This window comes from Phytohabitans houttuyneae (assembly GCF_011764425.1).
Classification (GTDB): domain Bacteria; phylum Actinomycetota; class Actinomycetes; order Mycobacteriales; family Micromonosporaceae; genus Phytohabitans; species Phytohabitans houttuyneae.
Window position 1 is genome coordinate 2,400,972 of the sequence record NZ_BLPF01000001.1, and the last position, 57,671, is coordinate 2,458,642.

43 protein-coding genes (2 of these 43 cut by a window edge) are annotated in these 57,671 nt (G+C 71.8%); 18 read left to right on the plus strand and 25 right to left on the minus strand.

The features are described 5' to 3' along the window. From Phou_RS10550 to Phou_RS10595, 10 genes are all read left to right on the plus strand, one after another. Window positions 1-1,191: the 3' portion of a radical SAM protein gene (locus Phou_RS10550; protein WP_173055777.1), read on the plus strand. Its footprint begins 795 nt before the window's first position; only the last 1,191 of its 1,986 coding nucleotides appear in the window; its start codon lies beyond the left edge, outside the window; the stop codon is at window positions 1,189-1,191. Continuing rightward, the gene (locus Phou_RS10555) at window positions 1,181-1,489 is read left to right on the plus strand and encodes a hypothetical protein (RefSeq protein WP_173055779.1); all 309 of its coding nucleotides are present in this window, start codon (window positions 1,181-1,183) and stop codon (window positions 1,487-1,489) included. The genes Phou_RS10550 and Phou_RS10555 overlap by 11 nt, the downstream gene beginning before the upstream one ends. After that, a complete protein-coding gene (locus Phou_RS10560) occupies window positions 1,450-2,409 on the plus strand; it encodes a glycosyltransferase (RefSeq protein WP_173055781.1) in 960 nt (319 codons plus the stop codon). Before Phou_RS10555 ends, Phou_RS10560 begins: the two co-directional genes overlap by 40 nt. Continuing rightward, the gene (locus tag Phou_RS10565) at window positions 2,406-3,443 is read left to right on the plus strand and encodes a radical SAM/SPASM domain-containing protein (RefSeq protein WP_173055783.1); all 1,038 of its coding nucleotides are present in this window, start codon (window positions 2,406-2,408) and stop codon (window positions 3,441-3,443) included. The genes Phou_RS10560 and Phou_RS10565 overlap by 4 nt, the downstream gene beginning before the upstream one ends. Window positions 3,444-3,506: 63 nt before the next feature. Continuing rightward, window positions 3,507-5,075, plus strand: coding sequence for a pyridoxal phosphate-dependent decarboxylase family protein (locus tag Phou_RS10570; protein WP_173055785.1), 1,569 nt, complete (start codon window positions 3,507-3,509; stop codon window positions 5,073-5,075). Next, window positions 5,072-5,875 carry a hypothetical protein gene (locus Phou_RS10575; protein WP_173055787.1) on the plus strand — a complete coding sequence of 268 codons (804 nt, stop codon included), beginning with the start codon at window positions 5,072-5,074 and terminating at the stop codon, window positions 5,873-5,875. The genes Phou_RS10570 and Phou_RS10575 overlap by 4 nt, the downstream gene beginning before the upstream one ends. After that, window positions 5,862-6,635 (plus strand): sulfotransferase family protein, encoded by a 774-nt coding sequence (locus Phou_RS10580; RefSeq protein ID WP_173055789.1) that lies wholly within the window; start codon window positions 5,862-5,864, stop codon window positions 6,633-6,635. Before Phou_RS10575 ends, Phou_RS10580 begins: the two co-directional genes overlap by 14 nt. Beyond that, the gene (locus tag Phou_RS10585; protein WP_173055791.1) at window positions 6,632-8,389 is read left to right on the plus strand and encodes a hypothetical protein; all 1,758 of its coding nucleotides are present in this window, start codon (window positions 6,632-6,634) and stop codon (window positions 8,387-8,389) included. Before Phou_RS10580 ends, Phou_RS10585 begins: the two co-directional genes overlap by 4 nt. Continuing rightward, on the plus strand, window positions 8,386-9,441 hold the full coding sequence (locus tag Phou_RS10590) for a non-ribosomal peptide synthetase (protein ID WP_173055793.1): 1,056 nt from the start codon (window positions 8,386-8,388) through the stop codon (window positions 9,439-9,441). The genes Phou_RS10585 and Phou_RS10590 overlap by 4 nt, the downstream gene beginning before the upstream one ends. Continuing rightward, window positions 9,438-10,064: an NAD-dependent epimerase/dehydratase family protein gene (locus Phou_RS10595; protein ID WP_173055795.1), complete on the plus strand. Its 627-nt coding sequence runs from the start codon at window positions 9,438-9,440 to the stop codon at window positions 10,062-10,064. The genes Phou_RS10590 and Phou_RS10595 overlap by 4 nt, the downstream gene beginning before the upstream one ends. A 272-nt stretch (window positions 10,065-10,336) precedes the next feature. Here Phou_RS10595 and Phou_RS10600 read toward each other — a convergent pair whose 3' ends face one another. Beyond that, on the minus strand, window positions 10,337-11,857 hold the full coding sequence (locus Phou_RS10600; RefSeq protein WP_173055797.1) for a condensation domain-containing protein: 1,521 nt from the start codon (window positions 11,855-11,857) through the stop codon (window positions 10,337-10,339). Window positions 11,858-11,949: 92 nt separating this feature from the next. On the opposite strand from Phou_RS10600, the gene Phou_RS10605 reads away from it, so the two are divergent. After that, complete coding sequence (locus Phou_RS10605) at window positions 11,950-12,738, plus strand: thioesterase II family protein (RefSeq protein WP_173055799.1); 789 nt, start codon at window positions 11,950-11,952, stop codon at window positions 12,736-12,738. Window positions 12,739-12,747: 9 nt separating this feature from the next. Here Phou_RS10605 and Phou_RS10610 read toward each other — a convergent pair whose 3' ends face one another. Then, window positions 12,748-13,887 carry a class I adenylate-forming enzyme family protein gene (locus Phou_RS10610; RefSeq protein WP_173055801.1) on the minus strand — a complete coding sequence of 380 codons (1,140 nt, stop codon included), beginning with the start codon at window positions 13,885-13,887 and terminating at the stop codon, window positions 12,748-12,750. Here Phou_RS10610 and Phou_RS10615 point away from each other — a divergent pair. Beyond that, the gene (locus tag Phou_RS10615) at window positions 13,803-14,114 is read left to right on the plus strand and encodes a hypothetical protein (RefSeq protein ID WP_173052340.1); all 312 of its coding nucleotides are present in this window, start codon (window positions 13,803-13,805) and stop codon (window positions 14,112-14,114) included. The two genes, Phou_RS10610 and Phou_RS10615, sit on opposite strands and share 85 nt — an antisense overlap. Before the next feature lie 21 nt (window positions 14,115-14,135). Here Phou_RS10615 and Phou_RS10620 read toward each other — a convergent pair whose 3' ends face one another. Continuing rightward, a complete protein-coding gene (locus Phou_RS10620; RefSeq protein ID WP_173055803.1) occupies window positions 14,136-16,013 on the minus strand; it encodes a carbamoyltransferase C-terminal domain-containing protein in 1,878 nt (625 codons plus the stop codon). A 345-nt stretch (window positions 16,014-16,358) separates the two neighbouring features. Then, window positions 16,359-18,188 (minus strand): carbamoyltransferase C-terminal domain-containing protein, encoded by a 1,830-nt coding sequence (locus tag Phou_RS10625; protein ID WP_173055805.1) that lies wholly within the window; start codon window positions 18,186-18,188, stop codon window positions 16,359-16,361. A gap of 355 nt (window positions 18,189-18,543) precedes the next feature. Between Phou_RS10625 and Phou_RS10630 the strand changes: the two genes are divergently transcribed. The 3 genes from Phou_RS10630 to Phou_RS10640 all read left to right on the plus strand — a co-directional run bounded on the left by Phou_RS10630 (window position 18,544) and on the right by Phou_RS10640 (window position 21,576). After that, complete coding sequence (locus Phou_RS10630; RefSeq protein ID WP_173055807.1) at window positions 18,544-19,713, plus strand: cytochrome P450; 1,170 nt, start codon at window positions 18,544-18,546, stop codon at window positions 19,711-19,713. A gap of 128 nt (window positions 19,714-19,841) precedes the next feature. Next, complete coding sequence (locus tag Phou_RS10635; RefSeq protein WP_246273477.1) at window positions 19,842-21,326, plus strand: class I adenylate-forming enzyme family protein; 1,485 nt, start codon at window positions 19,842-19,844, stop codon at window positions 21,324-21,326. After that, a complete protein-coding gene (locus tag Phou_RS10640; protein WP_173055811.1) occupies window positions 21,316-21,576 on the plus strand; it encodes an acyl carrier protein in 261 nt (86 codons plus the stop codon). Before Phou_RS10635 ends, Phou_RS10640 begins: the two co-directional genes overlap by 11 nt. 24 nt (window positions 21,577-21,600) lie before the next feature. Here the strand turns inward: Phou_RS10640 and Phou_RS10645 are convergent, their stop codons facing one another. The 17 genes from Phou_RS10645 to Phou_RS10725 form a co-directional block, all read right to left on the minus strand. Further along, window positions 21,601-24,612: a non-ribosomal peptide synthetase gene (locus Phou_RS10645; protein WP_218578937.1), complete on the minus strand. Its 3,012-nt coding sequence runs from the start codon at window positions 24,610-24,612 to the stop codon at window positions 21,601-21,603. After that, a complete protein-coding gene (locus tag Phou_RS10650) occupies window positions 24,599-25,375 on the minus strand; it encodes a thioesterase II family protein (protein WP_173055813.1) in 777 nt (258 codons plus the stop codon). Before Phou_RS10650 ends, Phou_RS10645 begins: the two co-directional genes overlap by 14 nt. 5 nt (window positions 25,376-25,380) lie before the next feature. Beyond that, a complete protein-coding gene (locus tag Phou_RS10655; RefSeq protein ID WP_173055816.1) occupies window positions 25,381-28,503 on the minus strand; it encodes an SDR family NAD(P)-dependent oxidoreductase in 3,123 nt (1,040 codons plus the stop codon). Then, window positions 28,452-31,067: a type I polyketide synthase gene (locus Phou_RS10660; protein ID WP_173055818.1), complete on the minus strand. Its 2,616-nt coding sequence runs from the start codon at window positions 31,065-31,067 to the stop codon at window positions 28,452-28,454. The genes Phou_RS10655 and Phou_RS10660 overlap by 52 nt, the downstream gene beginning before the upstream one ends. Next, the gene (locus Phou_RS54400; protein WP_173055820.1) at window positions 31,064-32,257 is read right to left on the minus strand and encodes a non-ribosomal peptide synthetase; all 1,194 of its coding nucleotides are present in this window, start codon (window positions 32,255-32,257) and stop codon (window positions 31,064-31,066) included. Before Phou_RS54400 ends, Phou_RS10660 begins: the two co-directional genes overlap by 4 nt. Continuing rightward, a complete protein-coding gene (locus Phou_RS10670) occupies window positions 32,203-34,185 on the minus strand; it encodes a condensation domain-containing protein (protein ID WP_173055822.1) in 1,983 nt (660 codons plus the stop codon). Before Phou_RS10670 ends, Phou_RS54400 begins: the two co-directional genes overlap by 55 nt. Then, the gene (locus Phou_RS10675) at window positions 34,182-34,925 is read right to left on the minus strand and encodes a thioesterase II family protein (protein WP_173055823.1); all 744 of its coding nucleotides are present in this window, start codon (window positions 34,923-34,925) and stop codon (window positions 34,182-34,184) included. Before Phou_RS10675 ends, Phou_RS10670 begins: the two co-directional genes overlap by 4 nt. Then, a complete protein-coding gene (locus tag Phou_RS10680; RefSeq protein ID WP_173055825.1) occupies window positions 34,922-38,029 on the minus strand; it encodes a non-ribosomal peptide synthetase in 3,108 nt (1,035 codons plus the stop codon). The genes Phou_RS10675 and Phou_RS10680 overlap by 4 nt, the downstream gene beginning before the upstream one ends. A gap of 27 nt (window positions 38,030-38,056) precedes the next feature. Then, on the minus strand, window positions 38,057-39,751 hold the full coding sequence (locus Phou_RS10685; RefSeq protein ID WP_173055827.1) for an ABC transporter ATP-binding protein: 1,695 nt from the start codon (window positions 39,749-39,751) through the stop codon (window positions 38,057-38,059). Window positions 39,752-39,901: 150 nt separating this feature from the next. Then, entirely contained in the window at window positions 39,902-41,743 is a 1,842-nt protein-coding gene (locus tag Phou_RS10690) for an ABC transporter ATP-binding protein (RefSeq protein WP_173055829.1), read from the minus strand. Beyond that, window positions 41,740-43,152 (minus strand): condensation domain-containing protein, encoded by a 1,413-nt coding sequence (locus Phou_RS10695; protein WP_173055831.1) that lies wholly within the window; start codon window positions 43,150-43,152, stop codon window positions 41,740-41,742. The genes Phou_RS10690 and Phou_RS10695 overlap by 4 nt, the downstream gene beginning before the upstream one ends. A 15-nt stretch (window positions 43,153-43,167) precedes the next feature. Continuing rightward, on the minus strand, window positions 43,168-43,788 hold the full coding sequence (locus tag Phou_RS10700; RefSeq protein ID WP_173055833.1) for a class I SAM-dependent methyltransferase: 621 nt from the start codon (window positions 43,786-43,788) through the stop codon (window positions 43,168-43,170). A 494-nt stretch (window positions 43,789-44,282) separates the two neighbouring features. After that, window positions 44,283-45,650, minus strand: coding sequence for a glycoside hydrolase family 30 protein (locus tag Phou_RS10705; RefSeq protein ID WP_173055835.1), 1,368 nt, complete (start codon window positions 45,648-45,650; stop codon window positions 44,283-44,285). 99 nt (window positions 45,651-45,749) lie between these two features. Next, a complete protein-coding gene (locus Phou_RS10710) occupies window positions 45,750-46,691 on the minus strand; it encodes a GIY-YIG nuclease family protein (RefSeq protein WP_173055837.1) in 942 nt (313 codons plus the stop codon). A 15-nt stretch (window positions 46,692-46,706) separates the two neighbouring features. Continuing rightward, on the minus strand, window positions 46,707-47,432 hold the full coding sequence (locus tag Phou_RS10715; protein ID WP_173055839.1) for a hypothetical protein: 726 nt from the start codon (window positions 47,430-47,432) through the stop codon (window positions 46,707-46,709). Window positions 47,433-47,818: 386 nt separating this feature from the next. After that, window positions 47,819-48,355: a hypothetical protein gene (locus Phou_RS10720; protein ID WP_173055842.1), complete on the minus strand. Its 537-nt coding sequence runs from the start codon at window positions 48,353-48,355 to the stop codon at window positions 47,819-47,821. Between the two features lie 143 nt (window positions 48,356-48,498). Continuing rightward, a complete protein-coding gene (locus Phou_RS10725; RefSeq protein WP_173055844.1) occupies window positions 48,499-49,338 on the minus strand; it encodes a GNAT family N-acetyltransferase in 840 nt (279 codons plus the stop codon). Between the two features lie 182 nt (window positions 49,339-49,520). Between Phou_RS10725 and Phou_RS10730 the strand changes: the two genes are divergently transcribed. Continuing rightward, window positions 49,521-51,011 carry a glycoside hydrolase family 53 protein gene (locus Phou_RS10730; RefSeq protein WP_173055846.1) on the plus strand — a complete coding sequence of 497 codons (1,491 nt, stop codon included), beginning with the start codon at window positions 49,521-49,523 and terminating at the stop codon, window positions 51,009-51,011. Then, the gene (locus Phou_RS10735) at window positions 51,011-52,513 is read left to right on the plus strand and encodes a glycoside hydrolase family 53 protein (RefSeq protein WP_173055848.1); all 1,503 of its coding nucleotides are present in this window, start codon (window positions 51,011-51,013) and stop codon (window positions 52,511-52,513) included. Before Phou_RS10730 ends, Phou_RS10735 begins: the two co-directional genes overlap by 1 nt. Here the strand turns inward: Phou_RS10735 and Phou_RS10740 are convergent. After that, window positions 52,465-52,767 (minus strand): P-loop NTPase family protein, encoded by a 303-nt coding sequence (locus tag Phou_RS10740; RefSeq protein ID WP_173055850.1) that lies wholly within the window; start codon window positions 52,765-52,767, stop codon window positions 52,465-52,467. The genes Phou_RS10735 and Phou_RS10740 overlap by 49 nt on opposite strands. A gap of 94 nt (window positions 52,768-52,861) precedes the next feature. Between Phou_RS10740 and Phou_RS10745 the strand changes: the two genes are divergently transcribed. Then, window positions 52,862-53,434 carry a PadR family transcriptional regulator gene (locus tag Phou_RS10745; RefSeq protein WP_371872101.1) on the plus strand — a complete coding sequence of 191 codons (573 nt, stop codon included), beginning with the start codon at window positions 52,862-52,864 and terminating at the stop codon, window positions 53,432-53,434. 654 nt (window positions 53,435-54,088) lie between these two features. On the opposite strand, the gene ispG is transcribed toward Phou_RS10745, so the two are convergent. The 3 genes in view from ispG to dxr are tightly spaced (at most 10 nt apart) and all read right to left on the minus strand, a layout consistent with a single transcriptional unit that may run on beyond the window. After that, entirely contained in the window at window positions 54,089-55,261 is a 1,173-nt protein-coding gene (ispG, locus tag Phou_RS10750) for a flavodoxin-dependent (E)-4-hydroxy-3-methylbut-2-enyl-diphosphate synthase (protein WP_173055852.1), read from the minus strand. Between the two features lie 10 nt (window positions 55,262-55,271). Beyond that, window positions 55,272-56,552: a M50 family metallopeptidase gene (locus tag Phou_RS10755; RefSeq protein WP_173055854.1), complete on the minus strand. Its 1,281-nt coding sequence runs from the start codon at window positions 56,550-56,552 to the stop codon at window positions 55,272-55,274. After that, window positions 56,549-57,671, minus strand: partial view of a 1-deoxy-D-xylulose-5-phosphate reductoisomerase gene (gene dxr, locus Phou_RS10760; RefSeq protein ID WP_371872177.1) — the 3' portion only. The gene runs 83 nt beyond the window's last position; only the last 1,123 of its 1,206 coding nucleotides appear in the window; its start codon lies off the right edge, out of view — the gene reads right to left on this strand; it ends in the stop codon at window positions 56,549-56,551. Before dxr ends, Phou_RS10755 begins: the two co-directional genes overlap by 4 nt.

The following is a 57,671-nucleotide window of genomic DNA, read 5'->3' on the forward strand; positions in this document are numbered from 1 at the left end:
CTGCCCGCCTTCGAAGAGGGATACCTGGGCCTTGTCGAGCACATCCTCGACCACGACGCCGCCGGGATCCTCGGCCGGCTCATGGCGTTGAGCACCGAGGACTACTTCATGCGGTTCTTCTACCGGGTCAAGGACCAGACGGTTCAGGTGTACCGGTGCGGGGCCGGCAAGAGCGGCGCCTATGTGGACACCAACGGCAGGCTCTACGCCTGCGCCCATTTCATCGGCAAGTCCGGCTGGGACATCGGGCACGTCAGCACGGGCTTCAACGAGGAACGGCGCCGGGAGTTCGCCGACATGACCGTCGACGACCGGCCCGGGTGCCGCGACTGCTACGCCCGCTACGCCTGCGGCGGCGGCTGTCACTACCAGGCGGTCCTCGCCAACGGTGACATCAGCCGTCCGGACGAGGTCAAGTGCGACCTCATCCGCTTCCTCGTCCGGCTGGCCCTGCGCCTGTTGACCTATCTGGACAGACACCACCCGGAGGTGCTCGCGGCGCTACCGGCACCGTTCGGGATCGACCCGGCACTCGCGGAAGCGCCCGCCCAGGCCGCGTACCGGCCGGTCGGAGCGCTCGTCGCCGGCAGCGGGGCCGCGCCGGTGCGCCTCGGTACGCCGGGCCGCGTCCGTGGCGGCCTGCCACCGGAGTGGGATCACCCGGCGCTGCTTCGCGTCGACGACGGCCAGCTGACGGTGGACCTCGGCGGCCCGCCGCCGCACGACGGGGAGCTGCGCGCCGGTGTGGCCGCCCTGCGGCTGTGGCTGGTGCGCTACGACGACATGACGCTCGGGGACCTGACAGTGCGAACCCCGCAGAACGACGGGATGCTGTTGCGGGTGACCGCCGCCGGGGCGGCGTGGCGCGAGGCGAGCCAGGAACGCTTCCGCCGCGTGCCGCACCCCCCGGCCGTGTGGCGCCCCGCGCCGGAGGTCGAGGTCGCACCGGACGGCGAGCGGGTCCGGGTACGCGTCGACATTGCCGCGCTGGCCGGTGCCGGCGCGCTCGGCCTCAACCTCTTCCTCGACCTGTCCTCGGGCGGCCACGCCGCGCTCGCCGTACGCGAGCCGTTCGTCGGCCTCTCCCCGGGGGTGTCCGGCTCGTTGCGGCTCACCGGACCCGACGCCGATCGCGACCAGTCGCTGCTTCCGCTGAGTCGCTGGGCAGGTCTGCAGCCCAATGTCTGCTGACCCAGCCCGGGCGCCGGGCGGCGCCGGCCGTGACGCGGGTGCGCACGTCCTGGTCATGAGCAACCGGTACGACACCGAGCCCGGCGCCGGCGGCACGGAGGCCCTGACGGCCGATCTCGTCACCGCGCTGACCGCACGGTCGCTGCGGGTCACCTGGTTGACGCCGGCGGCCGCCGGCCAGCAGCGGGCCGGCGCGGTGCCCCGCCCGCGCGTGCCTGGCGGGAGCGGGAGGACGACCAGGCCGCCGCGCTGGCACCCGTGCTGGGCCGGCTGGCCCCGGTCGACCTTGTCCACCTGACCCACTTCAGCCGGACCGGGCTGGCGTTTCTCGACCAGCCGCCGCTGCGTCACGTGCCGCTGGTGGCGACGCTGACCGACTACACCGCGGTCTGCGCCGACTACCAGATGGTGCACCGCCGGACCGGAGACGAGTGCGCGGCGCCCGTGCCGGCCGAGGACTGCGCGAATTGCCTGGCCACACATCCCGACGGCGCGGCGCCGTCGGCCGCGGAGGTCGCGGGGTGGCGACACCGCAACCTGCGGCTGCTGAACGACCGCTGCCGGGCGGTGTGGGTACAGACGCCGCATCAGGGTCGGGTCCTCGTCCGCGCCGGGCTACGCAAGTCGCTGATCGTGCGCGACCGCGCCGAGTACGACATCCCCGCGCACTGGGGGCCCGCGCCGCGGTCCGCGCCGGTCGTGCTGTTCGTCGGGCGGGCCTCGCCGGAGAAGGGCCTGCACGTCCTGCTGGAGGCGTTTCGGCAGTGGGCAGGGGCGGCGCGCCTGGTGGTCGTCACCAGCGCCGACGACCCGGCCTACGAGGCGCGGCTGCGCGAGCGCGCGGCGGCCGACCCGCGCGTGGAGTGGCGACCACCGCTGCGCCGGGGCGACCTCGGCGCGCTGCTCGCCGGTGCCGGTGCGCTCGCGGTGCCGTCGCAGTGGCCGGAAAACTACCCGATGGTCGTGCACTACGCGCGGGCGCTCGGCGTGCCGGTGGTGTGCTCGTCGGTGCCGTCGATGGAGCATCTCGGCCAGCGGGACGGGGTGTGGCTCGTCGACCGGCGGGACGACCCGCGGGCCTGGGTGGACGCGCTTGACGCGGTCCTCAGCGGGCCGGCCGGCGCGCGGGAGGACCGCACCGGGCAGTTCCGGGCGGCCTACAAGCAGTTCGTCGACGAGATCGCCGGCGTCTACGCGACCGTGCTGGCGGGCCGATGAGCCGGACGCCGATGGCCGAGGTGCCGGCCCGCTTCCACAAGTTTCTCGTGCCGGACGACTTCACCCGCTACGGGCTCAGCCTGGACACGCCCGCGGCGAGCCCCCGGTACCTGCAGATCGAGCTGACCGACCTGTGCAACCTCGCCTGCGCCGGCTGCGTGCGTGCGAGCCACGAGAGCACCGGAAGCACGTTCAGCTTTCCGGACTTCGTGCGGCTGCTGGACGACATGCCGGAGCTGACCCAGGTGTCGTTCGTCGGCGCGGGTGAGGCGCTGATCGTCCGCGACCTGGCCCGCTACGTCGAGGAGTGCACCCGCCGCGGCATCCTCTCGTCGAGCAACACCAACGGCCTGCTCGTCGCGCGGCGGCTGGGCCCGGTGGTGGAGGCCGGCCTCGGCATGCTCGCCGTGAGCGTCGACGGCGCCGACGACGCCACGCTCGCCGACATGCGCTCCGGCCTCCGCCTGCGGCAGCTCACCGCGAGCATCGCCGCCGCGGTACGGATAACCAGCGGCACCACCACGCGGCTTTCGGCCGCGGTGACGCTGTCGCTGCGCAACATCGCCGGCTTCCCGGGGATCGTGGAGTACCTCGCCGACCAGGGCGTCGACGAGGTGAGCGTGGAGAGCCTGCACCACTGGGGTGACGACAAGACGCTCAACACCGAGTCCCTGTTCGCCGCCGACCCGGCCACCGTGGTCCCCCACCTGGAGCGGGGACTGGAGGTCGCGCTGCGGCGCGGGCTGACGGTCCGCGTCTTCGACTACCGCCGGCTCGGCGATCCCCGCGCCGACCAGGTGTGCCCATGGCCCTGGGACGCGTTCTACGTGACCCGTGACGGGCGGGCCACGCCGTGCTGCGTCCAGATCGAGGCGGACGACAGCAACACCATCGGCAACGTCCTCGAGGACTCCGTCGCGGCGATCTGGACCGGTCAGCGCCTGACCGACCTGCGAGCCGGCCTGCGGCACGGCGGCGGCTGGACGTCCTGTGTGGACTGTGTCTACCGGAGGGAGTTCGGACATGCTCGATGAGGACCCGCGGTCCTGCTGCGTGACCTGCCCGCCTCCGAGCTGGCCCGGCTCGCGGCTCGGGCGGTGGCGATCGGTACGGACTTCGTCGCGGGCGGGCTCCGCGACGGGCTGGTGCTCAACTACGCCAGCGAGCGGGAGATGATCCAGCGGTTCGCCGGGCCACTGCCCGAGCGCGGCCGGCCGATCGACGGCCTCCTGGACGAGCTGGCCGAGGTGGCGCACTGGTCCGTCGCCCAGAGCGACCCCCGCTACCTGGCCTTTCCGGACAGCGGATCGAGCGTGGCGGCGGCGCTGGCGAGCATCGTGTCGACCTTCCTCAACCAGAACCTCATCACCTTCGACCGCGGCGCGCCGGCGGCGAGCGTCATCGAGCTGCAGCTCATCGGCTGGCTGCGCGAGCTGGTCGGGTACCCGACGCGGCCGCTGACCGAGTACGACGGGCTGCGCGGCGTGGGCGCCATGTGGACCTCCGGCGGCAACATGAGCAACCACGTCGCCATCGCGACCGCCCTGGCGGCACGGTGGCCGCAGGTGCACCGCGAGGGGGTTCGCGGGCTGCCCGAGCGCCCGGTCATCGTGCTGGCCCGGCAGGTGGAGCACTTCTCCTACCGCGCGGCGGCACAGGTGCTCGGGTTGGGCTCCGATGCGCTGGTGTGGTCGGCCGCGGCTCCGAACCACACGAGCGACGTCGCCGCCCTGGCCGCCGCGCTGGCGGACCCGCCGGACGGGGCGCGGCCGTTCATGGTCGTGGGCGTCGCGGGCAACTGCCGCACCACCGGGATCGACGACCTGGCCGCCATCGCGGACGTGTGCGCCGAGCACGACGTGTGGTTTCACGTCGACGCCTGCCACGGCGGCAGCCTGCTCTTCTCCGAGCGGCTGCGGGGCCGGCTCACCGGCATCGAACGGGCCGACTCGGTGTCGCTCGACCCGCACAAAGGGCTGTTCGTCACGTACCCGTCGAGCTACCTGCTCGTCCGCGACCCGGCCGACCTGGCGCGGTTCGCCCGGTACCCGGAGAAGCTCAACGACCCCGACTGCCTCGACCTCGGCCTGATCACCCCGTTCTACGGCTCGCGCGGCTTCGAGTCCCTGCGACTCTGGGCCCTCATCACCCACCTGGGCCGGGCCGGCGTCGCCGCCCTCGTCGAGCGGCGGCAGCACACCTTCGAAGAGATGTCCCAGCTGCTGCGCGACACCGGCATGTTCCGCTTCGTCGGCGACTCCGACTTCTACCGGTGCGCGTTCGTCTTCTGCCCGCGCCCCGCCGGCGAGTTGCTCGAGCAGCTCAGCGCCCGCCGCGAAACCCGTCCGCCGCTGCGCGCGATCGTCTCCAAGTACACCCGGGCCTACGCCGAGGAGCTGTACCGCTCGGGCGCCGTCGTGTTCGACCTCTTCGCGCTGGAGGACCTGGCCGACCGGCTCGGGCTCGGCACCACCGACAAGTTCGACGTGATGGGGATGTGCGTCGGCCATCCCGACATCGACGACGCGACCCGGCAGCAGATCACGGAACACCTCGTGGCCACCGGCGAGAAGCTCATGCCGGCGATGTTGGCGGAGCTGCGGCTGCTGGGTGACGGCGAGGCCGCCGACGACTCCTGCCTGGTGCTCGGGCCGGCTGGCTGGTGACCGTGGACAACGCCTGCCCACCCGAGTTCACCGTGGTGTTCCTCGTCCACGGGCCGATCGAGCTGCTCGACCGCACCGTCCCCACGACGATCGAGGCGCTGACCGCGCGTACCCGGCGCACCGTCGACCTGGTGCTGGCCATCGACGGCGCGGAGACCGCGCCGGTCGACGCGCTGCTGGAGCGGGCGCCGCGGTGGGGCATCGACGAGGTACGGCTGCGCCGCCGCGACCGGAACGTCGCCGGCGGTGACCCGTCCAACAACGGACACGCCCACCTGGTCCCCGGCAAAGGACGGTTTCTGATCACAGTGGAGGGTGATGTGGTCGCCTTCCGCGCCGGCGAGGGCGATCCGCTCGCGTTCCTTGCGGAGACCTTCGACCGCACGCCGGAGCTGGCCCTCGCCACGCGGATCGACGACCACGCCTGCTGGCGCGAGCCGCTATTGGACGTCGGGTCGCCGCTCGCGCCCGGTGTCCGGTCCGTCAACCGGGTGGCGTCCCATTTCCTCGTCTACGACCTGCCGCGGGCGCTCCCGGTGATCTGGGCGGCCGGTGGCGTGCCGGCCAGCAGCTTCCATGACAGCGACGAGGCCTGGTTCAACTACGAGGACTGGCTGTCCCGCACGTTCGCGGCGCCGGCCGGGCCCGGCATCGGCTACCTGTCCGAGCTGCCGGTACGGGTGTTCCACTGCGACGAGAAGACCGCGCCCGGCGCCGCGACGTACACCCGCAGCCTCGACGTGCGGTTGCGGGTGTTCGAGCGGGCCCGACGCGCGTGTGCCGGCCATGCCACCGTTTGAGCCGGCCCGCCTGGTCAGCCGGCCGGTCTTCATCCTCGCGCCGATCCGGTCGGGTTCCACCCTGCTGCGCTGCCTGCTCAACTCGCACCCGGCCGTGCTGGCGCCGCACGAGCTGCACCTGCGCTATCTCGACGTGGACATCGGCAGCGAGTACACCGATCTCGCGATGGGCACCCTCGGCTGGAGCCGCGCCGAACTGCGTCACATGCTGTGGGACCGGATCCTGCACCGGCAGCTTCAGGCCAGCGGGCGAGCGGTCGTGGTCGACAAGTCGCCCAGCAACACCTTCATCGTCGACGAACTGCGCGCGTGCTGGCCCGAGGCGCGGTTCATCAGGCTTCGCCGCCACCCGGCGGCGATCGCGGCGTCCATCGTCGCCGCGGACGACGGTCGCGACCTCGCCGCGGCGGTGGAGCACGTCCTTCGCGTCGCCGCGCTGATCGACGAGCGGACCGACCTGGACGGCGCGGCGGTCGTCCGGTACGAGGACCTCACGGCCGATCCGGCAAAGGTCTGCGCGGAGCTGTGCGAGTTCCTCGGGATTCCGGCCGATCCGCGGATGGTCGACTACGGCCGCCACGACCACGGGCCCTTCGTCTACGGCATCGGCGACTGGAGCGAGCGGATCCGGTCCGGACGCGTGCAGCCGCCCGCCCGGGTGCCGCATCCGTGTCCAGCGGCCCTGCACGAGCTCTGTGAGCGGTGGGGATATCCGGTCGCCGCGGAGCCCGTCGAAAGTCCGATGAGGACAGTCGGATGAGGACGGAGGGCTGGCCGGCGGCGGTACACGCGGTCAGGACGCTCCTGCGCCCCGGTCCGGTGCGGCCGGCGGCGGACTTTCCCACCGACCTGGACCCGCACGCGCGGATCCGCCGGGTACGCGTCGGGCGGCGGGTCTTCGTGGCGAAGTCGTGCCGGACGCCGGCGGCCCGCGAGGAGCGGCGCCGGGCGCTGCACGCGCGGCGGCGAGCCGGTGCCATCCGGGTGCCGGGCCTCGGTCCGCTGGTGGTAGTGGTGCCCCAGGTCGTGACGCTCGCCGGCAGCACGGCCGCCCTGATCACACCGGATCTCGGCGAGCCGCTCAGCAAACGCTCCGACGCCGCACGCCTCGTACCGGTGAATGCCCTTCGGGCGACCCTGGCGGCGCTGCTGGCGGCCGGTGTGGAAGCGCCCGGCCTGGTCCCGCGAAACTCCTTCCTGATCGGACCGGCCCTGCATGTGATCGACTGGGAGGACGCCACCTTCGACCCGGTCGCCGGTCCGGACCCGGTCACCACCGCCAAGTGGGACGTGGGATGGTCCGACGTCTACCGCACGGATCCAGGACTGCGGTACAGCCTCGCGGGCGCCGCAACGGACGCCGTGGCGCTGGACGGGTTCGAGACGACGCTGGGTCACCTGCTGGAACAGCCCACCTCGGCGCCGCGCCTGCGGGCCTTGGGCGTGCACCTCACCCTCGCCAGCGAGCTGAACACACCGGCGCGGACCCGCGTGACACCGGCCGTGCTCGGCCACCTCGCCGACGAGGTTCTCGCCCCGGCGCACAGCGTGTTCCACACCGCGCTCACCGCCGCCGTGCGCCTGCGGTCGGGTGAACCCGCGTACGCCGCGCTTGTCGACAGGCTGTGGGGTCGCGTCGGGAGCGCGGTCGAGTCGGTCCGCCGTGGCGGTTCGGCCGAACGGGACTGGCTGCGCGCGCTGGTGTTCGCCGCGGACGCGGTCCAGCCGGATGCCGACCGCCGGGCGCCGGCCGGCCTCGACGCGACCGCGCGGCAGTACGCCAGGCTCGGTACCCGGATTGGGTGGGCCGCCGGCCGGCGGCGAGCCGAGCTGGCCGAGCGGCTGACGGTGGCCACCTGGCAGCTGGTGGCCGCCGCCTTCGACCTGCGCCGGCTCCAGCTGATCCTGCGCGGCTCGCTCGCACAGGGCATGCTCACCCGGCGAAGCGACGTCGACTTCGAGCTCAGCTCCCCCGAGCATCCGGACGGGCACCGGGCCGCCGAGCAGCTCGTGATCGACATCCTGGCCGCGCTCGGCTGCCCCGCGGAAGGTTCCGCGAGCCGGCCGGTCGAGGTGGACCTGCGCGCCGGTCCGGTCCACCGTGACCTGCACGAGTGGATGGAGCTGCGCAGGGCCGGCTCGCGACGCCACGACCCGGGTTGGCTCGGCCCCGTGCTGGGCCAGGTCCCGAACGGGTTCGACCTCGGCTCGCGGAGCACCTACGAGCGCGCGGGCCGCACGCTGACCGGCAAGGGACTCTGGTTCGAAGCGCGGGCGGTGCTCGCCCGCCTCACCTTCCCCACCGGCGACGTCCCGCCGGTGCGCCTGCCGGACCAGGTCGCGGCGCTGTCCACAGTGGTCGGCCGCCGGGACGCCGAGCGGGTGGCCGCCCTGGTACGGACCGCCTTCGACCTGCGCGAGCGCACGCACGTGGGCGCCGGTGAACTCGCCGCCCTGGCCGGCCGGATCGATGCCGTGCGCCAGCGCTTCGGCCTGCCCGGGACCCGGCCATGAGCGCGGATCCGATCGCGGGCCTCCTCCTCGACGCCTTCCGGGACGTCATGTGCTACCCCGAACTGCGCACCGACGAAAACCTCTTCGAGGCCGGCTGCACGTCGCGGATGGCCATGGAGGCGATGGGCCGGGTGCGCCGGCACGGGATTTCGGTGGACCTGCGCGACATCCTGGAGCGGCCGTTCGTCGAGCAGTTGGCACGGCACGCGGCCGAGGAGGTCATGTTCGACGGCCGGATGTGGGCGCCGTTCGACCTGTCCGGCCGGTTCGTGCCGATCAAGGCGCACGGAACCGGCCAGCCGCTGGTCGTCGTGCACCCGGCGATCGGCGAGCCGCTGTCGCTGTGGAACCTGGGAGTCAGCGACGTGCCGTGCCCGATCCTCGGCGTACGCGCCGTCGGGCTGGACCCGGGCGAGCGCCCGCTGGCCCCGATGGAACGGATCGCGAGCCGCTACCTGGCCGACCTCGCCGCGGCCGGCATCGGCCACCCGCACCTGCTGGGCGGCTACTCGATGGGCGGCCTTGTCGCCCTCGAGATGGCCCGGCAGCTTGTCGAGGCGGGCCAGCCGGCCAAGCTGCTGGTCATCTTCGACACCGTCGTGCCCGAGCTGCGGGCCGACCACAGCCGCGGCCTGCTCGACGTCGACCTGGCGCACGTCCGCCGGCACCGGCACGACCTGCTGCTGGGCGAGTTGCGCGGCCGGACCGGCCGGGACCTGCCCGCCGGGGCGAGCTACGCCGACATCCACGAGGCGCTGCGGCAGGAAGGGGTGCTGGAGCCGGCGACCACGCTGGACAGGTTCATCCGCATCCAGGAGGTGTGGTGCCACAACACGTACTCCGCCCTGCGGTACGCGTGCAGGCCGGTTCCGGTTGACACCGTCTACTTCCGCGGCACCCGGACCGGCGGCTCAGACCTGCAACGCGAGTACTGGGCGGCGCTGCAGCGCGGGCACATCACGTTCATCGATCACGCGGAGGACCACGACACCCTGATGCGCAGCCGCGCGGTCGGGCGGGACGTGGTCGAGCTGCTGGCGCGGTCGTCATGACCGCGGGATCGGTGGCGGTCATCGGCAGCGGCGGGTTTCTCGGCTCGCACCTGGTCCGCTCGTTGCGGGCCGCCCGCATCCGGGTGTCCGCCTTCACCCGGCACCGCCCCCTCCCACACGCGCTGCGGGCCACGACCGTGTTCTTCGTCGCGGGCTCGGTGACGCCCGCCACCGCCGAGTCCCGACCCGGTCTCGTCGCGGCCGACCGTGCCCTGCTCGACCGGGTGCTCGCCGCCGTGGGCCGGGCCACCGAACCCACCATGCTCGTGCTGGCGAGTTCGGGAGGGACGGTCTACGCCCCCGACGCGCAGCCGCCGTACACGGAGCGGACCCCGGTGGGACCCGACACGGCGTACGGCGAGATGAAGCTCGCGATGGAGGGCGCGGTGCTCGGCTGCCCGTGGGTGCGGCCGGTCGTGCTGCGGTTCGCCAACGTGTACGGGCCGGGCGAGCGGGCCACCAAGGGACAAGGGGTGATCGCGCACTGGATGGCGGCGCTCGCGGCCGGGCGCCCGCTGACCGTGTACGGCGATCCCGCCACCAGCCGCGACTACGTCTACATCGACGACGCGGTCAGCGCGATGATGCTCGCGCATCGCTCGCCGGAGGTGCCGCCCCGGTGATGAATATCGGATCCGGCGAGGCGACGAGCCTGCACCATCTCGTCTCGCTGGTCACCTCGGCCGTCGGCGGGCGCCAGGTGTCAGTCGGGCGGCTGCCGGCCCGCCGGGTCGACCGGGCGTACGTGTCCCTCGACGTGGAGCTCGCCGCGTCGGCGCTCGGCTGGCGGCCGGTGGTCTCGCTGCCCGTGGGGCTCCGGCGTACCTGGCGCCACGTGTCGATCCACCAGCCCGGCCCGCCGCCTGAGTTTCAGGGATCCGGGTGGCTTGGTGGACTACCCGGTGCCCTCGCCGGCCACCGCGAGCTGCGCGGACCGGATGGCGTCGAGGACGCGGTCGGCGGTGCGCTCTCCGTACAGCGCGCTCGCGCAGGACACCCGGATGCGCCACCGATGCGGCCGGATTCTTAGCTGTACCGACACGTTCGGGTCGACGAACCCCGGCAGCCCCGGAAGCGGCTCGCACGGCGCACCGTCGAGGTCCCATGCCGGGACCTCGTCGCCGTCCTCGACCCGGAGGTCCCACGCGATCCGGTTGGGGGTCTGCAGGTAGTTGGCCGGCGCGCACTCCCGCAGTACCTCGCTCCAGGGCAGGTCGGCGTGGCGCAAGGTGGACCGGACCGCGCGGGTGGTAGCCGCCAGCACCTGCGCGGGCGTGGCGCCGGGGGCGAACCGGGTGCGAAACACGATCCTTGTCGCGAACGATCCCACGGTCTCGGCGAACTCCGGGCGGGACCGGTTGGCGGTGTGCGAGGCGATCACCACGTCCGGGTCGCCGGTGAGCTGGTAGGCGGCGAGGTTGACCGCGGCGAGGACGGTGGCGAACGGTGTGGCGCCGGCCGTGCGTGCCGCGTCGCGCAGCGCGGTGAGCTGGCTCCCGGTGACTGTCCACTCGCGAACGTGAGCGGCCGGTCCCCCGGGCTGCCGCTCGGCCGGCGGGTCCGCGGGCAGGGGGTTCTTGAACGGGGAGCTGCCGGCCAGATGGCGCCGCCACCACTGCCGCACGTCGCTGTCCTCGGCGAGCAGCGGGGTGCTGCGCTGCCAAGTGGCGTAGCGCCACCAGGCCGCCGCCGCGCGCGCCGGGAGGCGGCCGGTCCGGTAGGCGGTCGTCAGATCGCGGACGAACACCTGGTAGGACAAGCCGTCGAACACCGCGTGGTCGAAGCCGAACAGGATCAACCATTGGCCGCCGACGCGGACGAGCCGGGTGCGGAAGACGTCGCCCTCGGCCTGCGCCCAGTCGACCTCGGTGAACTCGCGGATCAGCCCGTCGAGACCTTCGGGTGTGGTGTGCAGCAGCTCCAGCCGAAGGTCGCTCGGGATGACCTGCTGGCGGGCGCTTCCGGCGGCGTCCCGGAAGATCCGGGTGTGCAGGGCGTCGTGCCGCTCGGTCACCTGGGCCAGGGCGTCGGTAAACCGTCCAGGGTCGACGGCGGCGCAGCGGACGAAGTGCCAGAGGCGGAAGCTGCGGGACAGATCCGACCTGTCGCGCAGCAGCCTGCGCTCCTGGTCGAAGGTCGCGGGGTACGGGTCGTCCGGCACCGACCGGCCCGCCGTCTCGTCCAGGTCCGCACCGAGCAGCCGGGTGCCGAGCCCGGTGGGTGTCGGAGCGGCCAGCAGGTCGGCGAGCGTGAGCGTGCGGCCCGAGACGCGGTGCAGCTGGGCCACCGCGTGAAGGGCCTGAATGGAACTGCCGCCGAGGAGGAAGAAGTTGTCGTCCGGCCGCACCCGCTCGTCCAGCAGCTCTGACCAGACGTCGACGACAAGCGCGACCGCGCGGGCGTGGCTGAGTTCCATCGGCTTGGATGTTAGGGGCTGCCTCGGGCGGGCGTGCGTCGCCGGTACCAGGGACAGGCCGCCACCTGGCCCGCCGTGGTTGGCTGAGCTGGATGACGACCGGGGCAGAGCGCGATCCCGCGCCGCAGTGGTTTGTGCGGCTGCCACCGCGCGCGGAGGCGCCCGTACGGGTGATCGGGTTTCCGTCCGTCGGCAATGGACCCGCCCAGTTCAGCCCGCTGGCCAGGGCCGGGCGCGGCCGCCTGGAGGTGTGGGCGGCCAACTTGCCGGGACGCCAGGCGCGGTACACCGAGCCGTCGTTCACCCGCTTCGACCCGCTGATCGACGCGCTTGTTCCCGCCGTGGCGGAGGTCCTGGACGACCGGCCGTGCGTCCTGGTCGGGTACTGCTCGGGTTCGCTGATCGCGTTCGGGCTCGTGCGGGCGTTGCGCAGGCGTGGCCTGCCGGCTCCGGCCGGGCTTGTCTGTGTGGCGTACCCGCCGCCGCGCGACGGTCTGCACCCGGACCTGTCCGGGGTGTCCTCCGACGACTTCTGGGACCACCTGCTGCACAGTGGTGGTGTGCCTGCTCGGCTGGCCACCGGTGCGCACCGCCCGCTGTTCGAGCCGGCGCTGCGGGCGGACTACGCGGTGCTGCGCGACTTCCGCCCCGCCGACCCGCAGGATGTCATCGACACTCATATATATGCGGTCGTGGGAACCGGCGAGCCCGCGTGGTTGCGCGAGGAGATGAGCGGCTGGGCCCGATTGACCAGCGCCGGTTGCCAGGTGGTCGAGCTCGACGGCGGCCACTGGCTGCTCGACGAGTCACCGGAGGCGTTCGTCGACTTGGTCGCGGAAGGTCGATGGGTTACCGATCCGGCCCGCTCCGCCCGCTCCTGACCGCCGCAGCTACCCGCGGGCCGGCACCTCGACCGCTTCCGGAGCTGTGAGCAGCCGCCACAGCTCGGCACGAATGGGCTTGCCGACGGGAGTGCGCGGGATTGCCGAAACGACCCGCACCCGGGAGATCGGCGGACCGATGCCGGCCACCGCGGCGAACGCTTCCGGCTCGCCGCCGCCGTCACCGAGCACGACACAGGCGCCCAGTCCGTCCCATCCCCCGGCGCCGTCGATCGCCGCCACGGCACAGTCCTTGATGTACGGTCGCCCGCTCAGGCGTTCTTCGATCTCGGTGAGGACCGCTCGCCCGCCGGGCAGAAACACGATCTCCTTGGCCCGCCCGACCAGATGCACCCGTCCCCGCTCGTCCAGGTAGCCCAGGTCTCCGGTGCCGATCCAGCTCCGGCCGGCTGGGGCCGGATCGCCCGCGTGGTGGGAGACCTGGATCTCGCCGACCGTTCCGGGTGGAGCCACGCCCCCGTGGTCGTCCACGATCCGGGCTTTCGTGCCCGGGCTCGGCACGCCCAGCACGTCGGACTCGCCGCGCTTGGCGAGGCGCGTGAAGATCGCGGCGCCGAGCTCGGTAGCGCCGTAGATCGAGAAGATCCGGGCCGCCGGAAACGCGTCCATCGCCGCCGAGGCGAGCTGTTCGGAGAGTGGGCCGGCCACCACCTTGACCGTGGTGATCCGGCTCGACGCCGCCGGCGGCAGGCCCGCCGCGAGCAGCTTGCGCAGGGCGTACGGCGTCACGACCAGCTCACGGCAACCGAACCTCTCGACGAGATCGGGCACCTGCGCCGGGTCTTTGGCGGCGGCGCTGAGCGCACCCACCGCGAGGTGCCGCAGGAGGATGCCGTGCACGCCGGTCGAGGTGCCGAACGGAATGCCGCAGTGCACGACGGCGCTCCCAGCCGTACCGGACGGCCGGAAGGGCCAGTCCCGGTGATGGAAGACCGCCGGTTTCGGTACGCCGGTCGTGCCCGAGCTGAAGACGATGTCCAGTGGGTCGTCGGGCGCCGGACGGGCCCGGCCGGTAGCCCTCGGCTCGGCCGGCTCCGGGTGAGGTGCTCGTCGAACCGCCCGACCGGGCCGTCGACGAGCCGCAGGAGCCGCTCGTCGTTGATGAGGACCGCGACCGCCCCGATCCACGCGCAGGCGAGGTAGTCCACCGCGATGGACCGCCACGGGCGGCCGGCGAGGGTGACCGCCATCCGGTCGCCGGTGCGGACACCCGCTCGGCGCAGTCGCTCCGCACGCCGGACGGCGTCCAGCAGCAGTGGCCGCACCGCGGTCGCGCCATCGATGTCCGCGAGACCGCCTCCGGCCGGCGTGAACACCCGGTGGGCGATGAGCTGCGCGACGGTCGCCGTTTCTGACATAGCCATCTCCAGCGTGCTTCAGCGCGGTTTCCGCGTCCTGGGGTTGTGCGCCTGGTAAATCCACGCGGTGAAGAGCCGCCGCAGTTGGGGGTCTTTGGCGAGCCAGGTGTCGATGGTCTTTTTGAGGATGGTGGCGTTTCGTGGGTTGGTGAGGTCGAATTTGCGGCGTAGGAGTGGGTAGCGGAGCCAGACGTGTAGGTAGAGGTCGTCCAGGCCGGTCGGGTTGAGTTGTTCGGCGAGTTTGGTGATGTGTGCCGGGTCGCGTTCGAACGGTTTCGTGGTGCGCGGCAACGGCTGGGTCGACTGGTACCGGGCGGCGTTGGTGAACGTGATCCGGTGCTGGTTGAGGTAGGCGAACGGCAGGTTCTTCCGTAGACAGAAGTTGATCGCCTGCGGGATGGTGTCGATGATCGGCTCGCCTTTGTCGTTCAACGACGTGTTACACAGCAGCGGCACCCCGGTCGCTTCAGCAAAACCGGTCAGGATCTGATGCAGGACCGGATCCTGCCGCGCGGTCAGGGTCTGCACCCGCGCCGACCGGTCCAGATGCGCGATCGCCGGCACCAGATGCTCACGGTCACCGCGGACGGTAAAGGTCTCCAACATGTAGGGCGAGGGCCGCGGGTTTTCGAACCAGTCGGCGTGGTCCTCTTCCCGGATGATCGGAGCGACCGGCCGCCACCACTGCCGCTGCTTGAGCCGGTTCAACTCGTCCTTCGAGGCCAACCGGGTCGGATCAGCCAGGATCGACCGGTGCCCCAGCGCCCGCGGGCCCAGCTCGGCACGCCCGTCCAACCACACCACCGCCGCACCCGACCGCAAATCCGCGACCACGTCCGCCACACTGGCCGGCCGAACCTCCGCGATGAACCCCTCAAAACCAGCCAACGCGGCAGTCACATCAACGTCTTCGTGTCCGACGTAGGCGCCCGGGAAACGGAACGAAAAATCCGTACCACAACGGCGGAAGAACGCGCCCAACGCGATACCCAAAGACTGGCCGCTATCGTCCACACACGGCGGTGTCAACAACCGCGCAAACCCGTACCTGTCCATCAACGCACTATTCGTCGGACAGTTCAACGCGAACCCACCAGCCAACGCCAAAGCCGTAACACCCGGATCAATACCGAACCGGTCACACGCCTCATCAATATTCCGCTCCATCACCGCAAGCGAAATCCGCTGGATCTCCTTCATCACCGCACTCATCACCTGCTCCTCAGGCGTGAACCGATGATCCGGCACCCAACCAGCCTCCACCACCGCATCATGCAAACGCCCAACAAAACGCTCACACTCAACCAAAAGCGTCGCCGCCCGACCAGAAAACGACAACTCCCGCAACGCCTCGTCCCGCAACCCACCCACATCAGCATCACACGACGCCGCCGAAGCCAACGCCATCAACGTACCCTCACGCAAACCAAACCGATGACGCGCCGCCGTAAACAACCGCGCCGGCGAACCCACCGAAAACCAAGAAACCCGCCCCTCCACGAAATAGGCACCGGCGCAGGATGACGGGTAGTCCTTCGTGGCGAGGACGGCGTCGGAGTCGGGGCCGCCGTCGACGGCCATCGCCAGCACGGGCATCGAGCTGGCAACGTCGGTGTCGAGCAAGGCGCAGCTGAAGACGTGCGCGAGGCTGTGCGGTGGCAGGTCGGCGTCGGCGTAGTCGCCGCTGACGTCGACATAGCGGTCGCCGCCTATCCCGGGCGTCCCCCAAAACTCCACCACGTCGCCGACATCGACACCCACTGACGCCAACAGCGACGCCACAAGCCCGTCACCGGACACCTCGTCAGCGACCGCCGCCCCATGACGACGCCAGCCCGACAACCGGTCGACCGGCCAATAACCCACCAACCGCACCACACCCCCGACTTCTGCCACAAAGACACGTTCGTGTTGTGGCGAAGCCAGGTGTCCAGGACATGGGGAAGGCCGGGTGGGGTCAGGTAGGTGGAGACGTAGTAGCCGTCCCTCATCGCGGCTTGTTGCGTCATGCCTGGTGCAGGACCGTGACCTGGCGCAGCGGCATGGTCGAGGAGAGCTCTTCGATGTCCACGTGCAGCCCTTCGTCGCCGAGCGTCTCGACGATGACGATGGCCGACAGCGAGTCGCCCCCAGGTCCTGGAAGCTCGCGGAGCCGTCAGGCGGGTCGATGTCCAGGGCGTCCGCGACGGCGCCGAGGAGTCGGGACAGCGGTGGGGCGTCGGCCTCTGTCTGGGGCATGGTCTAGCCCTCCCCTCCGGTCGGCGTCGCCAGCTCACCGGCCATGGCGTCGGTCGCGCCGGTCGCGCGCTTGATCCACAGCCTGATCCCCTCGTCGAGTTGGGGGTCTTTGGCGAGCCAGGTGTCGATGGTCTTTTTGAGGATGGTGGCGTTTCGTGGGTTGGTGAGGTCGAATTTGCGGCGTAGGAGTGGGTAGCGGAGCCAGACGTGTAGGTAGAGGTCGTCCAGGCCGGTCGGGTTGAGTTGTTCGGCGAGTTTGGTGATGTGTGCCGGGTCGCGTTCGAACGGTTTCGTGGTGCGCGGCAACGGCTGGGTCGACTGGTACCGGGCGGCGTTGGTGAACGTGATCCGGTGCTGGTTGAGGTAGGCGAACGGCAGGTTCTTCCGTAGACAGAAGTTGATCGCCTGCGGGATGGTGTCGATGATCGGCTCGCCTTTGTCGTTCAACGACGTGTTACACAGCAGCGGCACCCCGGTCGCTTCAGCAAAACCGGTCAGGATCTGATGCAGGACCGGATCCTGCCGCGCGGTCAGGGTCTGCACCCGCGCCGACCGGTCCAGATGCGCGATCGCCGGCACCAGATGCTCACGGTCACCGCGGACGGTAAAGGTCTCCAACATGTAGGGCGAGGGCCGCGGGTTTTCGAACCAGTCGGCGTGGTCCTCTTCCCGGATGATCGGAGCGACCGGCCGCCACCACTGCCGCTGCTTGAGCCGGTTCAACTCGTCCTTCGAGGCCAACCGGGTCGGATCAGCCAGGATCGACCGGTGCCCCAGCGCCCGCGGGCCCAGCTCGGCACGCCCGTCCAACCACACCACCGCCGCACCCGACCGCAAATCCGCGACCACGTCCGCCACACTGGCCGGCCGAACCTCCGCGATGAACCCCTCAAAACCAGCCAACGCGGCAGTCACATCAACGTCTTCGTGTCCGACGTAGGCGCCCGGGAAACGGAACGAAAAATCCGTACCACAACGGCGGAAGAACGCGCCCAACGCGATACCCAAAGACTGGCCGCTATCGTCCACACACGGCGGTGTCAACAACCGCGCAAACCCGTACCTGTCCATCAACGCACTATTCGTCGGACAGTTCAACGCGAACCCACCAGCCAACGCCAAAGCCGTAACACCCGGATCAATACCGAACCGGTCACACGCCTCATCAATATTCCGCTCCATCACCGCAAGCGAAATCCGCTGGATCTCCTTCATCACCGCACTCATCACCTGCTCCTCAGGCGTGAACCGATGATCCGGCACCCAACCAGCCTCCACCACCGCATCATGCAAACGCCCAACAAAACGCTCACACTCAACCAAAAGCGTCGCCGCCCGACCAGAAAACGACAACTCCCGCAACGCCTCGTCCCGCAACCCACCCACATCAGCATCACACGACGCCGCCGAAGCCAACGCCATCAACGTACCCTCACGCAAACCAAACCGATGACGCGCCGCCGTAAACAACCGCGCCGGCGAACCCACCGAAAACCAAGAAACCTTGTCGGGAGATTGGCCGGGAGAAAAGTACGCACCGGCGAACGAGGACCTGTAATCCGCCCTGGCCAGCACGGAGTCCGGTCCGCCGTCGACCGCCATCGCCAGCACGGGCATCGACCGGGTCACCTCGGTGTCCAGCAGCGCGCAGCTGAAAATGTGCGCCAGGCTGTGCGGCGGGAGGTCGACATCGGCGTAGTCACCGCTCACATCCACATAGCGGTCGCCGCCTATCCCGGGTGTCCCCCAAAACTCGACCACGTCGCCGACATCGACCCCTACCGACGCCAACAACGACGCCACCAGCCCGTCACCCGACACCTCGTCGGCCACCGCCGCCCCATGACGACGCCACCCCGACAACCGCTCGACCGGCCAATAACCCACCAACCGCACCACACCCCCGACTTCTGCCACAAAGACACGTTGTTGTCGTGGCGGGCGCGGAGGTTGAGGACGTAAGGCAGCCCGGGGGCGTCAGGTATGTCGAAACGTAGTAGCCGTCCCTCATCGCTTCGCCCCCAGAAGAGTCGCCCCAGAAGAAAGGAATCCACTGTTTACTTTATCGAGCGACACCTTTTGACAGCCGTCACTAGATCCAGGGACAGCCCCGAACGGTGGCCTCTGGTTAGGTGAATCCGACACCGATTCCGGCTGCCGCGGCCGATCCTCCGGAATGGAATGCGCCGTGAACATTGACATGCTCAGCGATTACACCGGCGTCGACGTGGCGGACACTTTTCGCCAGATCGCCGAAGCCGGTCAGGACATCGTCGATGCCCAAACCGGAGAGCTGATCATCGTGCGGCACCGGGAGGTGCGTGCGCTGCTTCCCGCCGCCGGACTGACGACCAAGCGTCCGCAACGCGACCTGTTGGCCCTCGACTCGCTGCCGCCGGCCGCGCGGGAGATCCAGCTGGCGATGAAGGCCCACTACGCCCGGTGGCCACTGTTTTCGGACGGCGACTACCACCGGCGCCTCCGGCGGTACCTGACCAGGTCGATGACCGACATCGTCGAGGTCGTGGCCGGCAATGCCGCTGACCATCTCCGGGAGGCGCAGCGGCAGACCGCCGGCAGCTCGTTCTCCTGGCTGGAGCGGGTCGCGGAGCCCATCGCGGCGTCGCTGGTCGGCACCATTCTGGACGTTCACGCGGACGAGGCGGCGGTGCTCATCGACCGGGCGACGGTGATCGTCCGTGAGCTCGCCTGGCCGATCCTGGACGACGCCCGGGCGGCCGACGCCGTCACGGCGCAGCGGGATCTCGCCAGCTGGCTTGAGCGCGCCCTGCCGTCGGCGCAGGGCTCCACCCGCTACCTGCGCGCGCTGCGCGCCATCGCCGACGACCCGGCACTCGGGTTCGAGTCGGCATCGGCCACCCTCGCCCAGACGATCACCGGCGCGTACGACCCGCTCGTCTCGGTCCTCGGCACCCTCGCACTCACCGTCGGGCCGCGGGAGTTGGCCGCGCTGGCGCCCGAGACGATCGCCGAGGAAGTGCTCCGGCTCGCCACCCCGTTCCGCTTCGCGCGCCGTTTCACCACCGAGCCGGCGCGGCTGGCCGGTCACGAGGTCCCGGCCGAGACAAGGATCTTCCTCGGCCTCGCGGCGGCCAACCTGGACCCCCGGGCCTTTCCCGACCCCACGTCCCTTGCCGCGCGGCAGAGCCCGCACGTCGCGTTCGGCCTCGGCCGCCACTACTGCCTCGGCGCCGACGCGGTGCGGAGCTGCCTCGTGGGGGTTGTGGGCGCGCTCGTCGAGGCGCGGGCCGCGTTCACCGCGCACCACGTCGCGTACGCGCCGGAGCTGTCGATCCTGCGGTTCACCGCGATGGACGGGAGCTGGCGGGCGTATTGAGCCACACGAGGGCCGCGGCGGCAACCAGTCGCATGAACCTGCGACAAGTCGGCGACCGGCGGGCGTGGTGTGCTGCTGGGCGTGAGGGCTGAGCCATGACCCGGACGGGGGCGCATACTCTGCCGGCGATGCTGGCGGCCAGGGCGGACCTGGAGCCGGACCGGGTGGCCATCGAGACCTTCGGCGTCGGCACGCTCACCTTCGCCCAGTGGCGCGGTGCCGTCGACACGGCGGCTGGCGGGCTGCTCGAGTCGGGCCTGCGCCGCGGCGATCGGGTGGGGCTGCTCTTCACGAGCCGGGACTGGATCGAGTACGCCATCGCCTACTGCGCGGTCCAGCGCGCCGGTGGCGTCTGCGTGCCCTGCCCCGAGCAGGCTCCCGCCGCCGACCTGCGGTACCTGCTCGACCACTGCGGCGCGGTGGGAGTGCTGCATTCCGCGCAGCATCCCGCGCCGGAGGTGACCTCGTGGCGGCGTACCCTCGCGGACCTGCAGGGGCCGCCCGATCGCGCCGGCAGCGTGCGCCTGAACGCGGGCGACCTCGCCCAGATCCTTTACACATCCGGGACCACCGGGCGCCCGAAAGGCGTGGCGGCGAGCCACCGAAACCTTGTCGCCGGTGCGGCGGCGCGCGGCGGGCGCCGGCCGCTGGCACACTCCGAACACTTCCTGCACGCGTTTCCGATCGGGACGAACGCCGGCCAGACCATGCTGGTCAACGCGCTGGACGCCAAGCCGGCGGCGTTGACGCTGCCGCACTTCACGCCGGCGCGCTTCGCACGGCTTGCCGAGGCGTACCGCGTCGGTTCGATCTTCGTCGTGCCGGCGATGGCGATCGAGCTGATCAACTCGGGCGCACTCACCGGACGTGACCTGTCCGCCGTACGGCTGCTGGGTTCGACCGCCGCGCCGCTGCCGCCGTCCGTCGCGGCCACGCTCGCCGGCCTCCTGCCCCGCGCAGTCATCGTCAACTACTACACCTCCACCGAAGCCGCACCCGCCCATACAGCGATGATCTTCGACCCCAAGCGCCCCGACTCGGTCGGCCGCCCGATCGCGGAGGGGCTGATGATCAGGGGTACCGACGGCGAGCCGCTGCCAACCGGCGAGGTCGGCGACGTCTGGCTGCGCAACCGCCACTCCCGCCACTACTTCCGGGACGAGGCCGCCAGCCAGGCCGTCTTCCAGGACGGCTGGGTACGGATGGGCGACCGCGGCCGGGTCGACGGCGAGGGCTTCCTCTACCTGACCGACCGCGACCCCGACGTCATCAAAGCCGGTGCGCACAAGGTGTCCACCCTGCACGTGGAAGCCGCGCTCTTCGAACATCCGGACGTGCTCGACGCCGCCGTGCTGGGCGTGCCACATCCGGTGCTGGGCACGGCCGTCGCCACCGCGATCGTCGCGCGGTCACCGCTGCGCGCCAGCGACCTGCGCGCATTCCTGCTGGACCGGCTCGCGCCGTACGAGGTGCCGGCCCACGTCGTCTTCGTCGACCAGCTCCCCCGCAACCCCGCTGGCAAGGTCGTCAAGAGGCACCTCTCCCCGCTCTTCACGCCGGAAGGCGAGCAGGCGGGCGCGGCGGTGCGAAGGAGTGTCCACGTTGAACGATGAGCGCCGAAGGCTGGCCGACCTTGTCGTCGCCGCCACCGACGGGGAGATCAGCCTCGAGGACGCTCTGGCGGCGGAAGTCCCGTTCAGCGCCCTGGGCATGACCTCGCTGGGCATCATGCGGCTGATCGACGCGATCGAGGACGACTTCGGCATCGAGCTGGACCTCACCGCGGAGGTGCCGGTCGCGCTCACGCAGACCGTCGACTCCATCGCCGTCTACCTCGCCGAGGTCTCCGCCGCCGGCCGCTGACCCCGGCCCGCGGTCCCGCACCGGTCACGCCCGGAGCCGCACGACCTCCTCGGCGATCGCCGAGACCGTCGGGGTCTCGTAGAACACCGCCGGCGAAACGCTCACCGCGAACGCCTGCTCGATCCGGTTCGACACCATGATGACGGTCAACGAGTGTGCGCCGAGCTCGAAGAGGTCCTGGTCCAGTCCGATGTCGGCGCCGTCCAGCGCCTCACTCCACATCGCCTGGACCTGCGCGAGCACGCCGTCCGCGGGCCCCGGCACGGTGGATCCGGCGGCGGGTGCCTGCGGCCGCGGCGGTGCGGGCAGCGCTGAGCGGTCGAGCTTGCCGTTGAAGGTGACCGGAAACGTGTCGAGCGTGACCCACACGGCGGGAACCATCACGGCCGGAAGCGTCTGCCCCGCGTGCTGGCGCAGCGTGGCGGCGTCGAGCGCGGGCATGCCGCGGCGGTAGCGGAGGTACGCCACGAGCTGCGGGTCGCCTCGACCGGCTCCGGTGAGGACCACGGCGGCCTCGGCGACGGCGGGGTGCTCGAGCAGCCGCGCCTCGATCTCGCCCAGCTCCACCCGGTGTCCCCGGATCTTCACCTGGTTGTCCACGCGCCCGAGGAACACAAGACGCCCGTCGGCCAGGTACCGGACCCGGTCACCGGTGCGGTACACCCGGGCGCCCGCCGGCCCGTGCGGGTCGGCCCGGAAGCGTTCGACGGTCAGGTCCGGCCGCCCCCGGTACCCCTCGGCGACGCCCCGCCCGCCGATGTAGAGCTCGCCAGGCAGACCCACGGGCACCGGTTGCGCGGCGGCGTCCAGCACGTACACGCGGGTGTTGGCGATCGGCCTGCCGATCGTCACCTCGCCGTCGCCGACGTCCGCGGGTAGTTCGGCCACAGTGGACCAGATCGTCGTCTCGGTCGGTCCGTACACGTTGAACAGCCGCGCGACCCGGCCACCGACCTCCCGCGCGAGCGCACCCGGAAGGGTCTCGCCGCCGGCCAGCGCCACGGTGGTGTGGCGCTCCGGACCGTCGCCGATTCCGGCGTCGACGAGCATGCGCCAGCCGGACGGGGTCGCCTGCACCCGGGTGATCCCGTGACGGCGGATCAGCCCGACGAGCGCCCGGCCGTCGGCCGCCTCGCCGTCGGTCGCGACAACGGTGGTGGCACCGGCGACCAACGGCGCCAGCAGCTCCAGCGCGGCGATGTCGAACGACAGGGCGGTGTGTGCCAGCCACGGGTCCGCCGGACCCCAGCCCACCGCGTCGCGCATCGCCTGCAGCAGGTTGGCCAGCGCGCCGTGGCTGACGGCGACTCCCTTGGGCTCGCCGGTGGAGCCGGAGGTGTAGATGACGTAGGCGAGGTCGGCCGGACCGGGCTCGGGGTCGCCGCCCGGCGCCGCGCCGTTCACCCGGCTGTCGAGGTCCGCGCCGGTGAGTACCAGCACCGGGCGCGCCTCGGCCAGGATGCGCTGCTGCCGCGCCTCGGGATGGCGCGGGTCGAGTGGCAGGAACGCCGCACCGGCGCGCGCGATCGCGAGGATCGACACGACCAGGTCGGCCGACCGGGGCATCCGGACCGCGACGACTCCACCGGCCACACCCCTGGCCCGCAGCTGCCCCGCGAGCCGCCGGACCGCCGCCGCCAGCTCCCGGTAGCTCATCGGCTGCCCGTCGCACATCACCGCGGGAGCGTCCGGCGTCGCCGCGGCCTGCGCCTCGAAGAGGCCGACCACCGTCGAATGTGGAGGGTACGGCCGCTCCGTCGCGTTCCACGCGTGCAGCAGCTTGTGCAGCTCCGCGCCCTGAAGTATCGGCAGGCCAGCCACCGGCGCGTCCGGGTCGGCCACCATCGTCGCGAGGACGGTGCGCAGGTGACCGCCGATCGCCGCCGCCGTCCCCGGCTCGAACGCCTCCGACGGGTGCTGCAGGCTCATGGCGAGCGTCGAGCCGTCGTCCACCACCTGGATGTGCAGCGCGTTGCGGGCGGTTCCGCTGAAGACCGTCCAGTCCACAGTGGTGGGTACGTCGCCGAAGCACGGTGTCCCCGGCTCGCGGCGGCGGTAGCTGAGCGACACCGGGGCGAGCGCCGGCCGGGGCCGCAGTCCCGGTACGGTGCGTGCCACCGCGGTCCGCCTGAATCGGTACAGCTCGCGCAGCTCGGCCCGTACCGCACGGGCGAAGTCGCGGCACGTCCCGACCGGCGGCGGGGAGAAGACCGGCAGCTCGTTCACGAACGGGCCCACCGCGCCGGCGTTGCCTTCGCCGCGGGTCGACACGTCGATGGCGACCACCGGTTCGGGATCGCCGTAGCGGTGCAGCAATGCCAGTACGGCGGTGAGCAGCAACTCGAACCGCGTGACGCCGATCAGCCGGCAGGTCTCCGCCATGCGCCGCGGCAGGTCCTCGTCCAGCACGATGTCGGTGCTCGTCCCCGGCTCGGCCGCGTCCACCGCGCGGCGCAGGCCGGGCAGGACCGGATCGCGCGGCTCCCGCCACCGCGACCGCCAGTACTCCCGGGCCCCGTCGTCCGGCCGCGCCGGCGGCAGCGGCGCTGGCACGGCGGTCGTCGCCACCGCTCCACGCTCGGCACCGTAGGCGTCGGCGAGATCACGCAGCAGGATCTCCTTGGAGGTCCCGTCGAACACGGCGTGATGCGCCACGACGAGCAGGACCGGCGGTGCCGACGGGCGGCACAGCAGCATCAGCCGCGCCAGCGGTCCCCGCGCCAGGTCGAACGGGCGCGCCACCGCCGCCGTCAGGTCGTCGCCGGCGAGGTCGGCGATCTCCAGCCTGGGCGGGCGTGCGGCGGGTACGAGACACAGCCGGCCGTCGCGCTCCGTGAGCACGCTGCCGAGCGCGCTGTGCCGGGCCACCACCGCGTCACACGCCCGGCGCAGCGCCGCCACGTCGATCTCCCCGCCGAAGCGCACCGCCATGGCCAGGTGGTACGCGGCCCCGGCGGCACCGGAGCGCTCGGTGAACCAGATCCCGTGCTGTACGTCCGACGCGGCCGTGAGCCCGCTCTGCTCATCCACCGGCACGAACCCTCCTCGTCGAGATCCTGGCCAGGTCGGTTGCCACGTCGGCGAGGATGCGAGCCCCGTGCTCGGCCAGAAACAGGTGACCGCCGGTGAACGTGCGCAGCCGGTACGCCCCGGTCGTGTGGTGCTCCCACGCCGCGACGTCGGCCACGTCCACCTCCGAGTCGTCGACGGCGGCGAAGCAGGTCAAGGGCGTATCGAGGGGTGCCTGCGGCCGGTGCGGGTGGCGTTCGCACAGCTCCAGGTCGACCCGGGTGATGCCGGCAAACGCCAGCAACAGCTCGGGATCGCGGATCGCCACCGGGGAGTCGCCGGCTCCCTCCAGCAGGCGGGCCACGAACTCGTCGTCGGGCAGGCGGCTCATCGGGCCGCGTTTGGGCGGCCGGCCGGGTGCGCGGTGTGCGGAGACGAACAGGTGGACCGGCAGCGCTGCCCCGCGCCGGCGCAGCAGTCGGGTCAGCTCCACCGCGACGAGCGCGCCCATGCTGTGCCCGAAGAAGGCGAAGGGCCGGTCCATCAGGGCGGCGAGGCCGTCCGCGCAGGCCTCGACGTACGGCTCGATCCGCCGGATCAGCCCTTCCCTGGCGCGCGTCTCCCGGCCCGGCGGCTGCACCGCCCACACCTCGGCCGCCAGCTCGTCCGGCAACCGCCACCCGGCGTAGGTGGAGGCGCCGGCACCGGCGTACGGGAAGCCGAACAGCCGGAGCGCCGGAGCGGGGTGGCGCGGCTGGTAGGTCTGTGCCCAGCCGCCCACCGTCTCCACCGCGATCACTCCAGCCCCCGGTCCCGGAGCGCGGCACAGAGGTCGCCGAACGTGCGGGACTCCAGGAGCAGGCCCACCCGCAGGTCTGCGCCGAACTCCTCGCGGATCAGCGCCATCAGCTCGATCGCACTCAGCGAGTTGCCGCCGGATTCGAAGAAGTCCTGGTCGGGTCGGATGTCGGTCGCGCCGAGGGCCTGCTGCCAGAGCGCGAGCAGGCGGCCCTCAAGTCCTTCCGCGACGGGTGCCGGTGCGACCGGCGCGATTTGCGCAGCGGGCGCCGACTCGCGTGCCGGGGGCACCGGCTCGCGCGGCGGGAGCGCCGGCTCGCGCACCCCCGGCGCGGGTACGGACGCGAGCGGTGCGGGTGCGCCGGACACGAACGGGCGGACCAGCACGTGCCCTGTCACGCCGGCGTCGAGCAGCCGGAACATGATGTCGACGCCGGTGTCGGAGGGCAGCCCGTCCCGGGCCGGTGCCGCCGCGGGCTGCGTGGCGTGCGACGGCGCCGACGCGGCCTTCGCGGACGCCGTCAGCCGCTGCTCGTCAACCATGATCATCGTGAAGCCGGTGATGGTGGCGAGTACCGTGCCGTCGTCGTCGATCAGGTCGATGTCGCCGGACGGCGTCTCGGCCGGGGCGGCCGTGTCGCGACGGGCATGGGCGTGGAAGCGCGCCGGCAGCGAGCCGTACACGACGAGCCGCTGGTAGTGGAACGGCACCGACGACGCTTGCTCCGGAGTACGCACGCCGGCCGCGGTCGCCGTGTCCAGCAACGCCGGATGCAGGCTGTGCCCGGCGACCTCGTCCCGGTACGGCGCCGGCAGCTCGATGCACAGCAGCCGCTCGTCGGGCAGCGCGAGCAGGTCGGCGATGTTGTCCCACCGCGGGCTCAGCTTGAGCAGCCGGCTCTTGGTCTGCCCCCGCGGGCGGCCACCTGGAGCGCCGGCGGCCGTAAACCGCCGCCGCAGCGATGCCAGGTCCACCCGTTCCGGCGTGCCTTCGACCGCCCGTATCCGACCTGTCGCGTGCACCGTCCAGGCCCCGCCGTCGCCGGCGGGCCGGGACTCCATGCGCAGGTCGTGCCGCCCGTCGACCGGCCCGAAGGTGATCCGCAGCGTCCGGGGAGCCCGGTCCAGCAGCGGCGTGTGAAACACCATGTCCGAAAGCTCGATCGGGGCCGCACCGCGCACGACCTGCTCGCGGTACGCGGTGACGGCCAGGTCGATGTAGGCGGTCGCCGGCAGCAACGGCATCCGGCCGACGCGGTGCTCGTCCAGCACCCAGTCCGTCGCGGATCCCATCTCGCGCTTGACCACCACGGCGGGGCCGGCCTCCGGCGCCGCGGCCTGACCCGAGTCCAGCTGCCGGACCGCGCGGTGCAAGGTGGCGATGTCGACGTCACCGGTGGCCGCCATGCCGGCGTCGCGCCAGACCGGCCAGCCGATGCTGAGGGCACCGCTGGCGGCCCCCTCGACGGCGACGCCGTCCAGAAAGGCGTTCGCGGCGGCGTAGTCGGCGCCGCCGACGAGCCCTTCGACCGCTGCCCGGCTGGAGAAGTAGACGGTGAAGTCGGGCGCGGGCCGGTCCGCGAAGACAGCGGCCAGGTTGGCGGTACCCGCCGTCTTGGGGGCGAGGACGGCTTTCGCGTCCGCCGGCTCGCGGAACGCCAGCATGCGTTCGCCCGGCACCCCGGCGAGATGGAACACACCCGCCACGGGGCCGAACCGGCTGGTGACGTCTTCGACGGTCTGGCGCAGGCCTTCGAGGTCCGTCACGTCGCACGGGTAGACCCGCACCTGCGCGCCACAGTCGGCAAGTGCGGCCAGCTCCGCCTCGTCGACGCCGTCGTTGCCGCGGCGCCCGAGCAGGGCGAGGCGCGGCTGCAGGCCGGTGGCCGCCAGTCCTCTGGCCACCTCGAGGCCGAGCCCTCCGGTACCTCCGGCGATCAGATAGACGCCGCGCTCGCGCAGCGCGCGGCCGGTCGCCGGGGGCAGCGGCAGCGGCAGCTCCGTGGGGAGCCATCGGCGGTTGCCCCGCAACGCGACCACCGGCGCCGTCGTGCCGAAGGCGATCTCCGATGCCAGCTCCGACACCGGTACCCGTCCGGTCGCGTCGATCGCCGTGCACGCCGTCCGCGGCGACTCGGCGGCGACCGTGCGGAACAGCCCGTGCAGCGCCACCCTGGCGGGCATGACCCGCTCGCCGCCGGACACGTCGACCGAGTGGCTGGTGAGCAGCACCAGCCGCGGCTGGACGGTCCACTGGTTGGAGGTCACGACCAGCCGGCTCAGCGCCATGAGGCTGTAGAACCCGTGCTTGAGCTGGGCGTCGAGTGGCTCGTCCGGTTCGGCGCCGTACGTGGCGGCGTGCACCAGCACGTCCGGCACGCGGCCCGCGTCGGCGAGGCGGGCCAGGACCGACTCCAGGTCCGCCTGCTCTCCCGGCCGCACGCGGAAGCCGTCACCACCTTCGGCGTACCCGTCACCGGGGCGCACCGCGACAGGTTGCAGGCCCGCCCGGCGTACCGCCAGCAGCACGTCGATCGCGGCGGGCGGAGCGGCGGGGAGGATCACCAGCGCACGCTCGCCGGACCGCCCGGACGTGTCGCCGGTGCGCTCTCCCTCCACCCACCGCACGGTGCTCACCGGCGCCGCCGGTGCCTCGACCGGCGCGGGCACGGCCTCGACCCGAGCGGGCGCCACGTCGCCGGCCTGAACCGGCGCGGTCTCGACCGGCAGGTCGGCCCAGTGCCGGTCGCGGGCGTACGGATAGCCGGGCAGCGGGACCCGCACCGCCGGCGGCGGCATCTCCGCGTGGGACCAGTTCACCGGGCATCCCGACAGCCACAGCCGGGCGGCGGCGGTGAGCACGTCGGCCCGGTCGCCGGGCCCGTCGCCCAGCGTGGCAACGGTCCTGGCACTGCTGGCGTGCGGACTATGCCGGGCCAGACCGGTCAGCGTCGTGCCCGAGCCGACCTCCAGCAGCACGGCGTCGCGATGCTGGAGCAGCAGCGCCGACAGGCCCGCCTCGAACCGGACCGGCCGGGTCAGCTGGCCGGTCCAGAACTCGGTGCGGGTCACCTCGTCCGGATCGGCGAGCCGCCCGGCGTAGGCCGAGTAGAACGGCACCTGTGGCGGGCTGGCCAGGACATCCTGGAAGGCTTCCGACCAGGCGTCCGCGGCGGGGCCCCACCCGGGTGGTGGAAAGCCGCGGCGTGCCGCAGGACCTTGCTGATGATCTTCCGCGACTGCAGGCGGACGGCGAGTTCCTCAAGCTGCTCGGTGGGTCCGGACACGCAGACCTGGCGGGTGCCGTTCGACGCGGACAGCGCCAGCGGCTCGGCGACGAGGTCGCTGACGTCGTCCTCGCCCGCGGCGACGACGAGCATGCTGCCCGGCACCGGGTGCTCGGCCATGGCCACCGCGCGCGCGACGACGAGGCGCACCGCGTCGGGCAGCGTGAAGACCCCGGCGACGGCCGCCGCCGTCAGCTCTCCCAGGCTGTGCCCGAGCACCGCGGTTGGCGCCGCGCCGAGCTTGCGCCACATCGTCGCGAGGGCGTATCCGATCGCGAACAGCGCCGGCTGCGCCACCATGGGATCGGCCAGGCTCTCGTCGCCCGACTCGCTGCCGGCCCAGCGGCGGTACAGCGGCACACCGTGGTCCTCGAAGAGCTCGATGCACTCGTCCATCGCCACGCTGAAGCTGCGGACCGTGCCGTAGATGCCGCGCGCCATCCCGGCGCGCTGAGTCCCCTGGCCAGGCAGCAGGTACGCGACAGCGGGCTCGTCCACCGCGGTGTCGACCATGACGAGCGAGCCGTCGCGGAGTGCGGCAGCCGCCGAGGCGGCTGAGTCGGCGACCACCGCCGCCCGCACCCGGTGAGCGGTACGGCCGTGCAGCAGGGTCGCGGTGGCATCGCCGAAGACCTCTGCGCCGGAAGCGGAGAAGTATCCGGCCAGATCGGCCCGCAGGCGCCGCTCGCCGGCCTCGTCGCCGGCCGACCACGCCACCACGCGGGGGCGGCCGTCCGGTGGCTCGTACAGCGGCGGCGGACCTTCGGTGAGCAGGAGGTGTGCGTTCGTGCCGCCGATGCCCAGCGAGGTCACGCCGGCCACCCGGCGGCGTGACGGATCCCTCGGCCACGGACGCAGGTCGGTGCTGAGCTCGAACGGCGTCTTCTCCAGTTCGAGTACCGGGTTCGGCGTGGCCAGGTTCACGGTCGGCGGGATGGCTTCCCGCTGCAGCATCAGCACGGTCTTGATCAGGCCGGCGATACCCGCCACCGCGCCCATGTGGCCGATGTTCGACTTCACCGAGCCCAGCACGGTCGTGGCCATCGGCGCCCCGTCGGCGAGCCGCCGGTACGCGTCGGCGAGCGCGGCCACCTCGACCGGGTCGCCGAGCGCGGTGCCGGTCGCGTGCGCCTCGACGTAGCCGACCTCGTCCGGGGCGACGTCGGCCAGCAGCATCGCCTCCATGACCGCGTTGGCCTGTCCGGTGAGGCTCGGCGCGCTGAAGCTCACCTTCTCCGCGCCGTCGTTGTTGACCGCGCTGCCGAGGATGACCGCCGCGATGTTGTCGCCCGCGCCGAGCGCGTCGTCGAGTCGCTTGAGGACGACCGCGCCGGCGCCGCTGCCGAAGATCGTGCCGGTCGCCTCCGCGTCGAACGGCCGGCAGTGCCCGTCGGAGGTCAGCACGTTGCCCGGAGTCCACAGGTGCCCCCGGCCCAGGTCCACCACCGCGCCACCGGCCAGCGCGGCGTCGCACTCACCGGCGCGCAGCGCCTGGCAGGCGAGGTGCACGGTGACGAGCGTGCTGGAGCAGGCGGTGAGGGCGGTCAACGCCGGCCCGCGCAGGTCGAGCTTGTACGCGACGAGCGTGGACAGGTAGTCGATCTGGTTGAGGGTCTGCAGCAGCATGCCCGCGCGGCCCACCAGGTCGGGACGGCGGCGCAGGTAGAAGTCGAGGTACGAGTTGGGGCCGGTCGCGCCGAACACGCCGACGCTGTCCGCCATCGCGAACGGGTCGTACCCGGCGTTTTCCAGGGCGCTGTGACACATCTCCAGGAAGACCCGGATCTGCGGATCGCAGATCTCGGCCTCCCGGTCGGTCATGCCGAACAGGCTCGCGTCGAAGCGGTCCGCCTCGGGCATGACGGGCGCGACGGGCACGTAGTCCGGATTGTCGATGTGGGCTTGCGGTACGCCGGCGCGGCGCAGCTCGTCGGCGCTCAGGAAGGTGATCGACTCTTTGCCCGCCACGAGGTTCTGCCAGAACTGGCTGAGGTCGCGAGCGCCCGGAAAGCGCCCGGCCAGGCCCACGATGGCGATCGGTTCGAGACTGCTCTGCGTTGGCGCCGTCACCTGTTCCCCTCTCGGATCCGTGCCCGCAGCTCCTTCCGGGACTGTCCGGCGCCCGCGGTCCAGACCGGGCGCCGGCGGCGGTCCGGCGGTCGCCGCGGTGGCGAGGTGACCGGCGAACGCGCGGACGTTTGGGTACCGGAACAGGGCCAGCAGCGGGATGTCCCGGCCCAGCCGGGCGACCAGCGCCCGGTGTACCCGGACGAGATCGGCGGAGCTGATACCGCCCTCGAAGAAGTTGACGTCCGGTGCGATGGCGATCCCGGTCGTCTCCTGGATCACTTCGCTCAGGGCCGCACGCATCACCTGCGGATCGGCGACGTCGCTCATCCGCCACCCGCTTCGGGCGCCGCTGCGCGGTCGCGCCGGATCAGTGCGGCAAGCGCCGCCGGTGTGGGCGCCGCGAGCATCATCCCCAGCGAGACCGGTACGTCGCTCCAGGCGCTGATTTCTTCCGCCGTCTGTGCCGCCAGCAGTGAGGAGCCGCCGTACAGGAAGAAGTTGGCCTGTGCGTCGAGGTCCGGCTCGCCGAGGGCGGCCGACCACGCGTCGACGAGGCGCCGCTCCAGCGGATCCCGGACCTCGCCCGGCGCGGCGGCGGAGCCGGCCACCGGCGCGTCATAGCCGGCGAGGGCGAGCAGGTCGACCTTGCCGTTCGCGGTCTCCGGCAGCCGTTCCAGCACCATCACGCGGGCCGGCAGGCTGTACCCGGGCAGCCGCGAGCGGGCGAAGGCCCACACGTCGTCCACCAGGCCGGGCCGGTCCTCGGCCACCACGTAGGCCGCCAGCTGGCCGTCCCCGTCCGGCCCGGTCCGCAGGATCACCGCGGCCGCCGCCACCTCGTCGTGGGCGGACAGGACCTGCTCCACCTCGCCGAGCTCGATGCGGTGGCCGCGCAGCTTCACCTGGCGGTCGCGGCGGCCGAGCAGCTCGATGCGGCCGTCCGGCAGCAGCCGGGCCAGGTCGCCGGTGCGGTAGTACCGGCCCAGCGCCGGATCGTCGCGGAACCGCTCGGCGGTCAGCTCGGGGCGGTCGTGGTAGCCGGCCGCGACGCCCGTCCCGGCCAGGCACAGCTCGCCGGTCACGCCGGTCGGGCAGGGTGTTCCCCAGGCGTTGAGGACGTACGCCCGGGTGTTGGCGATGGGCTGGCCCACCGTGAGCCGATCGGGGTCCTCGGTGTCGAGCGGCGCGGCGGTGGACCAGATCGTGGTCTCGGTCGGACCGTACACATTGGACGCCCGGCAGCCGGCCGCGCGTAGCTGGCGGGCCAGCGAGGGCGGCATCGGCTCGCCGCCGCAGAGCGCTGTCCGGCCGGCCAGCCAGCCGCTGCCCGCCGCCAGTCCGAGCCGCCACGTGGTGGGCGTCGCCTGCACGACCGTCACGTTTTCCCGCTCCACGAGGGTGGCCAGCCGCTCCGGCAGCACGCGTACCTCGTCCGGCCCCACGACCACGCGCCCGCCGGCGCTCAGGGGAAGCCACAGCTCCAGCGCCGAGATGTCGAAGGCGACGTCGTCAGCCACAGCATCGTCGTTTCCGGCCCCGCCGGCAGCCACGCGGTGAAGTGGCGGACGACGTTGGCCAGGTTGCGGTGGGTTATCCGGACTCCCTTGGGACGGCCGGTCGACCCCGACGTGTAGATCAGGTAGGCCAGGGCGTCCGGGTCCGAGGGCGCGGGCGCCGCGGCGCCCTCCTGCGCCGCTGTCGTCCATTGCACCGGTACCGCCGTCGCGTCCAAACCGTCGAGGCAGCCCTCCGGCAGCAGCTGCCCGTCGAGCACCACGCCCACCCCCGCGTCGGCGAGCTGCTCGCGCAGGCGGCTGGGCGGGTGCTCCGGATCGAGCGGGAGGTACGCCGCACCGGCCCACCACACGCCGAGCGCGGCCGCCGCCAGCTCCGGTGCGCGCCGGCCGGCGAGCGCGACCACGTCCCCGGCGCGCACACCGAGCCGGTCCAGTGCCTGCCGGACGCCCTGCGCCGCCTGGCACAGCTCGCGGTACGCCACCTGGCGGTCCCCGTCGACCAGCGCGACCGCGTCCGGCGTGTCCCGGCCGGCCGTTTCCACCAGCTCGGGCACCGTCTGCGGCCCGGCCCACCGCATCTGCGTCCGGTTGACCCGCTCGAGGAGGTCGATTTCCGCCCTGGTCCGCACATCGAGGTCGCGCAGCGGCAGTGCCGGCGCCGCGTGTGCCTGGGCGATCACCGACTCCACGCGTTCCAGCAGCGCCGCGGCGAACGTGCGCTCGTGCACCTCGGTGCTGTAGAGCAGGCGTGCGCGGAACGCACCGTCGAGCTGCTCCAGAGTCAGCTCGATGTCAAACCGGCACAGCCCGGTGTGTATGTCGCGCACCTCGCGGCGCCCGGACGGCGAGCGTTGCGGCTCCGCCGCGACGCGGTAGTTGAACAGGTGCCGGAACAGCCCCGCCCGCCACCAGAGCGGATCCTCCCGGCCCTGGACGAGTTCGCTGGCGAGCGCCTCGAACGGCACGTCGGCGTGCTCCATGCCGGCGATCAGCCGGGCCGCGACGGTGGAGGCGAGCTCGACGAACGGGCGGTCGGGGTCAATCTTGATCCGCAGCGGCAGGGTCGCCACGTGGTAGCCGACGCTGCTCGCCCGCGCCGCGCTGCGCGTGCTGGCCATGACGCCGACCAGCGCGTCGTCGGACATGCCCACGGAGTGGAGCGCGACAAGGTACCCGGCGAGCAGCACCGCGGCGTCGGTGCTGCGGGAGCGGGCGCGCAGGTCCGCCACCTGGGCGGAGAGCGTGAGCGGGTAGACCCATTCGACCTCGTCGGCGGCGAACGTGGCGGGCTGGGCGGGCTCGCGGGCCGGGTCGAGCCGGGTGCCCGCCGGGTCGATGCCGGCCAGGTCGGCGCGCCAGTAGCGCAGCGAGTCAGCGCTGGGCGTGACCCGCGCGGCCCGCGCCGGCTCGGGCAGCGGCGGCGGCTCGCCCGCGTCGGCGAAGGCGGGGTAGCTGGCGTTGAACTCGGCCAGGAGCACGCGCAGGCTCAGGGCGTCGATGACGACGTGGTGGGCGACGAGGCAGAACACGTCACGGCCGGCGCCGCCGCGAAACCAGCCGAGGCGCACCGGCCGGCCGCTGGTCAGGTCGAACGGGCGGCCGGCGTACTCGCGCAGGCGCTCCTCCAGCCGGTCCGTACCGTCGATGACGTCGACGCTGACGTCCAGCTCGTCGGCGGGTACGAGCGTCCTCACCGGCCGTCCGTCCACAGTGGAAAACCTGCACCGCAGGGCCGGGTGGCGGTCGACGAGCCACTCGAACGTGGCGTTCAGCGGCCACCAGCGCAGCTGCACCGCCGCCTCCACAGCCATGGCCACGTTTGTGACACCCCGGTCGGGCGCGAGCTGTTGCAGCAGCCACAGCGCCTCTTCGGCGGCGGTCAACCCCCGCGCCTCGGGCTCGGCAAGTCGTGCCGCGGGTGCCGTCATACCCGCTCCCCCACGGTCAGTGCGCTGCGGACGACCGACGCGAGGCCGCCGCACGCGTCGTCGAGGAGCCAGTGCCCGCCGGGGAGTTGGACCAGCCGTACGCCGTGGTCGGTCTGCCGCCGCCAGCCGAGCCACGCGCCGCGCGGTGTCGGGTCGTCCTCGCCGAAGCAGACGACCACCGGGCAGGGCAGCGGCGGCCCGGCGGTGTGCCGGTAGCCCGCGAGTGCCGCGAAGTCTGCGCGTACGGCGGGCTCGATCAGGCTCCGGACGCTCGGATCGACGGCCAGGTCGGACGGGACGCCGCCGTCTTCCAGCAGCCGGGCCCACAGCTGGCCGCTGGGCAGGCCGGCGAGTCCACGCGGACGCCAGGCGATGTCGGGTGCCTCGGCCGAGGCCACGATCAGCGCCCGCGGAGCGGGGGCGCCGCGCTCGTGCAGCGACCTGGCGACGAGGAACGCCAGCACGGCGCCGCCGCAGTAGCCGAACAGCGCGTACGGGCGGCGGGTCAGCTCGGCGATCTCGTCGGTGAGGGTGCGCACGAGCGTGGTGAGGTCCCTCGGCGGCGGCTCGGCGATCCGCGCCTGGCGCCCCGGCAGGTTGGCGGCCCACACGCCGATGTCGGACCCAACCTCGTTGGCGAAGCCGGCGAAGCGGGTGTAGCCGGCTCCGGCGTGTGGAAAGATCACGACCCGCGCCTCGGCGTCCTCGCCGATCCCCACGTACCAGTCGCGGACGCTCATCGGGCCACGCCGTCCGCGGCCCGTACGCGCGTGTGGAGCAGGGCGTGCATCTGTACCGGAGTGGACGCCTCGAACACCAGCTCGAAGCCCACGTCCTGCGCGAACTCCTCGCCGACCCGGGCGGCCAGCGCGACCGCGAGAAGCGAGTGGCCGCCGTGCAGGAAGAAGTCGGCGTCCGGGCCGAGCTGGTCGACGCCGAGGACCTCGCGCCACAGCTCCACGAGGCGGCGCAGCACCGGGTCGTCGGGTGTCACGGCCGGCCCGTGCTCGGCCCGTACCCGCGTCGCCAGCGCGGGGTAGTCGACCTTCCCGTTGCCGGTCAGGGGCAGCGCGTCGAGGAACACGTACCGGCTGGGCACCGCCGCGTCGGGGAGCAGGCCGGCGAGGTGCTCGCGCAGCCGCTCGGCCGCCGGCGGACCGCCGCCCTCCTCGACCTGCACCGCGGCGACGAGCCTCAGGTGGCCGGCGCTGTCGGGTTCGGCGATGACGGCCGCCGCGCCGACGCCCGGGTGGCGCTCGATGGCCGACTCCACCTCGGTGAGTTCGATCCGGTGGCCGCGGACCTTCACCTGGCGGTCCAGCCGCCCGAGAAACTCCAGCCCGTCCGCGGTCAGCCGGACCCGGTCACCGGTGCGGTAGTAGCGCCCGAGCCGCGGCGAGGTCGGGAACCGCTCCGCGGTCAGCTCGACCTGGTCGCGATAGCCGCGGGCCAGGCCGGCGCCACCGATGCACAGCTCGCCCGGCACGCCGGGCGGCACCGGCCGGCCGTCCGGGGTCAGGACGTGCACGCTGGTGTTGGCGATCGGACGGCCCACCGGCACGGACTCCGGTACCGGGGACGTCAGCTCCACGGCGGTGGACCAGATCGTGGTCTCCGTCGGTCCGTACACATTGAACAGCCGGCAGCCGTCGGCCAGGAGCCGCTCGGCCAGTGCGGCGTGCAGCGGCTCGCCTCCACTCAGGACGGTGCGCCCGGCCAGCCGGCCGCGCAGGTCGCCGCTCACGTGGCGCCACGTCGTGGGGGTGGCCTGTACGACGTCGACCCGCTCGGTGGCGACGAGGTCGAGCAGGCGGTCGGCGACGACGCGGTCGGCGTCCGGCGCGACGACGAGCGTGCCGCCGCTCACCAGCGGCATCAACAGCTCCAGCGCCGAGATGTCGAACGAGAAGGTGGTGAGCCACAGCGTCCGCTGGCCCGGCCCGAGTGACAGCCGGTCGACGAAGTCGAGGACGACGTTGGCAAGGCCGCGGTGGGCCACCTCGACGCCCTTGGGCTTGCCCGTCGAACCGGAGGTGTAGATGAGGTACGCGATCCCGTCCGGATCCGGTGCGGGCCAGTCGGCGGCGGCCTCCCCGCTCGCGGGCCGGTCGCCGTCCGCCCCGGGCAGCCGCATCCACTCCCGCCCGGCGAGGCAGGAGGCGGGCGGCGGCTCGTCCGCCAGGACCAGCCGCACGCCGGCATCGTCGAGCTGCCCGGCGAGGCGGGCGGCGGGCTGCGCGGGGTCGAGCGGAAGGTACGTCGCGCCCGCCAGCCAGATCCCCAGGACCGCCGCGACGAGCCCGGGCCCGCGCGTGGCGTGCAACGCGACGACGTCACCGCCGCCGATCCCGCGCCCCGCGAGGTCCTGCCGCACCGTGTCGGCGGCGGCGACAAGCTCCCGGTACGTGGTGTCCTGCCCTCCACACCGGATGGCGACCGCCTCCGGCTCGCGGGAGGACCAGTCGCGGATCTGCTCCAGCAGGCTGCGAGCCGGCCACTCCCGTTCGGTGGCGTTGTGCTCGCGCGACAGCGCGCGGTCGGCGTCGCTCCACGCGAGGATCTCCCCGACGGGCGCTTCGACGTCGCGGGCCATCTCGACGATCGTTCCCTCGTACCGCCGCAGCAGCAGCTCGACGAACTCCCGGTCGTGCACCTCGGTGCTGAAGGTGGCGGTGATGCCGACGTTCGTGCTCGACGGCCAGAGGATCCATTCGAGGTCGAGCCGGCTGATCGGCACGTGAATGTCCACATGGGTCAGTGGCGCGCCGGCCATCGACCTGTCGATCGCGCGTGGCGAGGCTTCGAGGGTCGCGTGCCCGCGGTAGTTGAACATGTGCCGGAACAGCGGCACCCGCCAGTCGTCGGACCGGACGGTGAGGCTGCTCTGGATCGCCTCGAACGAGGCACCGGCGTACTCCATGCCGCTGAGCAGTGCCCGTACGACCTGACCGACCAGCTCCTTGACCGGCACGGTGTCGTCGAGCGTCACCCGCACCGGCAACGTGTTGGCGTGAAAGCCCGCCACCTCCGGCGCCACCCCGAACCGCCCGTTTACCGGCACTCCCACCACGAGGTCCGGTCCGGCACCGTGGCGGGCCAGCAGCAGGTAGTACGCCGCCAGCAGCACCGTGTTCTGGGTGGCCCGCAGCCGCTCCTGCATCAGCGTGAGCGCCGCGAACGCCGCCTTCGACAGTCGCCACTCCGTCCGGTCTCCCGCGAACGTCGGCCGGCCGCGAAGGGGGCGGGCGCCGGCGAGCACGAGGCGCGCGGGGTCGACGCCGTCGAGGTGGTGCAGCCAGTACTCGACGGCCGCGCGGTCCTCGACCGGCTCCAGGTACACCGGTGCGGTGCCGGCGAGGCGCGGGGGCGGCTCGTCGTCGGCCGCGTAGCTGTCGTAGAGGGAAGGAAGCTCGTCCAGCAGCACCTTGAGCGTGAAGTGGTCGGCCACCATGTGGTGCACGACGATGCAGACCACGCTGGCCGAGGGGAGCGTCAACAGGTACGCGCGCGCCAGCGGCGAACCGTCCATTTCGAACGGTCGCTCCACGATCGCGGTGAGCTGCTCGTCAAGGCTCTCCTCGGTGGCCGGGACGAGCTGAAACGGCATGTCCTCGTCTTCAGGCAGAAACCGCTTCGACGGCACAGCCGCGTCCGTGGCCACGACCGCGCGCAGCGCGGGGTGCCGGCGCAGGAGGTGGTTGAGCGCCTCCTGCAATGGCCACCATCGGACGGCACGCTCCACCCGGAACGCGAGCTGGATGTTGCAGACGCCGCGATCGGGCACCAGCCGATGCAGGATCCATTGCGCCTGCTCCTTCGCCGTCAGGGCAGTGCGATCAGGCAATTCGACATCATGGGCCATCGTGACGAGCTAACCATTGTGAGCTGGCGTCAGCCCGTCACCCGTTCTCGGGACTGTGCCCGCGGCCCCGGCGGTCGTTGGCCGGTCAGCGTACGCGTTCGCCTGGAGCCGGTACAGGTCCGCGTAGACGCCACCGCTTGCCATCAACGCCTCGTGGCTGCCCTTTTCGACCAGGCGGCCGCCGTCCAGCACGACGATCAGATCCGCCATCCGCACGGTCGAGAAGCGGTGCGAAACCAGGAGCGTGACGCCGCCGCTGCCGGCGTCGGGCCGGCGGCCGAAGGACTCGTAAAGGTCGTGCTCCGCCTTGGCGTCGAGCGCCGCGCTCGGCTCGTCCAGCACCATCAGCAGTGGGCGTTCCCGCATGAGGGCACGGGCCAGCGCCAGCTTCTGCCACTGCCCGAGCGACACGTCGACGCCGTCGAAGGTGGGGCCGAGCTGCGTGTCCAGCCCCGCGGGCAGGCTCGCGACCACCCCACCGGCATCGGCACCGGACACCGCACGGGCGACGGCCGACCGCTCACGGAGCCGCGCGACGTCACCGACGCCCACCGTTTCCCGGGCCAGCAGGTGAAACTGCGCGTAGTCCTGGAATATCCCGGACATCCTCGCCCGCCACGAGTCCAGCGTGTACTCGGCAAGCGGGCGCCCGTCGATCCGCACGGCACCGGCGGTCGGCTCGTACATTCCGGCGAGCAGCTTCACCAGCGTCGTCTTTCCGGAGCCGTTGACACCCACAAGCGCCACGGTCTTGCCGGCCGGCAGCTCGAGGTGGATGTCACGCAGCGCGGGTGCTTCGGCACCGGGGTACCGGAACGACACGCCGTCCAGAGTGATCCCGCGCTGCAGCCGCTGCGGCACCGGCCGGCGCTGGGGGGAGCGCTGTGCGCGGGCGTACCTGCGCAGCCACATGAAGTGGCCGACGATGTGGCCGGCGTCGGCGACCCGCCGGCTGTTCCAGACGACGGCCCAGATCTGCCACTGCAGCTGGGTGGCGAGGGAGATCACCAGCAGCACGTCGCCAGGCGTCGCGCGACCGGCGCGTACCTGCTGCGTGACAAGCCACACCGCGCCGACCTGCCCGGCGACGAAACACAGCCAGCCGCCGAGCTCCCAGACCGAGCCGCGCAGCTGCGCCAGCGCCTGGCGGCGGGTGACCTCCCGCCACAGCCGTGCGGCCCGCCCGTCAAGCTCCCGGGCGGAGTCACTGATGCGCAGTTCCTCGGCGTGCTCGGCGCCGACGCACAGCTCGTGCAGGCGCCGCTCCTGCCGTACCTGTTGCGCCGAGGCGTCGCGGGCCGCCTGCCGGTACCTGCTCGCGCGGTGGCTGCCCAGGAGCGGGAAGACGGCGAGGACGCAGAGCGCGGCAAGAGCCGGGTAGATCTCGCCCAGCAGCACTCCGCTCAGCACGAGGCTGACCGCCGTGGCGAGGGCGGCGGCCATCGACCAGAGCGCCGTCGCCAGCGCCCAGCTGCCCCGCCGCAGCTGGTCCAGCCGGTCCAGGTACTCCGGGTGCTCCAGGTGCGCGATGGTGGGGATGCCGGCAGCCGTGGTGAGGATCTCGCCGCTGAGCGCGGTGTCCACCCGCTCGCCGAGGTAGACGCGCAGCGTGTTCTGGGCACGAAACATGACCAGCACCGCACCGTGGGCCAGCGCACCGACCGCGACCGCCAGCGCGATCCCCGCGCCCCGGTCGGCGGCCACCGCGTCGACAAGCCACCGTTGGCTGGCGCCGACGCCCGCGGCGACACCCCCTGGACCAGGGCCAGGCCGGCCAGCGAGAGGGTCGCGGTCCGGTCCGCCCGGTACGTGACGGCCACCGCGTGGCGGGCGAACCACCACAGGTCGCTCGCGCTAACTCGTCTGATGGGTACCCGCCTCCTCGAAGCGACGCGCCTGCAGGAGGTAGAGCCGCCGGTACTCGCTGTCTCGCGCCATGAGCTCCCTGTGGCCGCCCTGCTCGACGATCCGGCCGTCGCGCAGCAGGACGATGCGGTCAGCCGGGCGCACTGTCGAAAGCCGGTGCGAGATGAGCAGCACGGTCGCACCGTCCACAGCGGACACGATGCTTTCGTGGAAGGTCGCCTCGGCGCGGACGTCGAGGTTGGCGGTCGGTTCGTCCAGCACCAGCACCCGCCTTCCGTGCGCCACGGCGAAGAGGGCCCGGGCGACGGCGATGCGCTGCCACTGGCCGCCCGACAGGTCTGTGCCTGCGCTCCCCTCCCGCCACAGCGAGCCGTCCAGGCCGGCCGGCAGGGCCTCGTCCGCGCCGGCCTTCCGGAGGGCGGCGACGACGCCTTCGCGGTCGGCGAGCGCCTCGGGCGCCGCGAGGGCGACGTTGTCGCCGGCCGACGCCGGGTACCGGACGTGCTCCTGGAACACCGCCGCAACCGAGCTCCGCCAGGCGGCCAGGTCGAGTTCGGCCAGGTCGACACCGTCGACGGTGATCCGGCCCGCGGTCGGCTGGTACAAGCCGGCGAGCAGCCTGACGAGCGTGGTCTTGCCGGTGCCGTTGCGCCCCACGAGGGCGACGGTCTCGCCGGCGTGCAGCGTGAGCGTGAGGTCCTTGAGCACGGGTCGATCCGGATCGCCGGGATAGCTGAAGCTCACCGACTCGAACCGGATGGTCGGCGCGGTCGCCGGCGGCCGCGCGGACCGCTCGGCGGTGGCCGCACCGCCCGATCCCGACTCGAGCCGCGCCAGCGCCTGGGCGGCGCGGGTGCCGTACTCGACGTCGAACATCTCCTCGCCGTGCTCGGTCAGCGTGAAGATGCCCCAGATGAGGAGGAGCCCCATGGCGATCTCGGCCGTGGTGAAGCTGCCCGAGCCGAGCACTCCCCACGCCACGGCGGCCGCCGCCACGACCAGCACCGCGGAGGTCCACTGCTGCCGGACCACCCGGGTGGCCACGCGCCACTGCGGTGTGTTGCTCCGCGCGCTCCACACCCGCCAGCGGCCGTGTATCCACGGTCCGAGGCCGAAGAGCAGGACCTCCTTGGCCGCCTTTTCTTCGGCAAGCCCGGTCCAGTAGCCGACGCGGCGCCGGTCGGCGGCCGCGGCGTCCTTGGCCGAGGCGAGGGACATCCACTGCCGACGGATCCGGGCGCCGACCACGACCGCGACCGCCAGCAGCAGCACCGCCGGGACGACCGCGATGGCAGCCAGCGCGACGGCTGCGATCACCGCGCCGGCCGACCGGGACATCAACGCCAGCTGGCCGATCGCGGCGGCACCCGGTGAACCGGACCGGCCCAGGCCCCGCCCGTCGTCGGTGGCCCGGCACGCGTCGTCCTGGAATCTGGGTGACTCGAGGTGTCCGATCCCCGGCGGGCCGAGTGCGACGACCCGGACCCGGCGGCGCACCGCGCCGTCCACCCGGCGGATCACCAGGTAGTCGACGGTGCCGCCGAGCGCGTACACGGTCTGCGTGAGCACCACCACGCCGCCGACGCCGCACGCCGCGACAAGCAGGTGGATCGCGCCGGCCGGCTGGCCGAGCGTGCGCACCACGTACGCGGCGCTCGCCGCAGCGAGCGTGGGCAGCAGCGCCGTGACGACGCGGGTGGCGGCCACCACCGAGACGAGCCACCGTCCCTCGGCGACGAGCAGCCGCAGCAGCGACGCCCTTGCCGACCAGTCCGCACGCCGTGCGAACACCCACGACCGGAGCCCGGAGCGCACGCGGCCGCCGGTCACCCGCCCACTCCGGCGAAGTCCGCCGTGTCCGTGCGCGCCTGCTGGCACTGCTCCCGTACCTGTGCGAGGGACACCGGTTCGAAAGCCGCCGTCACGACGAGGTGTTCGAGCCCGTACAGGAACGCCTCGAGGTGGTGCGGCGGCAGGTACACGGAGTCGCCGTTGAGTGAGATCATCCGGCTGGCGCCGCTGCCGCGCAGCCGCAGGCAGAACCTGCAGCGCACCTGGGACGGCTCGGGCAGCCAGTGCAGGCGGGTCTGCGGCCGCATGGCCATGACGGCGTCCCGGTCGGGGTCCTCCGCCGCCAGGCGCGGCACGCCCTCCTCGCTGGTGCTCACGTCGTTGAAGCAGCAGTACGGCAGGACCTCGCCGCCACGCGCCTCGCGCGCCTCGGTGAGGACCCGGTCGACGGCGGCCTGCTCGTAGTAGGCGTGCCGGTAGGTGGCCAGCGCGCCGGCGCCGCCGCGGGTGAGCAGCTCGTCGAAGTCGACCTCGCCGTCCAGGTCCAGCGTGAGCAGCCCGCCCTGCTGCAGGTTGCTGACCACGTGCCGGTACGCGGCACGGAAGCGGTTGTGGACGATCACGGTGAGGGCGCTGACCTTGTGTCCGGTCCAGGCGCCCAGCATCGTGGCCGTCGCGACGAGTAGCACGGTGGACGTGGTGAGGCGGTGGTGGGCCGCGAGGCGGCGGGCGGCCGCGTTCAGCGCCGGCGAGGTGAACGTCGCTTCCTGCGAGCGGGGCGTACGGCCGGGGCCGGCCGGTGCGCTGAGCATGGTCAGTGGGATCCGCGCGCACTGTTCGCGCCAGTACCGGACCGCCCGGTCGGTGCGCGACCTGCCGGACTCCTGCTCCCACCGAGCGACGTCCAGCGGCTGCATGGCCGCGTCGGTCGCGAACGTGCCGGCGGTGAGCAGCGACCGCACGTCGTTCAGGACGATCTGGCTGGCGTGCCAGTCCAGCGTCAGGTGGTTGAACCCGAACACGATCCGCTGGACGGCGCCGTCGACCATCACCAGGCACGCCTCAAGTGGCACGACGTCTTCGCGCGGCGTGGGCTGGGTGGCGATCTCGTACCAGATCCGCTGGGTGTCGTGCTGGAGCCGGTCCCGTTCGGTCTCGTACACCCGCAGCGCGATCTCACCGGTCTGCGCGGCCACCTGGCGCGGGCCGGCGCCGGTGCTGACGAGCCGCGTGCGCAGGGCCTGATGCCGGGCAACGGTACGGGCGAGCGCCTGTGCCACCGCGTCCGGCGTGCGCGCGGCGCTTGCCGGCAGCGGCAGGATCTGCGCGATCGTGGTCTGGCTGGTGGGGTTGCGGCCCATGGCGTCCCACATGCCGCGCTGACCCCAGGTAAGTGGACCCGTGCCGCCGTGTTCGGCGGTGAACGGGACGTCTATGTGGCCATCCACGGTGCGCCTCCGTCGTCAGCCCACCCGTCGGGCCAGCACGTTCCTTGTCTTGTGAAGGATCTCGAACTCATCGCTGTCACCGAAGAACTCGTCGACGGCCCGGACGACTCCGGGAAACGTGGGGCTGTAGTCGTCGAGGAAGACGACTCCCCCGGGAACCACCTTTGGCGCGTAGTCGTGGATGTCACCGCGGACGGTCTCGTAGGAGTGGCTGCCGTCGACGACGAGAACGCCGATCCGGTCCGGGACAAGGTCGACTGTGGAGTGTGACAGCCCGGTCAGCACCATGCACTGACCTTCCAACCCGTACTTCCGCACGTTGTTGTGGTATTCCGCGTAGTCACCCTGGACGTTGTTGGCCTCCACGCTGAGAAGGTCGAAGGCGTCGATGCTGAGTACCGGCAACGGCCGGCCGAGCACGCGCAGGGTCCGCCCGATGAAACAGGCCGTGCCCCCGCGGTAGGTCCCGATCTCGACGACGATGGTGCCGGCCGTGGCCGGGCACAGCGCGAGGGCGGAGGCGAGGGTGAGCAGCTCCCCCGCGTCGGCCACCTCTGACGCGTGCTCGCGGGTGAGCTCGGCGACCTCGTCCGGCAGGTGGACCTCTTCGTCCTTCTGGTTGAGGTACGTCCGCATCACGCTCTCCCCCGGCTCCCCCGTCGTTATGGCGACCGTATGGGATCTGAGCGATCGGTTGATCGTCCCATGAACTCGGGACAGCGAGCCGCGCGGGTCAGGGTTGGGGGTGACACGGCGGCCAGCTTCGACGCGTCCAGCCTCGTGGAGATCTCCCTCCCGGACCGACCGTCCAGCGCGTCCGGTTCGTCAACGACTTGTCCATGGCGTTGAAGCAGCACAGCGGGTTGATCTCGCCGCCTCGTTCGGCGTTGACGCGTTCTCTGGCCACATCCAGTCCGGTCCTCGTGCCGGGTCAGCAGCTGCTCGATCGCCTCGAGCGTGGACGCGACACCGGCCCTGAGGGTCCGACAGGCCGACGACGAACGCGAGGTTCCAGGCCTGCCGGTTGCGGGCCATCCCGTCCCACCTACCGCGTTGACCCCAGGTGAGCGGCTCTTCACCGTCCCGCAGGCCGCGGAAGTCCACATTGACTACTCGCGCGTGTGTCGTCGTCATGCGAGGACGAGGGTGGTCAGCGAGCGCGCTGGCAGCAGGACCGCCGGGCCGCCGTCCGACCAGTCAACCGACACGGGTGCCATCGACCGTGCCTCGTCGGTCACATAGGCCGTGACGCCCTCAGTCGCGTGCCGCCCCAGGCTTCCGAACCTCGCCGGCCGCTCGGCTCCACCGTTGATGAGGTTGACGACGACCGGTCCTGCCGGGTTGACGAAGGCGGACACCTTGACCGTGGAGTCGTCCGCCGTGGCCTCCACGCGGACGGCTTCTGGACGGATGAACCGGCTGTACCCGGCCATCGCCCACAGCCGCTTCGACACGTGGTACCGCGCGCCGTCGAGTTGGATGAGTGCGCGGGTGCCGCCGACGGAGGCGCCGAGCCAGTAGATGTACCCGCTGACGTTGGCGGCGGTGAGGGCGTCGTGGATGTCGTTGGCGAGCTGGATGCCGTCCGAGCGGTTTCCGGTGTCCCAACCGGGGATCCAGGTGTTGCCGCCCACGTCCGGTTCCCATTCCGACATCCAGGTCTTTCGCGCGGTCGGCAGTCTCGACCGGGCCGGCTCGGCGTAGTTGTGTCCAGCGTGGACCGCCACCCGCGCGGCGGCCTCGGGGTCGGCCTCGATGGCCGCGGTGTAGCGCGCCTGCTGTGCCCACGACATCGCGTCGCAGCAGACGATGGAGACCGGCAGGTCTGACCGCTCGACCGCGCGCCCGAGCACCTTCACGAAGTCGACGACCTGGGCGTAGTCCATCCGCATCGCGGCGTAGTGGATTTCGTCCGGTCGCTTGACGAGAAACAGGTCCGGCTCGTTGGTGAAGCCGAGGTGGGTGATCTCGATACCCTCCCTGCGGTAACACCTCACGTACTCGAGCAGGTACTCCGCATACCTGGCGCGCCAGTCCGGCTGGCCCTGCGGCGTCCCGGGTAGACCGTTGAGAAACCCGCCTCCGGTGTCCTTTCCGTTGCTCATCATGTATCCGGGGGCGCTCCAGGCGCATGCGTAGTACTGCCGTACGCCGTACTCCGCGGCTCTTTGGGCGAGCCAGAGCTGGCCCGAGTCGTCGGCGTCCCACTCGTACTTCATCGGGGCTTCCGGTCCGCCCGGCGAGATGGGGGCGATCGACCGCATGTGGTCGTACACCTCATCGCCCGAGGAGCCGATCCCGAGCCTGAGGATCGAAAACCCCGCACCATGAGTGGTACTCAGCAGCAGGTCCAGAACCTCGCGCTGCTTCGCCGGCGGCAGGCCCCGCGAACCGCGCATGATGGTGGCGCGCTGGAAGGCTTCACAGAACCCGAAGCCGTCGATGGCCTGGTGCCTGACTGACTGGTCAACGTTTATGAACACGGTGCTGTCGGCCATCGCTGCTTCCGCTCCGTCCTGCGCCGCGCGTCACGCAAGGCTAACCGGCGCGGTGGCGGAATCCGGCTCTGTGCCACAGATTTACGGGACAGCGCATCGTCAGTGGTCGGTAGATTGCGCATCCGCCAGCCGTCGCGCGAGCGCGGCACCGCGAGCGGCGAAAGGGCGCCAGCTCGCCGGTGTCTGCTCCAGATACCGCCCCGCCAGGTCGGGCGAGCAGGGACGCTGGGTCCAGGTGCACAGGCGACCGCGCCGCACCTCAAAGCGGATCAGCAGGCCGTCGGACCAGCCGTACACGTCGCAGCTGTCGCTGGGATCGGCGACCGGGTACGACACGGTCACCTTCTGCTCGGCGACGATCCAGTCGATCGCCTCGATCTCTTGCTGGATCCGGGCCGCGAGCTCGAAGGCGAGGCCGGCCGCGGCTCGGTCCCGCTGCATGGTGAGGCCCTGGCGCACCGTCTGGACCGCGTCTGGTTGCCGCCGCAACACCGCGGCGACGGTGGCCAGCAGCGCCTCCCGGTCGGCCACCGCGACACCGCGCACCCGGGCCATGTCCCGCTGGGAGCCACTCAGCCGATCCTCGGTGTACCCCAGTGACAGCACCCGATCCAGCGCGGACACCGCCAGCCGCGCCTTGGTCCCGCCCAGGTACGGACCGAACACGTCGCCCGCGTGGCCCGTCCCGTGTACCACGGCCAGCCGCGCGACACCGGGCCGGCGATCCAGGCGGATGTAGACCGGCACCTCCGCGCCGCCGCGGACCCTGTTCCACCGTGGCTTCGACCGCTCCAGCAGATTTCGCTCCAGCCATGCCGCCTCGTGTGCCGAGTCGCACTCGACGGCCTCCACACCGGCGATCTGCGGCACCATCCGGGCCAGGTGGCGCCGATCTCCCAGATCTGTCCAGTACGAAGCCACCCGGCGCCGCAGGTCGACCGCACGACCGACGTAGAGCGCGCGCCCGCGACTGTCACGGAACCGATAAACGCCGGGCTCGCCAGGCAGCCTGCCTATGACCGCACGCGGAGCCGCGCTCATGCCCGCCACCCGTCGTCAGCGCAGAAGGGTGAGGCAGAGGCTGCCAAGGCCGAGCAACAGGGTGAGGACGGCCATGCGCTCGTTGATGTTCCAGCTGGTCCACCCGCGGCGCGGGCGAGGACCGGCGACCCAGATGAGTGTATGGCTACGCCTCGCCTGCCAGCGGCCGGCGAGGAATCCCACCGCCGTGACAAGAGCGACCGACAGACCCGCGAGCATGAGTACGTTGTTTGTGGCATCGAGCCTGCCGGTTCCAATGAGGACGACGATCGCGACGGCGGCGAAAGCGCCGGCGCCAAGTGCGGCCCGACCGGCGTCCAGGCGTCTGAGCCGCGAGTGTCCGTCCGCGCGGATGAGGAGCTTGCGGAGCTGCTCGGCTCGTCCGATCGCCCAGGCGGCTTCGTTGTCCTCCACGGTCACGGATGCGGCCTGCTCGCCGATGCGGATCTGAACCTGCCGGCTGCCGCCGCCGATCCGGAGGTCAAGGGTGTCCAAGCGCCGTGGTTCTGCCGGATGCAGGCACACGTCCGCGGCTTGGCGCAGCCCTTCGAGCGAGTCGGAGCGCAGGTGGGTTCCGCCACTACTCGTGGCGTATTCGACCCGTGGGGTCGCGATGCCGTCGGCTGCGACGGCGACCAGCTTGTCGATTGCCGCCTTGTCGAGCTTGCAGCCGTAGACCGTTTGCGTGACCAGCGCGGCGGACAGGGACGGCGTCGCCTTCGAGTCAGGAGGGATGGTCACATCATCTCCTCGAGGTGGGGGTTGAGGTCATGACGGCGTCTTCCTCCGGCGCTCACAAGCCGCGCGTTTTACTCCGCCATTGCACGATGTGCCCCAATTCGAACTCTAAACACGATATGTTCTCGCCTTTGTTTCATGGTGAAAGACAAAAACTGGTTTACAGAGGTCCCCAGGCACCGCGACAACCGCAGATGGTAGCAGCACCCCACGCATAGGACGTGAAAACTTTCACGACGACATTCGCCTGTCGCGATACGGAACTTAACGGACATCGCCGCCAATGAGCCCCGACAATCGGGCCGGCGAGAGCGCGTTGAATCGCGGAGAGTCGATCCCACGATTGGCGAGAAAGGCCACCGCGAGCGGCAGCGGCGCGTGCCCGATGGCTACTTGGCGGCGCCCTGGAGTGCCGGCTCGGGCTCGGTCTTGGCCGGCGTCGCGGCCGGGCCGGCGGTCGAGCCGGAGGCGGTCAGCTGCTCGTAGAGCATGCCGGCCTGGTGGGCCAGCGCACCCACCACCGCGGGCACGACCGGCAGCACCCAGTCGGCGATGACGCCGCTGTGCGGGAGGTTCAGGATCAGCACGGCCGCCGCGGCGCCGCCCAGCCCGTGCGCGAACGCCCGCCACACCGCCTTGCCCGCCTGCCCCGCCATCGCGCGCCGCGCGGCCTTGTCGCCCAGGTCGGGCATGCCGGCCAGCGCACGAGCGTCACGGCGGCCGAAGTTGAGGCCGGCGACGAGGGCGGTCACGGAGGTGCCCATGACGACCGCCAGAAGGACGTTTCGGGTGAAGAGCATCAGCAAGCCGAACGCGGCCAGCCCGATGCCGAGCGCCACGGCGGCGCGGATCCACTCCTTCTTCTCACCCGGGTACCAGTAGTACTTGGTGGTCCCCTCGGAGACCTGCTTTACGATCCGCCCCATCGCGGTGCTCACCCCACTGGCCGTAACCTGCATCGCGGTCGGTCGTTACGTAGCGTAGGCAAGCGTGAGCAGAGAGTGCCGACTCCTTGCTGAAAACGCCTACCATTCTCCCAAATACTGGGCGGTAAGGCACCCAAACGGGTCTAGAACAGGACGGTCGCGAACTCGCCCGCGGGGCGGAAGCCACACCTGGCATACACGTGGCGGGCTCGCTCGTTGTGGCCGTTGACGTACAGGCTGACGCTCGGTGCCACCCGCCGCAGGGCGTCGCGGACCACGGCTGCCATCGCCGGGCCGGCCAAGCCTCGGCCGCGCCACTGCGGTGCCACCCAGACACCCTGCACCTGCGCGGTGTGCCGGGTGACGACCGCGAGCTCCGCTTTGAAGATCACTTCACCACCGGCGAACCGCGCGTAGGCGCGGCGGGCGCGCACCAGCTCGGCCACCCTGCGCCGGTAGCCGCGGCCACCGTCGTCGGCCAGCGGGGAGACGCCGACCTCCTCGGTGTACATCGCGACGGCGGCCGGGAAGAGCTGGTCGACCTCGTCGGGGCGGACCAGCCGCACGCCCGGGTCGGCCGGGAGCGCGGGTGGCGCGTCGGCGACCAGCAGCGGCTGGTAGGGCCGGACGTCGCGGGCCGGCCCCCAGTGCGGGCCGAGGCGCTCCCACAGCCCGAGCACCGCGTCGGCGCGCCCCACGATCGAGGAGCAGCCGCGGTCTTCGGACAGGATCATCTCGGCGAATGCGGTGACCGCGGCCGGTGAGGCCAGCACGGGTGTCAGGTGGCCGCCGAACCAGCACAGTGCCTCAAGGTGGCGGCGCGACCCGTATCCGAAGATGCGCCCGTCGGCCCGCCACCACGACAGGCCGTGCGTGGCGACGCGCTCGGCCACCTGGGCAGCGCCGAACGGATCGAGGTCGAGGAGTCGCTCGACCGCACCGCGCTCGGTCTCGCCGAGCTGCCGCACGGGCACCGTCAGCACATCTGCCAGCCTATATGGAAGCGGCGCGCCAACGAACCGCCGGATATGACGCAAATGCTGCACCGCCTGCCACGGCTACCTCAGACCTTGACAGTTGTCGCTGTAAGCGCTCACAGTATGACGGCGATGTTTCAGGCATAACTCCATTTCAATCGACTGTGAGCGCTCACAGGAGGCTAGCTATGAAGGTCTTACGGCTGGTCGCGGTCGCGGTGTCTGCGGCCCTTGCCGGTGGGTTCCTGGGGACTGTTCCGGCCCGCGCGTCCGCGGACGCCGTGCACAACGCGGGTTTTGAAGACGGGCTTGCCGGCTGGGCCACCGCCGGCGCGGCCACGGCCGATGCGGGCGGGCACGCCGGCACCACCCGCCTCACGCTCTCCGCCGCCGCCTCGGCGACACAGAGTCTGTCCGGTCTGTCCCGCGGTCCGTACACGCTGCGGGTGTGGGTCCGCGGCGGCGGTGCTGCGGCGGCGAGCCTTGAGTGCGGCGGACCGGCCCGCCGGGTGGCGGTGCCCCGCACCGGCCCGGACCTGTGGGTGCAGGTGGCGGTCGACGCGCCGGTGACCGCCGGCCGCTGCGTGATCCGCCTGGCATCGAGCGACGGCTGGGCGCACGCCGACGACCTCACGCTGACCCGCGGCGCGCTCGACCCGGTGCGCATCAAGGGTGCCGACATCTCCCACCTGACCAAAAACGAGGACTACGGCGCCGTCTACCGCGACCACCGGGGGCGGCGCGGCGACGCGGTCCGGATCCTGCGCGACAACGGGGTAAACCTCGCCCGCCTCAAGGTGTGGGTGGACCCGGCCGACGGCTACAACAGCAAGGCGCGCGTGCTGGCGATGGCCAAGCGGGCCAAGGCGCAGGGCATGCGCCTGCTGATCGACTTCCACTACTCCGACGCGTGGGCCGACCCGGGCAAGCAGAACAAGCCGGCCGCCTGGGCGGACCTGCCCTTCGACGAGCTGCGCCAGGCGATGTACGACCACACGTACGACGTCATCTCCGCGCTGCGCAGGCAGGGCACGCCGGCCGACATGGCGCAGGTGGGCAACGAGATCAACGGCGGCCTGCTGTGGCCGGACGGCCGCTGGGACAACTGGGACGGCCTCGCCGCACTCCTGACCGCCGGCAGCAACGCCGTCAAGGCGGCCTCACCGTCCACAAAGGTGGTACTCCACCTCGCCGAGGGCGGCAACAACGGCGGCCACGTCTGGTGGTTCGACAACGCGATCGCGCGCGGCGTGCCGTTCGACATCATCGGCCTGTCGCACTACGTCTACTGGCACGGTCCGCTCGGCGCGCTCCAGGCGAATCTCTTCGACCTGTCCGCCCGCTACGGCAAGCCGATCGCGCTGGTGGAGACGGCGTACGGCTTCACCCTCGAGGAAAACGACCACGAGGCGAACATCTTCAACGCCTCGCTGGAGCAGGCCGGCGGCTACCCCGCCACCCCGCGGGGGCAGGCCGACGCGCTGCGCGACATGTTCAACGTGGTGGCCGCGGTGCCGGGCACGCTCGGCGTCGTGTACTGGGAGCCCACCTGGACGGCCGTGGACGGCGCCGGCTGGGACCCGGCCGACCCGACCTCGGGCGACGGCTGGGAAAACCAGGCGGTCTTCGACTACTCGGGCCGCGCGCTGCCGGCCCTTCGAGTCTTCGGGAGGTTTTGATGAGACGGCTCATCGTGCTGGCAGCCGCGCTCCTGCTGGTCCCGGCGGCACCCGCGTCAGCGGCGACGACGCTGACCAACACCGGCTTTGAGTCAGGGCTCAGCGGCTGGAGCGGCAACGGCTACACTGAGTCCGGTGGGCGCTCCGGCCAGCGCCTCACCCACTGGGCCTCGGGCGCGTACCGGTGGGAGACCACCCAGACCCTGACCGGCCTGAGTGGCGGCTCCTACACCGCGCGGGTGTGGGTGCGCTCCGGCGGTGGGCAGAACGCCGCATACCTCGCTCTCAAGAACTGCGGCGGCGCGGAGCAGCGGGCCTCCGTGCCGGCCACCGACGCGTGGACACAGATCTCCGTCACCACCACCGTCTCGAATGGACAGTGCACCGTGTCCCTGTTCTCCGACGCGAACGCGGGCAACTGGGCCAGCTTCGACGACGTCAGCTGGACCGCCGGCCCCACCGGTGGCGGCGGCACGCTGCAGATCCGCGGCGTGGACGTCTCGACACTCAAGAAGAGCGAGGACCGCGGCGGCGTGTACCGCGACAGTGGCGGCACCCAGCGCGACGCGCTCACCATCATCCGCGGCAGCGGCGCCAACTACGGGCGGCTCAAGGTGTGGGTCAACCCGGCCGACGGGTACAACAACAAGGCGCGCGTGCTCACCATGGCCAGCCGCATCAAGGGCCAGGGCATGAAGCTGCTCGTCGACTTCCACTACTCCGACTCGTGGGCCGACCCGGGCAAGCAGACCAAGCCGGCCGCGTGGGCGTCGCTGTCCTTCACCGCGCTGCGGCAGGCGGTCTACGACCACACGTACGACGTGCTCAACGCGCTCAAGGCGCAGGGCACCACCGCCGACATGGTGCAGGTGGGCAACGAGATCAACGACGGCATGCTGTGGCCGGACGGCCGCTCCAACAACTGGGCCAACCTCGCCTCCCTGCTGACCGCCGGCAGCCAGGCCGTCAAGGCGGTCAACTCCTCGACCCAGGTGATGCTGCACCTGGCCGAGGGCGGCAACAACAGCCAGCACCGCTGGTGGTTCGACCAGGCGGTCAGCCGCGGCGTGCCGTTCGACGTGATCGGGGTCTCGCACTACATCTACTGGCACGGCTCGGTCTCCAGCCTCCAGTCGAACATCAACGACCTGGCCTCGCGCTACAGCAAGCCGATCGTGGTGGCCGAGACCGCGTACGGCTTCACGCTCGCCGCCGACGACAGCGAGCCGAACATCTTCAACTCTTCGCTCCAGCAGGCCGGCGGCTACGCGGCGTCGGCGCAGGGCCAGTCGGACGCATTGCGCGCCGTCATCAACGCGGTCAAGGCGGTGCCCAACGGTCGAGGCCTGGGCGTCTTCTACTGGGAGCCGACCTGGACCGCGGTGACCGGCAACGGCTGGGACCCGACCAACCCCTCCTCCGGCAACGGCTGGGAAAACCAGGCCCTCTTCGACTACAGCGACCGGGTGCTGCCCGGCCTGTCGGTGCTCGGCACCGGCTGAGACCACCCCGCCACGTCCCGAGCCCGGCCGGTCCCCTCGTGGGAGCGGCCGGGCTCTTCGCACATCAGGTGCACCGCTCGGTCGAGCCGGCCGCGCGCCTCCGCCGTGTACGTGCGCACCGGCCGGTCGGCCACCTCACCAAGGCCGAGCCCCACCAGAAGGCAGGCCGCCAGGGCGCGCGCCCGCGGCATGTCCATGCGCTGCCGCCAGCCGGTCAGCAGAAGGTGCTCCAGGCCGGTGAGCTCGTCGTCCACGTCACATCCTCCCGAACACTTGTCGGCGATAGGTTACCGATATATCGTCAACGTATCAACGACAGAACGAAGCTCGACCTGAGGGGGAAGCACCATGGGGTTCCGCAGAGGTTTCCAAGAGATGCATGAGGCCCGCATGCGCGGGTTCGCGTTCGGCGGTCCCGGCTGGGGCGGCGGCGGTGGCTGGGGCCACGAGCACGGCCACCGGCACGGCGGCCGCGGCCGCGGCGGTCGCCGCCAGAACGTGCGGGCCGCCGTGCTCGCCCTGCTGGCTGAGCGGCCGATGCACGGCTACGAGATGATCCGCGAGCTGGAGAGCCGCACCGGCGGCATCTGGCGCCCGAGCCCCGGCTCGATCTACCCGACCCTCCAGCTGCTGGAGGACGAGGGCCTGATCGTGGCCGAGACCGGCGAGGGCCGCAAGCGGTTCGCACTCACCGAGGCCGGTCGCGAGGAGGCCACCCGGGCGGCGGAGGCGCCGCCGTGGCAGGAGTTCGCCGACGACACCGTGTCGCAGGCCCAGGACTTCCGCGACGCCGCCTTCGGCATCATGAACGCGCTGCGCCAGGTCGGTTTCAACGGCACGCCCGAGCAGCGCCAGCGCGCGCTCGAGGTGCTCACCGAGACCAAGCGCAAGCTCTACGCCATCCTGGCCGAGTCCGAGTGAGCACGGCGGTGGCGGGTCTCGCGGTTGTGCCGCGAGACCCGCCATTGAGCTACCGCGATGTCCGCGGTGGTCCGGACCGTTGCTCCCGCGGCCTCACCCTCCGCGGTGGTCCGGCATAACCAGGCTCGCCGCACGGCCGTGACGAACTCGACCTGGGCCAGGCCTTGATCGCCGCCACCGGCAGCGGACCATGCCGGCCCGGCCGCCATCCACGCAGCGGACATGTGTGACGCCTCACCCTCCGCGGTCGCCCAGCTCAACCCAGGAGCCCGCACCGGCAGATCTTGGCAAGTCAGCGTCGAAATGGCGCGCTAACTCACCAAGATTTCGAAGCTCACGCCGCCTGCACCTGATCCACAGTCACCGACCGCGACGACCGTGCCGAACTGCGGGTGGACTCGCGCGCGCTCCCGCCTCGAAAGATCTGTAGAGCACGGGGAGAAGCTGACCGCTTACGCCCCTCGGGACACTCGCTGTAACGGACCGTCGCCGTCTGCTCGACAAAGCTCCCCACAGCGGGCAGCACGCGGTCACGTAGTTGCGCGGCCGGCCGCAGGCCCTGGGGTGAGCTTGCGCCACCGCGCAGGGTGAGGCCGCGGGAGCAACGGTCCGGACCACGACGGACGTCGCGGTAGCCCTAATCCTGACCTTGGTTTAGTGCACGGTGACGCGCGGGCCTGGCACCAGGTCGCGCAGCTCCTCGGGCAGCTCGGCGCCCATCTCATCGGCCAGGCGCAGCGCCTCTTCGATGAGGGTCTCGACGATCTGCGACTCCGGCACGGTCTTGATGACCTCGCCCCGCACGAAGATCTGGCCCTTGCCGTTGCCCGAGGCGACGCCGAGGTCGGCCTCGCGGGCCTCGCCCGGGCCGTTGACCACGCAGCCCATCACGGCGACTCGCAGCGGGACCGGCAGTCCCTCGAGGCCGGCGGTGACCTGCTCGGCCAGCGTGTACACGTCGACCTGCGCACGCCCGCACGACGGGCAGGAGACGATCTCCAGGCCGCGCTCGCGCAGGCCGAGGGACTCCAGGATCGCGTTGCCGACCTTGATCTCCTCGACCGGCGGCGCGGACAGCGACACGCGGATGGTGTCGCCGATGCCCTCGGCCAGCAGCGCGCCGAACGCGACCGCCGACTTCACCGTGCCCTGGAACGCCGGGCCGGCTTCGGTCACGCCGAGGTGCAGCGGGTAGTCGCACTGCTCGGCGAGCTGGCGGTACGCGCGGATCATCACGACCGGGTCGTTGTGCTTGACCGAGATCTTGATGTCGCGGAAGCCGTGCTCCTCGAACAGCGAGCACTCCCACAGCGCCGACTCGACAAGCGCTTCGGCGGTTGCCTTGCCGTACTTGGCCATCAGCCGCTTGTCCAGCGAGCCGGCGTTGACCCCGATCCGGATCGGCGTGCCGGCGTCGGCGGCCGCGCGGGCGATCTCGGCGACCTTGTCGTCGAACGCCTTGATGTTGCCCGGGTTGACCCGCACCGCCGCGCAGCCGGCGTCGATCGCGGCGAACACGTACTTGGGCTGGAAGTGGATGTCGGCGATCACCGGGATCTGCGACTTCTTCGCGATGGCCGGCAGCGCCGCGACGTCGTCGGCCGAGGGCACCGCCACGCGCACGATCTGGCAGCCCGACGCGGTGAGCTCGGCGATCTGCTGGAGCGTCGCGTTGATGTCCGCGGTGAGCGTGGTGGTCATCGACTGCACCGACACCGGCGAGCCCCCGCCCACCGGCACCGATCCCACCATGATCTGCCGCGACTTGCGGCGCGGCGCCAGCGGCGGTGGCGGCACCGCGGGCATGCCAAGGGATACGGCCGTCATGGGACTCACCTCAGAAGGGCAGCTGGATCGGGTTGACGATATCCGCGGCGACGGTCAACAAGGTGAACCCGCCGAAGATCAGGATCACCACGTAGGTGACCGGCATGAGTTTGAAGTAGTCGACCCGTCCCGGGTCCGGCCGGCCGATCCGCGCGTACAGCCAGGAGCGCACCTTCTCGAACCAGGCGATCGCGATGTGCCCGCCGTCGAGCGGCAGCAGCGGCAGCAGGTTGAAGATGCCGATGAAGAAGTTGAGCGCGGCCAGCAGCAGGATGAACGTCGGCCACTCGCCGCGGTCGAACAGCTCACCGCCGATCCGGCTGGCGCCCACCACGCTGATCGGCGTCTCCGGGTCGCGCTCCTCGCCGGTCAGCGCGGCCCACAGCGCCGGCACCTTTTCCGGGAAGCGCTTGAGCGCGCTGAACGTGCCCTCGAACATCACGCCGGTCTGCTCGACGGCCTTGCCCACCCCGTCGATCGGGCCCGCGGCGGTGCGCGGGATCACCGGTGTGATGCCGAGCATGCCGACGTTTTCCAGGTCGGCGGGGGTGATGTCGGCGGCCGAACGGTCCGGGTCGTCGCGAATCACCTGCTGCTTGACCCGCTCGGCGACCGGCAGCGTGACGGACTTGGTCTCGGTGGTGCCGTTGCGGTCGTACGTGATGCTGACCTGCTGGCCGCCGGATGCGCGGATCTTGGCGGTGAGCGCGTCCCAGCCGCTGATCGCCTGCCCGTTGAGCGCGGTGATGGTGTCGCCTGGCTGCAGACCGAGCTGGACGGCGGCGCTGTCGGGGTCGACACCCTTTTCGCACACCCGCTCGCGCTGGGTGGCCGGGTCGACGCTCCACTGCTGCTCGACGCAGGGCGCGATGCTGGCGATCGTGACCGGCTGGCTCTGCAGCTTGGACTCGTCGTTGAGCGGGACGAACGAGAACAGGCCCCACAGGATCAGGATGCCCAGCGCGAAGTGGGTGATCGACCCGGCGCTCATCACGATCGTGCGCTTCCACACCGGGTACCGCCACATCGCGCGCGGCTGGTCTTCCGGCGCGACGTCGTCGTCCTGCGGCGTCATCCCGACGATCTTGACGAACGCACCGGCGGGGATCGCCTTGAACCCGTACTCAACTTCCTTGCGCTTGAACGCGAACAGCGTCGGCCCGAAGCCCACGAAGAAGCGGGTGACCTTCATCCCGAACATCCGCGCTGTGCCCATATGTCCGGCCTCGTGGAGGGCGACGGAGATCAAGATGCCCAGCGCGAACAGGAGGATCCCGAAGATCTCCATCAATCTCCTTCACCGATGATCCGCTGGGCGTGTGATCGCGCCCAGGCCTCCGCCGCAAGCACGTCCTCGACGGTACCTGGTTCGGCGAAGTCCGGAGCCTCGTCCAGTACCCGTTCGAGCGTTTCAACCATCCCCAGGAATGGCAGGCGGCCGGCCACAAAGGCCGCCACACACTCCTCATTGGCCGCGTTGTAAACGGCCGGGCGGCAGCGTCCGGCCGCGCCCGCCTCCTTGGCCAGCCGCACCGCGGGGAACGCGGCGTCGTCCAGCGGCGCGAACTCCCACGTGTGCGCCCGCGTCCAGTCGACCGCCGGCGCCGCGTCGGCCACCCGGTCGGGCCAGCCCAGCGCCAGCGCGATCGGCAGCCGCATGTCAGGCGGGCTGGCCTGCGCGATGGTCGACCCGTCCACGAACTCCACCATCGAGTGGATGACGGACTGCGGGTGGACCATCACCTCGATCGACTCGTACCCGATCCCGAAGAGCTCGTGCGCCTCGATCACCTCAAGGCCCTTGTTGACCAGCGTGGCCGTGTTGATCGTCACGACCGGCCCCATGTTCCACGTCGGGTGGGCCAGCGCCTGCTCGGGCGTGACGTCGGTCAGCTCCTCGCGCCGCCGCCCCCGGAACGCTCCCCCGCTCGCCGTCAGCACCAGCCGCCGCACCTCGCCCGCCGAACCGCCGCGCAGGCACTGCGCCAGCGCCGAATGCTCGGAGTCGACCGGCACAATCTGCCCCGGCCGCGTCATAGCGGCCTTGACGAGGGGGCCGCCGGCCACGAGGGACTCCTTGTTGGCCAGCGCGAGGGTACGGCCGGCGCGCAGCGCGGCCAGCGTCGGCGCGAGCCCGAGGGAGCCGACCACGCCGTTGAGCACCGTGACGTCCGCGCCGTCGCGCCCGCCGGCACCCGGCCACTCGGCCAGCTCGGTCATCGCGTCCGGCCCGGCCAGGATCTTGGGGATGCGGAAGTCGCCGGTCGCGTAACCCCGGCGCGACGCCTCGGCGTAGAAGGCGAGCTGCAGGTCCTGGGCCGCGGACGCCTTGGCCACGCCCACCGCCTCGACGCCCAGCTCGAGCGCCTGGGTGGCGAGCTGCTCCACGTTGCCGCCGCCCGCGCCGACA

Excerpts from the sequence above, each read along its gene's own strand:
- Phou_RS10555 (WP_173055779.1), top strand. The coding sequence starts at position 1,181 with ATGTCTGCTGACCCAGCCCGGGCGCCGGGCGGCGCCGGCCGTGACGCG.
- Phou_RS10565 (WP_173055783.1), top strand. The coding sequence starts at position 2,406 with ATGAGCCGGACGCCGATGGCCGAGGTGCCGGCCCGCTTCCACAAGTTT.
- Phou_RS10580 (WP_173055789.1), top strand. The coding sequence starts at position 5,862 with ATGCCACCGTTTGAGCCGGCCCGCCTGGTCAGCCGGCCGGTCTTCATC.
- Phou_RS10585 (WP_173055791.1), top strand. The coding sequence starts at position 6,632 with ATGAGGACGGAGGGCTGGCCGGCGGCGGTACACGCGGTCAGGACGCTC.
- Phou_RS10590 (WP_173055793.1), top strand. The coding sequence starts at position 8,386 with ATGAGCGCGGATCCGATCGCGGGCCTCCTCCTCGACGCCTTCCGGGAC.
- Phou_RS10595 (WP_173055795.1), top strand. The coding sequence starts at position 9,438 with ATGACCGCGGGATCGGTGGCGGTCATCGGCAGCGGCGGGTTTCTCGGC.
- Phou_RS10600 (WP_173055797.1), bottom strand. The coding sequence starts at position 11,857 with ATGGAACTCAGCCACGCCCGCGCGGTCGCGCTTGTCGTCGACGTCTGG.
- Phou_RS10605 (WP_173055799.1), top strand. The coding sequence starts at position 11,950 with ATGACGACCGGGGCAGAGCGCGATCCCGCGCCGCAGTGGTTTGTGCGG.
- Phou_RS10635 (WP_246273477.1), top strand. The coding sequence starts at position 19,842 with ATGCTGGCGGCCAGGGCGGACCTGGAGCCGGACCGGGTGGCCATCGAG.
- Phou_RS10660 (WP_173055818.1), bottom strand. The coding sequence starts at position 31,067 with ATGAGCGACGTCGCCGATCCGCAGGTGATGCGTGCGGCCCTGAGCGAA.
- Phou_RS10670 (WP_173055822.1), bottom strand. The coding sequence starts at position 34,185 with ATGACGGCACCCGCGGCACGACTTGCCGAGCCCGAGGCGCGGGGGTTG.
- Phou_RS10675 (WP_173055823.1), bottom strand. The coding sequence starts at position 34,925 with ATGAGCGTCCGCGACTGGTACGTGGGGATCGGCGAGGACGCCGAGGCG.
- Phou_RS10700 (WP_173055833.1), bottom strand. The coding sequence starts at position 43,788 with ATGCGGACGTACCTCAACCAGAAGGACGAAGAGGTCCACCTGCCGGAC.
- Phou_RS10705 (WP_173055835.1), bottom strand. The coding sequence starts at position 45,650 with ATGGCCGACAGCACCGTGTTCATAAACGTTGACCAGTCAGTCAGGCAC.
- Phou_RS10710 (WP_173055837.1), bottom strand. The coding sequence starts at position 46,691 with ATGAGCGCGGCTCCGCGTGCGGTCATAGGCAGGCTGCCTGGCGAGCCC.
- Phou_RS10720 (WP_173055842.1), bottom strand. The coding sequence starts at position 48,355 with ATGGGGCGGATCGTAAAGCAGGTCTCCGAGGGGACCACCAAGTACTAC.
- Phou_RS10730 (WP_173055846.1), top strand. The coding sequence starts at position 49,521 with ATGAAGGTCTTACGGCTGGTCGCGGTCGCGGTGTCTGCGGCCCTTGCC.
- Phou_RS10735 (WP_173055848.1), top strand. The coding sequence starts at position 51,011 with ATGAGACGGCTCATCGTGCTGGCAGCCGCGCTCCTGCTGGTCCCGGCG.
- Phou_RS10745 (WP_371872101.1), top strand. The coding sequence starts at position 52,862 with ATGGGGTTCCGCAGAGGTTTCCAAGAGATGCATGAGGCCCGCATGCGC.
- ispG (WP_173055852.1), bottom strand. The coding sequence starts at position 55,261 with ATGACGGCCGTATCCCTTGGCATGCCCGCGGTGCCGCCACCGCCGCTG.